This window comes from Pseudomonas sp. C321 (assembly GCF_055407105.1).
The window spans coordinates 1-54,725 of sequence record NZ_JBUZRB010000010.1 but is presented as its reverse complement, the minus strand read 5'-3'; the positions used below and the strand labels follow the sequence as shown (position 1 = coordinate 54,725).

The following is a 54,725-nucleotide window of genomic DNA, read 5'->3' as shown; positions in this document are numbered from 1 at the left end:
ACCATCTTCCGGCAGCTCCACCAGGGAGAAGCTGTCACGCACCTGGATGCGACCGATAGCTTCACGTGCCAGGCCACCCTCATTGAGGATAGCGCCCAGCAGGTTCTTGGCGGCGATACCATCACGCGCACCCAGCGCGGTACGGCAGCGAGCACGGCCTTCAGCCAATGGAACCGGAGCACGACGCTCACGATCACCACGGTCCGGACGATCACCGGTACGCTCTGGACGATCACCGCGCGGAGCGTTGTTCGGTACCAGTGGACGATCTTTCTCGATGGCAGCCAGGGTCAGTGCTTGACCGTTGGTAGCCTTGCGCAGCAGGGCTGCAGCCAGGGCACGTGGGGTGCAACCGATATCGGCAGTCAGGCGGTCCAGCAGATCACCGTGGGTCGATTCAGCGTCAGCCACCAGCGGCGACAGGCTGTTGGTCAGCTTCTTGATGCGAGCATCGAGAACGGCCTGGGCATCCGGCAGGCGGACTTCGGCAACTTTCTGACCAGTAACACGCTCGATCACTTGCAGCATGCGACGCTCACGCGGAGTCACCAACAGCAGTGCACGACCTTCGCGACCGGCACGGCCAGTACGGCCGATACGGTGAACGTAGGATTCCGGATCGTACGGCATGTCAACGTTGAACACGTGAGTGATGCGCGGAACGTCCAGGCCACGAGCGGCAACGTCGGTCGCCACAACGATGTCCAGACGACCATCCTTGAGGGATTCGATCACGCGCTCACGTTGGTTCTGGGCAATGTCACCGTTCAGCGCAGCGGCTTTGTAGCCTTTGGCTTCCAGGGCACTGGCCAGGTCCAGGGTCGCTTGCTTGGTACGCACGAACATGATCAGGGCATCGAAGTCTTCGACTTCCAGCAGGCTCAATACAGCCGAGGTCTTCTGGTCAGCGTGAACCAACAGGTGAGCCTGTTCGATCGCGGTAACGGTCTGAGTCTTGGTCTGGATCTTCACGTGTTGCGGATCGCGCAGATGGCGTTCGGCAATGGCACGGATCGACTGCGGCAGGGTAGCCGAGAACAATACGGTCTGACGGGTCGCTGGCAGAGCCTTGAAGATGACTTCCAGGTCGTCCATGAAGCCCAGCTTGAGCATTTCGTCAGCTTCGTCGAGAACCAGATGGTTCACGGTCGACAGGACTTTTTCGTCGCGACGCAGGTGGTCGCACAGACGGCCCGGAGTGGCGACAACGATCTGTGCGCCGTTACGGATTGCTTTCAGTTGTGGGCCCATAGGCGCGCCGCCGTAAACGGCCACAACGGTTACGCCCGGCATTTGCTTGGCGTAAGTTTCGAAAGCAGTTGCTACTTGCAGCGCCAACTCACGGGTTGGCGCCAGGATCAGGGCTTGCGGCTCGCGCTTGGCAGGATCGATGCAATGCAGGATCGGCAGGGCGAACGCAGCGGTTTTACCCGTACCGGTTTGCGCCTGGCCAATCATGTCGTGGCCGGCCATGATGATCGGGATCGATTGATGCTGAATAGCCGAAGGTTCTTCGTAGCCAGTCGCAATGACGGCTGCAAGGATATTCGGGTTAAGATTAAAAGCGGCGAAGCCGCCGGTTTCCTGGGTCATGGGTCTGCCTCTAAGTGCATCCGCAAAGACCCATGCTCCAAAGCTGCGCATGCCGTGTTGAGACTCAAGAGTCGCCCTGGCTGCTTTGTCGGCGGGGATTTGCGAAAACGAATGAATGAAAAAGATTCGTCAAGGAAGAGTCCGCTGTGCGGACGAGCAGCCGAAGCTGACTTCGGGGAATTGCGCTACCTAAACGCGGCCCGGTTAAAGGCCGGCGCGCACTATACCGGAAATACCTGAAAAAGGGAGCTTTTTTTATCGAAAAAACCAGTTGAACTGCTCTGTGTCACAGGCTTTGCGGATCCTTGCAGTAGCGTCTATTTTTCAAAGACCCGGCCCTGTTGGTCATGACGCTTAAACGGTTCACTTTTCGCAGCGGGCCCTTTGGTCCGAAACTACCCTTCGCGCCCGAGGACTCCCCCATGAATCAAGCCAGCAGCAGCCGCGTCAGCCGTGAACAGCAGGGTCACGTCCTGCTTCTGGGCCTGGATCGCGTGGCCAAGCGCAATGCCTTCGACCTCGACCTGCTGAACGAACTGAGCCTGGCCTATGGCGAATTTGATCGTAACGATGAGGCGCGAGTAGCCATCGTCTTCGGCCACGGCGACCACTTCACTGCCGGCCTGGACCTGGCCAATGTCGCCCACGCCATGGCACAGGGCTGGCAACCGCCGTTGGGCGGTTGCGACCCGTGGGGTGTATTCGCCGGGCCAAGGGTCAGCAAACCGGTGATTGTCGCCGCCCAGGGTTATTGCCTGACCATTGGCATCGAATTGATGCTGGCAGCGGATATCAACCTGTGCGCCAGCAATACCCGCTTTGCGCAGATGGAAGTGCAACGTGGGATCTTTCCTTTTGGTGGCGCGACGCTGCGCTTCCATCAAATCGCCGGCTGGGGCAATGCCATGCGCTGGCTGCTTACCGGCGATGAATTCGATGCCCATGAAGCGCTGCGTCTGGGCCTGGTGCAGGAAGTCATGGCCAGCGAAGACCTGTTACCCAGGGCGCTGGAGCTGGCCAATCGCATCGCACGGCAAGCGCCGCTGGGGGTGCAGGCCACCTTGATGTCGGCGCGCCAGGCCCGCATCGAGGGTGAAGCGGCCGCTGCTACCGGGTTGCCGGTGCTGGTGGAGAAACTGCTTAACAGTGAAGACGCCAAGGAAGGTGTTCGAGCGATGATCGAAAAGCGACCTGGGGTGTTCAAAGGCTGTTGATGACTGACACAAGTGCCCAACCTCAGGTCGCCGGCCGAATCGCCTTGATCAACGATTGCAACGAATACCCCAGTCGCGGCGCCAGCGCTTCGGCGCGGGCAGCCAGTGCATCCCGGTCCAGCTCCTGATCCAGGTCCGCCGGCACGATCAGGATCACATTGCCCTCCTTCACCGGCAGCTCCCAGTAGTGCCGGTGATAAAGCCCGCGCAGCAAAGCGGCGCCCAGCGGCTTGCCGTCATCGGTGGCCCACTGGTTGATGATCAGCCAGCCACCAGGGTTGAGGTGCTTCTGGCAGTTTTCCAGGAAGGTCCAGGCCAGATGCCCGACACCCGGACCGAGGTCGGTATACAAGTCGACGAAAATCAAGTCCGCCGGCTCTGCGGTTTCCAGCAATTGCAGAGCGTCGCCCACACGGATATATAACCGCGGATCGTCATCCAGGCCCAGAAACTCGATGGCCAGGCGCGGTACATCTGGACGCAGCTCAATGGCTTCGACATCTTCCAGCGGCAGGAACTTGAGGCACGCCTGAGTCAGGGTTCCGGCACCAAGCCCGAGGAACAACGCACTTTCCGGCTGTTCATGACACAGCGCACCGACAAGCATGGCGCGGGTGTAGTCGTACTCCAGCCAGCTGGGGTCAGCAGTGAACACACAACTCTGCTCAATGGCGTCACCAAATTCAAGAAAGCGGTAATCGGCCACTTCCAATACACGGATCATGCCAAAGTCATCATGGACTTCGGCCAGCAGGCGCTCAACGCGCTCCTCAGTCATCTCATCTCCTAACGGCTACCAGGCAACAACCTGGGCACCGGATCAATCCAGCCGCCCGAGCCCAAGCGGGAAAGGCGCGATTGTCCGCGAACCGGCGCCAGCAGGTCACGCACTAATTGCTGATAACATGGCAACCCGACCGTAAATCACTCGAGTTCATGATGAGCCAACCCTGGAGCCCCGATAGCTGGCGCGCCCTGCCGATCCAGCAACAACCCCGCTACCCTGACGCTGCGCACTTGCTGCAGGTCGAGCAAAGCCTTGCCAGCTATCCGCCGCTGGTGTTCGCTGGTGAAGCCCGTGAGTTACGCCGTCAGTTTGCCGAGGTTACCCAGGGTCGAGCCTTCCTGCTGCAGGGCGGCGATTGCGCCGAGAGCTTTGCCGAGTTCTCGGCGGCGAAAATCCGCGACACGTTTAAAGTGCTGCTGCAGATGGCCATTGTCATGACCTTCGCCGCCGGCTGCCCAGTGGTGAAAGTCGGGCGCATGGCCGGTCAGTTTGCCAAGCCGCGCTCGGCCAACGATGAAACCATCGACGGCGTCACGCTGCCGGCCTACCGTGGCGATATCGTCAACGGTATTGGCTTCGATAAAAAAAGCCGCGTGCCGGACCCGGATCGCCTGTTGCAGTCCTACCATCAGTCCACCGCCACCCTGAACCTACTGCGAGCCTTTGCCCAGGGCGGCTTTGCCGACCTGCACCAGGTGCATAAGTGGAACCTGGACTTCATCGCCAATTCAGCCCTGGCCGAGAAGTACAGCCAGTTGGCCAACCGCATCGATGAAACACTGGCCTTCATGCGTGCCTGCGGCATGGACAGTTCGCCGCAATTGCGCGAGACCAGTTTTTTCACCGCCCACGAAGCGTTGCTGCTCAACTACGAGCAAGCATTTGTCCGTCGCGACAGCCTGACCAACGATTACTACGACTGTTCGGCCCATATGCTATGGATCGGCGATCGCACCCGCCAACTCGACGGCGCCCATGTCGAATTCCTGCGCGGAGTGAACAACCCGATCGGAGTCAAGGTCGGCCCGAGCATGAACCCGGACGACCTGATTCGCCTGATCGACATCCTCAACCCGGACAACGACCCCGGCCGCCTGAACCTGATTGCGCGCATGGGTGCCAACAAGGTAGGCGATCACCTGCCCAACTTGATCCGCGCCGTGCAGCGCGAAGGCAAGCAAGTGCTGTGGAGTAGCGATCCAATGCATGGCAACACCATCAAGGCCAGCAGCGGCTACAAGACCCGGGATTTTGCGCAGATCCTCAGTGAGGTGAAGGAGTTCTTCCAGGTCCATGAAGCCGAAGGGACTTACGCCGGCGGGATTCATATCGAGATGACCGGGCAGAATGTCACCGAGTGCATCGGCGGGGCGCGGCCGATTACGGAAGATGGTTTGTCGGACCGCTACCACACCCATTGCGACCCACGGATGAATGCCGATCAGTCGCTGGAGTTGGCGTTTTTGATTGCCGAAACATTGAAGCAAGTGAAAAGGTAAGGTTTTTTTGTTGCCTGATTAGGCACCTACACATCTCTTGAAGTTGCTGATAGCTGGGGGGGGTAGGCTCGGTTCTACGGGGCGATTGAGTACATATCCGTTATTTTGGTCAGGGCGGCTTAGGGTTACGCCCTTACGGCGTGTCACTTTTGAAAAGAGCCCAAAAGTAACCAAAAGGCTCTTGCCCCACCACTTGGTGCCTCGCTTAGGCTCGGCATGCCTTCACTCCGGCATTGCTCCGTGGGCCGCCGCGATGGGCCATCCTTGGCCCAGCGCGGCTAAACCGGCGTCCTGCCGGTTTACCCACGGATCAATGCCTGCGTTCAGCCATCGTGGTTAACGGGGCGCCTTAGATCAAGATCAAGATCAAAAGCACGGCGGCCTAGTAGCCGACCTGAGTGGTGAGAAGCAAGAGCGGATTCACTGCCCACTGTAGGAGCGAGCTTGCTCGCGATGGTCGTTAACGATGACGTGGGCTTCCTGGATGAACGCGGCGCCCTCAGGTTCTTCGCGAGCGCCGCCCGGAGCAAACTCGCTCCAGTAGATCCACTTTTGCTTTTCCCCACTCAACCGGCATCCTTGCCGGTTGAGCCGCTGCGCAACACCTGCGTTCGGCCTCTGGTTAACGGGCGGGTAGCCAGATCAAAAGCCAGCGCCTATCCGCTTTTCTGTAGCAGCAAGCTTGCTCGCGAAGAACCTGAGGGCGCTGCGGTGATTCAGGAAGCCAGCGTCATCGTTAACGACCATCGCGAGCAAGCTCGCTCCTACAGTGGGCAGTAGATCCTCTTTTGCTTTTCACCACTCAGGTCGGCTACCAGGCCCCGCTTATCACAGCAACCCTAAAGCCCCCATCGCTACCCGCAACCGCGCCGCACTGGCCCGCGGGCAATTAAGCTGAACCTGCTCAAGCCCAAGCCAGTCGGCCATCTGCCGTAGATTCAGCGCCAGGGCCAACATCCCGTCCTCGTCCAGCCCCGGTTCCTCTTCGTGTACGGCATGCACCGCCAATCGCCCGGCAGCACGTTCGGCCCGCAGGTCGACACGGGCGGCGATCCGTTCGTTGTGCAAAAACGGCAGCACGTAATAACCGTAGACCCGCTTGTCTTGCGGGGTATAGATCTCCAGCCGGTAACGGAAATCGAACAACCGCTCGGTCCGGCTGCGCTCCCAGATCAATGAATCAAAAGGCGAGAGCAGCGCACTGGCCAGCACCTTGCGCGGAACTTTCGGCTCAGGCAGGCAATAGGCTGACTGCTTCCAACCCTGAACCTGGCACGAAACCAACTGGCCCTCCTCGACCAACTCCGCCAAGCGCCCACGGCTATCGGCGGGCTCCAGTCGAAAGTAGTCCCGCAGATCCTTCTCTGTGCCAACGCCCAACGCCGTAGCCGCGTGCAGCAACAAGCCCCGCTGCGCCTCGGCCTCGCTCAAGGGCGTTTGCTGGAGAATCGCGGCGGGGATCACCCGTTCCGGCAAATCATAGAGCCGTTCAAAACCCCGACGTCCGGCGACCGTCACCAGGCCGGCGGCAAACAGCCATTCCAGGGCATGCTTTTCATCGCTCCAGTCCCACCAGGGCCCAGCACGCTCCTCGCGGGTCGACAAACTGCCCGCGCCCAAGGCACCCCGCTGCTCGACGATGCCCAGCACCCGGCGAATGGTGTCCTGTTGCTCACGACCAAAGCGCGCCATCTGATGATAAATACCTTGCCCTTGAGACGCGCGCTGCATGCGCCAGCGCATCAACGGATACAGTGCCATCGGCAGCAACGACGCCTCATGCCCCCAATACTCAAACAACGAACGCCGCCGCCCCTGGCTCCAGGCAGCTTGTTCAAGAATCAGCGGGGAATAACTCCCAAGGCGGGAAAACAGCGGCAGGTAATGGGAGCGCACCACAGCGTTAACCGAATCAATCTGCAGCACACCCAAACGGTCAATCAGGCGATTGACCTGCGCAGCCTTGATCAGCGCCGGCGGCTGGCGCCCGGAAAAACCTTGGGCGGCCAGCGCCAGACGCCGCGCCTGCTTGAGGGAAAAGGACAGTTCTGCGGGCATGGGCATCTCCTTGTAGGCTCGCAAACTACCTTACTGAACCCTGGGTTGTGTAGGGGTATTGAAGTCATTTTCGCAGCGGGTCTTCCCAGAAACGCCGGTGACTTTCCATCTCGACGTCGGCTCGATTAAGGCCGATGTCCTTGAGTGCGTCATCGCTCATGCTCGCCAGCAACTGGCGTTCGCGATGCAGCGCCTGCCAACGGGAAAATCGCTGAAACAGCCTGAAAAAAGGACGTTTCACCATCAACACAAAACCTTTTTGACCTTTCATCATCTTGCCCTCCAGTGGGGATGACTGAAGTCTGTGCCTGACGGTATGATCAATCCAACGAATGTTTCTTATGCAATACATCTCGGAGATTGATCAATTGTCCAACTACCCGAGCATCGACACTGAAGTCCTGCGCACCTTCGTCGCCATCGCCGATCAGGGCGGTTTCACTCGCGCGGGCGAGCAGGTCAACCGCACCCAGTCGGCGGTGAGTATGCAGATGAAGCGCCTGGAAGAGGACGTGCTGCAGCGCAAGCTGTTCGAGCGCGATGGTCGCCAGGTCAGGTTGACACCGGAGGGGCAGGTTCTACTGGGCTATGCGCGCAGGATACTGAAGTTGCACAGCGAGGTTTTTAACACCTTGCGCGAGCCGCATATGGTCGGGCTGGTACGCATCGGCACACCCGATGACTACGTGATGCGTTTTTTGCCGGGCATCCTCAAGCGTTTTTCCAAGGCTTACCCGCTGATCCAGATTGAAATGCATTGCGAGTCATCGCCGATACTGATGCAGCGCCGAGACCTGGACCTGACCGTTATCAGCCGCGAGCCGGGTAATGAAGTCGGCGAATTGCTTCGACATGAACCCATGGTCTGGGTCGCCGCACCCTGCTTCTGCACGGACGAACACGCCGCGCTGCCCTTGGCCATTTCCGGCATGGACAGCTTCTGCACCCAGTGGGCGCGCGCCGCGCTGGATGCCAATGGCCGGGAGTATCGCTTGGCGTATCACAGCTCAAACGGTGCCGCGATCCTGGCGGTGGTGGGCGCAGGCCTGGCGGTGACGGTCACCATGGAAAGCCTGGTGACCGAAGACCTGCGGATATTGGGCGCAGCCGAAGGCTTCCCGCCGCTGCCATCCGTCAATCTGCGGCTGCTACGCAATTCGCGCACCACCTCGCCCATCACCGAATGTCTCGCCGAGTACATCATCGAAGGCTTTAAACTTTAAAGGTGAGCATCACCGCGCACACCACCAGAAAGCCGCAGAACAGCCCGCGCAGCAGGCGTTCCGGCAAGGCATGGGCGACTTTCACGCCCCAACTGATGCTAAGCAGCCCACCGATGGCAAGCGGCATGCCGATCATCCAGTCCACTTCGTGGTGCCAGGCGTAGGTCACCAGGGTCACGCTGGTGCTAGGCAGCGCCAATGCCAGGGACAGGCCTTGGGCGACCACTTGGGTGGTGCCGAAAATACTGGTCAGCACTGGCGTGGCAACCACCGCGCCGCCCACGCCGAACAAGCCACCCATCGACCCCGACGCCGCCCCCAGCACCCCCAGCCACGGCCAGGAGTAGCGCATCTGTGCCGACGGCGGTGCATTGCGGGTGAACATGCGCAACAGGTTATAAGCCGACAGCGCCACCAGAAATACAATAAAACCAATGCGCATCACACCGGCATCAATGCCCACGGCCCAAATCGACCCCAGCCAGGCGAAGCAAAACCCCATCAGCCCCAGCGGCAGCGCGTGGCGCAGTTCGATGCGGTTGCGTTGGTGATAGCGCCACAACGCCAGCATTACATTGGGCACTACCATCACCAGGGCCGTACCTTGGGCGATTTGTTGATCAAGGCCAAACAACACGCCCAACACCGGGATGGCAATCAGCCCGCCGCCGATGCCAAACAAACCGCCGACAGTGCCCAACGCCACACCCAGTACCACATACATCGCCAAATCAAGCACGCCGCCTACTCCACATTCCCGATGTCTTGCATGCTACGCAGTTCGCTCTGGCGGGGAAACGCACAGCAACGCACAATGGCTGTGCCAACTTCGCATAAGCAGCATGTTTATCTGGCGCGTTACCAGCCAAGTGCCAGCGGTGCACTCCGCCCTGTTGCAAGCCTCTGAAGAACTCAAGCAACACCTGAACAGATACAAAACGCGACCACAAAAAAACCCGACTCATGGTCGGGTTTTTTTTGGTGTCACGGGTCAGGCAAGGATTAAACCTTGGCCCGGCCCTTGTACGAACCACCTTCACGGGTATCGATTTCGATCCAGTCGCCGATTTCTACGAAATCTGCAACGCTCAGCTCGGTACCGTTTTTCAGTTTGGCAGGCTTCATCACCTTGCCCGAAGTATCGCCGCGAGCGGAACCTTCGGTGTAGTCAACCTGACGCACGATGGTGGTCGGCAGCTCTACGGAAACCAGGCGCTCTTCGAAGAAGATCGCTTCGCAGACGTCGGTCATGCCTTCTTCCACGAATGGCAGAACGGCTTCGATGTCTTCAGCGTTCAGCTCGTACATGGTGTAGTCGCTGGTGTCCATGAACGTGTAGGTGTCGCCGCTGATGAAGGACAGGGTCGCTTCTTTGCGGTCGAGGATCACGTCTTCCAGTTTGTCATCGGCGCTGTAGACGATTTCGGTCTTGTAACCGGTCAGCAGGTTTTTCAACTTGGTCTTCATGATCGCGCTGTTACGACCGGACTTGGTGAATTCAGCTTTCTGAACCAGCCAAGGGTCGTTTTCGAGCTTGATGACGGTACCGGGTTTAAGCTCTTTACCAGTTTTCATTGCGAATATCCGAAATTTGGATGGGATTTACAAAATTCAAGGTCGCGTATCATATCCAATTTACATAAAACTGTACCAGTGCCGTCGCAAGATCTGCCTGCAAGCCTTGTTCCAGACACCACTGTTCGGCATGAACGGTCACTTCCGGCCAGTGTTCAAGCAACATTTTCCAGCTTTTGGTCATATCGCCATCAGCGTTCCACGCCTGCCAAAGGTCAACCAGCGCGACTTTCGCGGCCGGCGACAAGCCCTCGGTGTACAGCGTCAGGAAAGCATCGAGCTTGTCCAGATGGATATCTTCATCCTGGCGGTAGATATGCCACAGCAAAGGACGCCCGGCCCATTGCGCCCGCACGAAGGAGTCTTCGCCGCGTACGGCATTGAAGTCACAGCACCACAGCAGTTGATCGTATTGATCCTGTGGCACGAATGGCAGCACCTGAACCGTCAGAGCGCCGCGCTGGTGCACCGCCCCCACCGCCAGGCTATCCACGCCCAACCAGCGCTGCACATCGCCGAGAATTCGCCCTTGCGGCACCAACAGATGGGTCGCTCGCCCATCGGCTGCCAACACGTCCAGCCAACTGGCCAGCCCGGCATTTTCATAGGCAAACAGCGACATCAGCCGCGCACCCGGCACCGGAAAAACCCCGAGCGCCTGCAGAAACTGTTGCCGGGCCTGCGGGTCGTTTTGAAAGGCCCGACGCCGCTCCAGCAATCCGGCCTCACGCAGCAAACCGCCTGTCTGCGGACGAAACCCCGGGAAGAAGAAGTACTTTTGCACGCCCTTGAACTTCACTGACGGCAGGCCGTGACAACCAACCACCCAGGCCTCGGCGCTCAAGTAATCCAGGTTCATCCACAGCGGTATGTTCTCGCGCTCGGCCATGGCATCCATATAGTCAGCCGGCAACTGACAGGCGAAGGCGGCTATGACCACGTCTGCCGCATCGGTCGCTTGCCAGTCTGCTGACCAATGGCGCACCTCGACACCTTCGCGCCATTGCTGATCCAACTGCACATCAATCTGAGGACACATGCGCTCGAATGCCCGCAGGTCGTCCACCCACAAACGCACTACGCAAGCATGCTCCGCCACCAATTGCCGGGCCAGGCGCCAAGTCACACCGATGTCGCCGTAGTTATCGACGACACTGCAAAAAATATCCCAGCGGGCTTTCATTCCGGGCTCCAACGCTCAAAGGCTCGATTGTCCGCATAAATGCTGCAATGCAGAAGGGTTGATAGCGATTATTCTGCAAGAGGGCTGTGCGACAATCCGCAGCTTGCCGCAAACGCCTGCCAGGAGGCCGCCATGTCAGACCGCCCGCTATCACCGTTCAAACTCAGTGTCGCCATTGCCCTGGGCCTGTGGCTGGGGTTTATCGCCATTGCATTGAGCACTTGGCTGGCCTCGCATTATCTGTTCGAACAATCCCTGGCGCCCGTCGCCCAGGCTGTGCAGCAGTTAGGTAAACCCGCGGTGGTTGCACCAGAGCCACCTAACCGAATGTTCGAGCAGTATCAGGACAACCTGCGCAAGCAGGAACAACAGCAGGTCCTGGACCAGGCGCGTAACAACCCGCGTAACCTGTCCAACCCCAAATGCCAGTTCTGGCTGCAACAGGACCAGAATGCCCCCAGCGACAAAAGCCGAGCCAATGTCCTGCAATTTTGCGACTGATGATCAAGCAGACCCATGAACAAATACGCCGTCCACCAGCTGATCCTGGAAAAACTCATCGTCGACCTCGACGTCGCCCAACGCGCCGCGCAAACCGCCTACGAAACTGCGACCCACGAGGAAAATATCGCGGAAAACAAATACGACACTCTGGGGCTGGAAGCTTCTTATCTGGCGGCCGGCCAAGCCAAGCGTGTCGAGGAAATCAAGCAGGCGCTGACCTTGTGCCAGAACCTGAACCTGCGCCCCTACGATGATCAACGGGGGATTGAAGTGGGCGCGCTACTCGGCCTGGAGGACGACAACGGTCGCCAGCAATGGCTGTTTATTGGGCCGGATGCGGCGGGCTTGAAGGTTTATGTGGTGGGGCAGTTGGTGACCGTCATCACCCCACGCTCCCCCCTGGGCAAAAGCCTGCTGGGCAAGTTCGAGGGGGACGAGGTGGAGATTCTGGTGGCGGGCGCTCGGCAACAGTTTGCTGTTACCGAGGTTAAGTGAGCCGATCAGTGAACCGGTAGTTCAACGCCGTCGAACAAGTCTTCCAGTTCCTGCTTGTTATGGCACTGGATGGCCTTGGCCATGACTTCACGGGTCAGGTGCGGTGCGAACTTCTCAATGAAATCGCACATGAAGCCCCGCAGGAAAGTGCCACGACGGAAGCCGATCTTGGTCACGCTGGATTCGAACAAATCGCTGGCATCCAACACCACCAGGTCGCTGTCGAGCTTGGTATCGACCGCCATCTTGGCGACGATGCCGACACCCAGGCCCAGGCGCACGTAGGTTTTGATCACGTCGGCGTCGGCGGCAGTGAACACCACTTTCGGCGTCAGGCCGCGATGACTGAAGGCTTCGTCGAGCTTGGAGCGACCGGTAAAACCGAACACATAGGTAACGATCGGGTATTCAGCCAGGGCTTCGAGGGTCAGCTTCGGCAGCTTGGCCAATGGGTGACCGTGCGGAACCACGACGCAGCGGTTCCAGCGGTAGCACGGCATCATCACCAGGTCACCGAACAGCTCCAGGGCTTCGGTAGCAATGGCAAAATCGACGGTACCGTCGGCGGCCATCTCGGCGATCTGCATCGGCGAGCCCTGGTGCATATGCAAGGCCACGTCCGGGTACTGCTTGATAAAACTGCTGATCACCGGTGGTAGCGCATAACGTGCCTGAGTGTGCGTGGTGGCAATCGACAGGGTGCCTTTTTTCTCGTTGGAGAACTCCTGGGCGATCTGCTTGATGCTTTCAACCTTGCGCAGGATTTCGCCAGCGGTGTTGATGATGCGCTCACCGGCCGGGGTGACGCGGGTCAGGTGTTTACCGCTGCGCGCGAAGACTTCGACGCCCAGCTCGTCTTCGAGCAGGCGGATCTGCTTGCTGATACCCGGTTGCGAGGTGTAGAGGCTTTGAGCCGTGGCGGAAACGTTGAGGTCGTGGTGCGCCACTTCCCAGATGTAGCGCAGTTGCTGAAGCTTCATATGTATCCCTCAAAGCAGATAGACGCCACGGGTATCAGCGACGGTATATAACTATATTAAAGGTTAGACGGATAAATCTAGAACTTTTTGTCGTTTTCTACCAATCACATGTCATCCCTGCGTCGACGTTGCAACAACGGCACCAAATACACCGGCACCTGGGACAGCTGCAACACTCGTGCAGCGGTTCGTCCCAGCGGCGTCGCCACCCCGGCGCCTTGGCTATGACTACCTACGATCAACAAATCCACGGAGAGTTTCTGCGCCTGGTCGAGAATCACCTGCGAGGGGTCGCCCTGAATTACCCGCACCGACTGGATCAACTTGAGGTCCTGCTCGCCCTCCCCAACCTCCTCGCGAAAACTGTCCAGCACCCGCTGCTCGATATTGGCCATCACGGTGCTCAGCCCCTGGCTCTGCCATTCACTCAGGGCCTGCTCATCAAGGTAACTTTGCAAGACGGATTCGGCGAACAGCCCAAGGGGCTCAACCACATGAATCACGTACAGCTCGGCCTTGAACGTTCGCGCCAGCGCCAGCGCATGTTGCATCACATAGGGCGCATACAGGCCAAGGTCAGTGGCATACAACATCGAGCGAATCATAGAACCTCCTGGAGTGCCAGGATGGCGAATATTGATTGAGCTTAGCAGCGCCTTTGCGAGTTAGGAGGCTTGCTCACTCAACCTGGATTTTCAGCTCGTTGCTGATGCCATGGGGTACATGTCCGGTGGCCACCACTTCCCGGGCTTTCTCGCAATGACCGGCCTGATCGTCGAAAAACACATCGGCGGCGAAGGCTTCAAGAAAGGCCGATTTTTCCAGGCCGCCGAGAAACAGCGACTCGTCCAGGCGGATGTCCCACTCGCGCAAGGTACGGATCACCCGCTCGTGGGAAGGTGCCGAGCGGGCGGTCACCAGCGCCGTACGGATCGGACAGGACTCGTCAGGAAACTCACGTTGCAACAGGTTGAGCGCTGCCAGGAAACCCTTGAAGGGACCGCCACGCAGCGGCTCGCGTGCCGACTCCCGCTCGCTGGCCTGGAACGCCTCCAGGCCACCTGACTGGTAGATACGTTCCGACTCGTCGGAAAACAGTACGGCATCGCCGTCGAAGGCAATTCGCAATTCAGCGCTGGATGCCCGACGGGCGCCACCAGAAAGAATCGTCGCCGCAGCAAACCCGGCATCCAGGGCACTGCGTACGTCTTCAGCGTGGGTGGAGAGAAACAAATGGCAACCAAACGCTGCCAAATAAGGATAAGGACTACGCCCTCCTACAAACGCAGCGCGGGAAATATCCAGCCCGTAATGCTGGATCGAATTGAACACCCGCAAACCGGTATCGGCACTGTTGCGTGATACCAGCACCACTTCGACCCGCGCCCGTCCAAGACTGGCGTTGAGGCTCAGCAGTTTCTTGACCAGCGGGTAGGCATCACCCGGTTCAAGGATTTCCTCCTCATGGTCAATCTGGTACTTGCGGTAGGCCTCGACGCCTTGCGCCAGGTAGACCTTGTGGCTTTCGCTCAGGTCGAATAACGCCCGCGAAGAGATCGCCAATACGAGTTTTTCGCCCATACCCTTTGCCATGTTCTTTTCCCCGCTCAGCCGTTGCGTCGATCGATAAAACTCAAGGCCTGATACAGCGCCTGCATCCGTGGCAACTCACAACCTGCAGCCCTGGCGGCGGCCAATGGCCGGGCGTAGATGGCCGCCAGTTCCAGCGGGCGCTTGTGCAGGTGATCGTGATACATGCTCGGCCAGTAATCGGCCAGGCTCTCGGTCATCTGGAACATCTGCTCGGCATAGCTCGGCGCAATCTCATGACCGCACGCCCGGGCGCCCTGCACCACCTCAGCCATCAATGCCTGGATCATTGCACGGCTCGCCTCATCAGCCATCAACTCTGCGGTCCCCGCACCGAGCAATACCGAAAGACCGTTATAGGGCACATTCCACACCAGTTTATGCCAGCGCGCCTGATGCAGATTGGCCATGGCCTGGGATTCAATGCCCGCCCGGTGAAACAACGCGGCGCCTTCTTCGACAATCGCTTGCCGGCGGGTCTCATCGTTCGCGGCACTACCACTGTGATAGCCAAGATTGACCCGGCCCATCGCCTGATGCTCGACGATGCCAGGTGCTGAGCGATGCACGCAGATGTAACAAAGGCCACCCAACAGATGCAGCGAATCCGGCAGGTGTTCGCGCAAGCTGTCCTCGACGTCCAGACCATTTTGCAGCAACACCACCTTGGCGCCCGGCGCCGCCACTTGGGCGATGGTCGGTGCCAATTCGACATTACCGGTGGTTTTGGTCCCCACCAACAGCCAGTCGCAAGGCGGCATATCGGCCGCACGGGCGTAAGCCTGGACCGGGTTGAGGCTCAACGCCCCATGGACCGCACTATTAAGTTTGAGGCCTCGCTCACTCACCGCCGGGAACTCGCTGCGCAACAGAAAGTGCACATCGAATCCGGCGCGCGCCAGCATCAAGCCGTAAAAGCCACCGATGGCGCCGGTGCCGATAATGCCGATTCGCGGCGCCTGGTCTGCAGCACTCATCATGGCAACTCCTCTGGTTTTCGCGTGAGCGCCTGCTCCACGCCATGAGTAAGGTCGCTGGCGGTCAGGCGCGCCTGTAAGGTTCCGTGGAATTGACCGTCGCACACTACAAACAGTGCCGGCAAATGAAAGATCTGGTAACGCTCGACGGCCCCACCGTTATGGCCGGCATCAACCCAGCACACTCTGTCTACCGGCAAGGCCCAGCCTGGCAACTGCTGACGCGCCCAACGGCAGCTGGAACAACCGACGCTGGTAAACACCAGCAATGACGTGCCCGGTAGCCCCAACAACTGCTGGTCGATATCCAGATCGGTCAATTCAAGTGCTTTCACTCTATCTCTACCACTGCCATAAACTGGACAGCAGACTATCAGGCCGGGCGACAGCGCGCGCAATTGCCCATTGTCGAGCAGGCTTGTTACGCGCTAAGGTTCGGCTCCCCGCTGCATCTAAATCATGCTGTGCTCCGCCGCACGGGGATCGCTGGCGGCCGGCACCCGTGACCCTGACGAGTAACACGATGGCTGATTTACCGATCAACGACCTAAACGTCGAATCCAACGAGACCCTGATCACACCTGATCAGCTCAAGCGCGAAATCCCTTTGAGCGATGCTGCCCTGCACACCGTCACCAAGGGTCGCGAAGTCATTCGTGACATTCTTGACGGCACTGACCACCGCCTGTTCGTGGTGATCGGGCCCTGCTCGATCCACGATCTCAAGGCTGCTCACGAGTACGCAGAGCGTCTGAAAGTGCTGGCTGCAGAAGTGTCCGACACCTTGTATCTGGTAATGCGCGTCTATTTCGAGAAGCCGCGTACCACCGTGGGCTGGAAAGGCTTGATCAACGACCCGTACCTGGACGACTCGTTCAAGATCCAGGACGGCCTGCACATCGGCCGCAAGTTGCTGCTGGAGCTGGCAGAAATGGGGCTGCCGACCGCGACCGAGGCCCTGGACCCGATTTCCCCGCAGTACCTGCAAGACCTGATCAGTTGGTCGGCGATTGGTGCGCGCACCACCGAATCCCAGACCCACCGGGAAATGGCCTCCGGTTTGTCTTCGGCCGTGGGCTTCAAGAACGGCACTGATGGCGGCCTGACCGTGGCGATCAACGCCCTGCAGTCGGTTTCCAGCCCGCACCGTTTCCTGGGGATCAACCAGGAAGGTGGCGTTTCCATCGTCACCACCAAAGGCAACGCCTACGGTCACGTGGTGCTGCGCGGCGGCAACGGCAAGCCCAACTATGATTCGGTCAGCGTGGCCCTGTGCGAACAGGCGCTCAACAAGGCGAAGATCAAGCCGAACATCATGGTCGACTGCAGCCACGCCAACTCCAACAAGGACCCGGCCCTGCAACCGCTGGTGATGGAGAACGTCGCCAACCAGATCCTCGAAGGCAACCAGTCGATTATCGGCCTGATGGTCGAGAGTCACCTGAACTGGGGCTGCCAGGCGATTCCCAAGGATTTGGCCGACCTGCAATACGGCGTGTCGGTCACCGATGCCTGCATCGACTGGGCTGCCACCGAGACCACCCTGCGCAGCATGCACGCCAAGCTCAAGGACGTATTGCCCAAGCGCAAACGCACCTGAACCCACACTGCGCACACAAAAACGCCGGGCTAAGCCCGGCGTTTTTTATGGGTCTCTACTGCTCAGAGCTTCGCAGCATGGCGCTGGTGGCGCTCCATGTAGCGTTCAACATAAGAGCAGGATGGGATCACCGTGTAACCCATACTCTCGGCGTACTGCAGCGCCTGTTCGGTGAGCGCAGCGGCTATGCCGCGCCCCCGCAGGGCGTTGGGCACGAACGTCCGATAGATATCCAGGGTCTGCTTCCCGAGATCCATATAGGTCAGGTAAGCACGATGACCGTCCACATTGGTCTCGAACTGATGACCTGTCTGGTCATGGTGGATGGACAACGCCTCGCTCATCACTACTCCTCGCGGGTCTTGGTTTATGACCCTTACCTTACCGATGTTTTTCCGGCGAAGGAACATCTACGCCACCCCGTGCCAGGTTTCGACAACGAGAAAAGCCCTACAGCGCTCATAACCAGCACGTAGGAATAGTAGGCACCAATCCCGAAATTGCTCAAGGCGCACTCGTCATCCCCCGTCGCTGGCAGACATAGAAAGGGCCGATCGAGCATCCTTGGGTCGATGGCCTGAACATTGCCGGCAATTGAAGCTTGAGACGAACAGCCTCTCTTAAAGTCACCTCAACATGCACAAAAGATACCTGTCGGCGAAAATACAATCTGAAAAATAGTGTCAACACCAATATATAATTTGACTTCTCTTTACACCGCTTAACACGTGCCAGCCGGTGCTTTGCGCCTGGATCCAATTTTGCGCAGAACCACGAAAACTGGATGTTTTTTATACAAACTCGCTAAAGATTAGCCAAAATAGATTCGGCACAAGAATTTTTTTTGCTTCTTGCGCTACGTCAGTTTACTTACTACAAGTAATGGGTAGTATGTATGCCGGCTATTAGCTCACTCTGAGAAAGTAGCCATTTAATAGAAAGTCCTTGAAGGGGAACACGATGAACAACGTTCTGAAATTCTCTGCTCTGGCTCTGGTCGCAGTTATGGCTACCGGTTGCAGCAGCGTCTCCAAAGAAACCGAAGCTCGTCTGACTGCAACTGAAGACGCAGCAGCTCGCTCCCAGGCTCGTGCAGACGAAGCATATCGTAAAGCTGATGAAGCTCTGGCTGCTGCTCAAAAAGCACAACAGACTGCTGACGAAGCTAACGAGCGCGCTCTGCGCATGCTTGAGAAAGCAAGCCGCAAGTAATAATCCCTCGGGGTTATTATCAAGCCGATCCATTTTTGGATCGGCTTTTTATTGCCCGGGATCCGACTCCGAATCCCGGACAATAAAAAACCCGCTACAGCGCAACGCCGTAACGGGTCCTGGCTACTTCAACTACTGCTGCAGATCGATCGGCGCGCTCGAAACCATCGGCGCATCACCCGGCACCCCGATTTCTACCGGTAAGCCGTCTTCGGCCGCGACCACATCACGCACCTCATCCCAATTGACCCGCAGGTTCTTCGACAGGTCTTCACGCTTGAGCAAGGCATTGATCACCGCTGTGTGCTTGTCCACCACCGACGGCGTGCCATCGTCGTTCAGTGGCGTATGAGCTTCCAGGTAAACCTTGCCACCGCTCATGCCGAACTTGTAGGCGTCGTTGATAATCCGCACGGACGTGCCCACTGGCACCATGCCCGCCATTTGCAGCACATTTTTGTTGAACATGCGAAAGCAACCGTGGCTGGTACGGGTACCGATGCCGAACTTCGCGTTGGAGCCGTGAATCAGATAGCCCGGCGTGCCCAGGGTGAACTTGAACGGCCCCAGAGGGTTGTTCGGGCCTGCTGGCACCACGTTGGGCAGCGGATCACCGTTGGCAGCGTGCTCAGCCTTGATCGAAGCCGGCGGCGTCCAGGTCGGGTTCGGGGTCTTGGCGATGATGCTGGTGTGAGCGATCGGCGAGCCCCAACCTTCGCGACCAATCCCCAGGGGAAAGGTGTAAACGACGCTCTGACCCTTGGGGTAGTAGTACAACCGGTACTCGGCCAGGTTGATCACAATCCCTTCACGGGGCCCCGGCGGCAAAATGAAACGGGTTGGCAGAACGATCTCGGTTCCCGCCCCCGGTAACCAGGCATCAACACCAGGGTTGGCCGCGACCATCTCTGAATAACCCAGGTCATAGGTGGTGCCCAGGTCGGCAAAGGTGTCTTCGTACTTGGCCTTGATCACCTGGACCTGGCCGACGATGTCTTCACCCGGTAGTGGCAAGGGCAACTGCAAGGCTGCAACAGGACCGGCGGCACAGAGTGCAGCGAGAGACAGGCAGCGAGTGACGGCAGGGAGGTGCGACAACATCCGGAAAATCCTTCGCAGATCGACGGGTAATAAAAAATTGATTGTACACGGGAGCCTCGCGGGCACCCACAGTCAAAGCTCGAAGCGCAGCTCGGGCCAGATCGGCGGCGTACCACGTTTTTGCGATTCTAGAATCGCCCGGCACAAGGGGCACAGGCGTTGATCCTGAAAAATCGTGCGATCCACTGCCGACCAGCGCGGTTGGGCAGGCAGCAACGTACCGCAGAGAGTGCGATCGATCGAGCCGCCCAACTCCAACTGACGCGGCACCAGGTGCACCCTGGCTTCCTGGCAGGCGAACAGGTCCAACTGTTCGTCAGGCTCGATCAGTTGGTAGGCAAACAGGGACCAGGCAGGACGCGACGACATCGGGGGCACCAAATCGGGGGGCGCCACCTTAGCCGAAAGACCGCCACTAGAAAAGCGTCATAGCAGCGGTTTTAGCGTCGGCCAGACATTTTCCAGCAACTTGCCCTGGGCACTGACCGCCGGGTGCAGTCCGTCGGCTTGCATCAGGTCGGGATGACCACCGATTCCTTCGAGGAAAAACGGCACCAGCGGGACCTTTTTCTCTTCAGCCAACTTGCCGTAAACCTCGGCGAAAGACTCGGTATAACGCTTTCCATAATTGGGCGGCAACTGCATGCCCAACAGCAGCACCTTGGCACCACTGTCCCTGGACTGGTCGATCATCGAAGCAAGATTTTGTTGCAATTGCGTTGGCAACTGACCACGCAGGCCATCGTTGCCCCCCAGCTCAAGGATCACCAGGTCCGGCTTATGCTCTGCAAGCGCCGCGGGTAGCCGCGCCAGGCCTCCGGCACTGGTGTCACCGCTGATGGACGCATTGACCACCTTGTCGTCGAAACCTTCGCTCTTGAGCCGCTGCTCCAACAACGCGACCCACCCTTTGCTGGTATCCAGGCCGAAACCGGCACTGATACTATCGCCAACGATCAGGACTGTACCCGCCGCTGCGTTCTGGGCCATGCACATCAAGGCCAGGCCAGCACTCAAAAACCACATTCGCATCGGACTCTCCATGGGCGCAAGCATTCTCACTGCGCGGAACCTTAGCAAAGTGGTTCCCAGCGCGGAAGGTGAACTGACCATCCTGCACGAACTGAGCCTGGAACTGAACAAGGGCGATAGCCTGGCTATCGTCGGCAGCTCCGGTTCCGGCAAATCCACTCTCCTGGGCCTACTGGCCGGCCTTGACCTGCCCAGCAGTGGCGAAGTCACGCTTGCCGGGCTTGCCCTGAGCACCCTGGACGAAGACCAGCGCGCACGCATCAGGGCTGAACACGTTGGCTTTGTGTTCCAGTCGTTCCAATTGCTGGACAGCCTCAACGCCCTGGAAAACGTCATGCTGCCTCTGGAACTGGACGGCCGCAAAGATGCCCGCGAACGCGCCAGGCACCTGCTGGAGCGCGTCGGCCTGGGCCAGCGCCTGACCCACTCCCCGCGCCAGCTCTCCGGTGGCGAGCAACAGCGGGTCGCCATTGCCCGGGCTTTCGCCGCCGAACCGGACGTGCTGTTTGCCGACGAACCCACCGGCAACCTCGATAGCCACACCGGCGAGCGCATCAGCGACCTGCTGTTCGAACTCAATAAAGAGAACGGCACAACCCTGGTGCTGGTGACCCACGACGAGCGCCTGGCCCATCGCTGCCGACGCCTGATCCGCCTTGAAGCCGGCCTGATGGTCGCCCCCCTGGAGCCTTGATGGCACGTTTGCCGCTGTTGCGCCTGATCAGCCTTGCCCTACGCCAATTGCTGCGCGATGCCCGTGCCGGCGAATTGCGCGTGTTGTTCTTTGCCCTGCTGGTGGCCGTAGCCGCCAGCACCGCCATCGGTTACTTCGGTGCACGCCTCAACGGTGCGATGCTGTTACGCGCCACTGAATTCCTTGGCGCCGACCTGGTACTCGAAGGCAGCTCCCCGGCCCGCCCGGAGCAGATCAGAAGCGGAACCGAATTGGGTCTGGCACATGCCAGGGTCGTGGAGTTTTCCAGCGTCATCGCCACCGATAACAGCATCCAGCTGTCAAGCATCAAGGCGGTCAACGAGCAATACCCGCTACGCGGTGAGCTTAAAAGCGCCGCCGAACCCTTCGCCGAGCAAATACCCGGCGGCGGGCCTAAGCCCGGAGAAGCCTGGGTCGAGGCGCGCCTGCTGACGGCGCTGGACATGAAGATTGGCGACAGCATCGACGTCGGCATGAAGACCCTGCGCATGGCCCGCGTGCTGACCTACGAACCAGATCGCGCCGGCAACCTGTACAGCCTCACACCACGGGTGATGATCAACCTGGCCGACCTTGAAGCCACCGGCGTGGTACAGCCTGGCAGCCGCGTCAGCTACCGTGAGCTATGGCGTGCGCCGCAAGCCAGCACTGCCCTGCAAACCTACCGCGACCTGATCAGCCCAGGTCTCGCTGCCAACCAGCGCCTGCAGGACGCACGGGATGGCAACCAGCAAATCGGCGGTGCCCTGGGCAAGGCCGAACGCTACCTGAACATGGCCAGCCTGGTGGCAGTGTTGCTGTCCGGCGTGGCGGTGGCACTTTCAGCAAATCGCTTTGCCAGTCGACGCTTTGATGCCAGCGCCCTGCTGCGCTGCCTCGGCTTGTCGCGACGGGAAACGATGCTGCTGTTCAGCCTGCAACTGACCGTACTGGGGTTGCTGGCCAGCCTTAGCGGTGCCCTGCTCGGCTGGCTGGCGCAATTGGGATTGTTTTATCTGTTGCACGACCTGCTGCCGGCAGACGTTCCGCCGGGCGGGCTGTTGCCAGCCATTGCCGGGATCGGCACCGGGCTCGTAGCCCTCGCCGGTTTCGCCCTGCCGCCCCTGGCCGCGCTGGGTCGCGTGCCGCCGCTGCGAGTGTTGCGCCGCGATTTACTGCCTATCCCGTCCAGCACCTGGATGGTCTATGGCGCCGCGCTGTTCGCCCTGGGCCTGATCATGTGGCGCTTGAGCCTGGATCTGGTACTGACCTTCGCCCTGCTTGGCGGCGGCGTCATTGCGGCATTGGTTCTGGGTTGCCTGCTTCTGCTGCTGTTGCAAAGCCTGCGACGGTTGCTGGCCCGCGCGTCTCTGCCCTGGCGCCTGGGACTGGGCCAGTTGTTGCGCCACCCACTGGCGGCAGCGGGACAATCCCTGGCCTTCGGCCTGATCCTGCTGTCCATGGGTTTGATCGCGCTGCTGCGAGGGGAGCTGCTGGACACCTGGCAGAACCAGTTGCCCAAGGACGCACCCAACTACTTTGCCCTGAACATCCTGCCCGCCGACAAGGAAGCCTTCGGCGCTCGCCTGCTGGAATTACAGGCGCAGTCGGCGCCGTTGTACCCGGTGGTGCCGGGACGGCTGATCAGCATCAATGGCGAACCGGTGCAGCAAATTGTCAGCAAGGACTCCAGTGGCGATCGCGCGGTGCAGCGCGACCTGAGCCTGACCTGGGCCGCGGACTTGCCACCGGGCAACAGCCTGACGTCGGGCTCATGGTGGTCAAGCCAACCCACCGATGAGATTCCAGGTGTCTCGGTGGAAACCAAGGTCGCCGAAAGCCTGAAGCTCAAGCTTAATGACCACCTGGTCTTCACCATCGGCGGGGAAAACCGTGAAGCCCGCGTCACCAGTCTGCGGGAGATCAACTGGGACAACTTCCAGCCTAACTTCTTCATGATCTTCCAGCCGGGAACCTTGAAAGACCTGCCGGCCACCTACCTGACCAGCTTCTATCTGGCTCCAGGCCATGACCAGCAGATCGTCGACCTGTCCCGGGCTTTCCCGGCAGTGACCATCCTGCAGGTCGAAGCCTTGCTCGCGCAGTTGCGCAGTATTCTGGCCCAAGTCACGCTAGCGGTGGAGTACGTGTTGCTGTTTGTACTGGCGGCGGGCATGGCGGTGTTGTTCTCCGGCCTGCAAGCCACGCTGGATGAACGTATCCGCCAAGGCGCGCTGCTGCGTGCCCTGGGGGCGGAGCGCAAGTTGCTGGTCAAGGCCCGGCGTATCGAATTCGGCCTGCTGGGCGCGGTCAGCGGCCTGTTGGCGGCGCTGGGGACGGAACTGGTGACCCTGGTGTTGTACCGCTATGCCTTCGACCTGGCTTGGCAACCTCACCCCTGGTTGCTGGTGCTGCCGGTCATCGGGGCCGTGCTGATTGGTGGTGCCGGAGTATTCGGTACACGCCGGGCGTTGAATGCCAGCCCATTGACGGTGTTGCGCGAAGGCTAAAACGTCGATGGCCCGCCCTCCTTCCAGAGAGCGGGCCATCAATGCCTACTTCACGTACTCGATACCAGTGATCCACCAGCACACTTCACCGCCCGGGGTCTGCACGATAGCCTCATCGCCCACCTCCTTGCGCAGTAGCGCCCTGGCCATGGGCGAGTCGATGGAGATGTAGTCCATGCGCTCATAAATTTCGTCGTAGCCGACAATGCGAAAGCGCTTGGTCTCGCCCTGCTCATTCTCGATATCGACCCAGGCGCCAAAAAATACTTTGCCCTCCTGCTCGGGCATGTACTCAACCACACGCATGTCTTCCAGGCGTTTGCGCAGGTAGCGCACACGGCGATCAATCTCGCGCAGCAGTTTCTTGTTGTACTGGTAATCGGCGTTCTCGCTTCTGTCCCCCAGCGAGGCTGCCCAGGTCACTTTACGGGTAGTGTCAGGACGCTTTTCTCGCCACAGGTAATCAAGCTCTTTCTTCAGCGCTTCATGACCTTCTTTGGTAATCAGCTTGGTACTCAAAAGCTTCGCATCCCCAGGAAATTTCCACATGTTCAGACAGCTGTCGCATCAGACATACGGCGATGGCTGGCTGACTCCAGTTGATAGGGATCGATGATAAATGAACGGGGGAAAGTAGCCAGACCTGATGACGACACCCCTCAGAAAAAGCCCCCATCAGACGGCTTCTGGATGCCCCGGCACGCCCTTATCCAGGGGTTGATCAGCCTCAGCCACAGGTTCCAGGGCTTCGTCCAGACGATGAAACACGTCCCTGAGACTGTCCCGCAAGACTGATAAATGCGCCAATCCGGTCGCCAGTTGCTCCGCTTTTTTGTGAGTCGCCACATCATCGGTCTGCAACCGGGCCGCAAGGCTATCCAGATGATGGGCCAATTCGTCCAGGCGACGCTGCTCGGTCTGTTGCGCCTGCGCCCCATGGGCCAGGTGTTCTTCACGGGCATTCAAGGTCTGGGTCAACTGCTCAAGCGCTTTTTCCTGCAGGAGTACGGCGAGTTTCTGTTGCGTCAACTCCTGAGCCACACGGGCAAGATTGGTCAGCGTACTGTCTACTTCAAACAGCGATGGCGGGGCCTGCGGGGTTGGCGGCACCTCCTCAGTTGGCAGCGTCGGTGCGGGGACGATCATGGGAGCCTGCACTACCGCCGGCAATGCGGGTTCAGGGCGGCTCGGAGTCTTTGGTGGAGACACCACTTTCGAAGAGAAACGAATAGAGGGGACGATCAGTTCTGTGCTTTCGATAGCAGGCAAACCGGTCACTGAAGTTCCCAGAGCGATGACCTTCATCACCAGCGCCTTCTTGATCATCAGCGAGTGGTGATCCTCTGGCCGGGCAGGTGGCAGTTTGCTGCCCTTCAGATCAATGAAATGGTAAGGCACCTGAGCCTCTGCCGCGTTCCCGGTTTTAATGCCGGATGCCGCCAGGGTGAGGATTTGCTTGAGTACGTGCATCGCCACTTGCAGATCCTCCCAGGAATCAATGCTTCCAAGAAAATACCGCTCCGACTTTTTGCGCAACGCCGCGATGTACACCCGAGAACTTCCGGGCTCCATTTCTTCATCCAGGCTATAGGCAAGATAGTTTGAGGACGTCTGCGGTACAGCGAAACCACAGAGCAATGCACCATTAATCGGGGTGTCATGACCAGAGTGTTCAAGAACAAGAGTACGTAGAAGCATCATGAAATAGGGCTCCGTTACGGTAAAACTTCCTATACGTGCTAGATAAAAAACTGACAGCCATACAAACGCCAATAACAAGGCAATTGTTTCAGCGCATGATCGAGTCACATGTAGGACTTACCTTATTCAACCTCTTTGGCATTTCCAAGACCGTCTATTGAACGTACCATTTTTTAACAAACAAATACCTGGCATCACCTGATCAAGACTTTTCAATTTTTTACTTTTCGACAATTCACAACTGCCCCCACCCAGGTTAATCGAGGCTTCGTCAATGCAGCGATTTTTGCCAAACTTATTCAGTAGAAAAGCTTAATGATCAAGATAACAAACCTAACAAAACACCTTGGCAGAAAAGCCGTCATCAGTGACTTTTCATTCTGCGCCAAAGGCCAGGAATGTGTAGGACTATTTGGAAACGATGGTGCTGGCAAAACAACTCTAATCAAATTATTGGCTGGCTCAATCCAGCCCTGTTCCGGCCATATAAAAATACTGGACGTGGATATTGGAACGCATCCTCTCCAGGTAAAAAAAATAATTGGCTATCAACCAGCGTCCACGGTCAGCCATAGCACCATGACAGTGAAAGGGTTCCTCAACTTCATTGCTGAAGTTCGCGGATTCCGTGGCATGGAAAAACGCAAGATGGTTGACCGAGCCGTCGCCCGACTGGAGCTTTGGCGAACACTTAAATGCCCGATTGAAACACTGTCCATAGGGTTGAAACGCAAAGTGGCCATTGCCCAGGCCATTGTGCATGACCCCAAACTGCTATTACTGGATGAACCTACAGAGGGCCTCGACGCTTATCAAAAAAACAAGGTCAGGATGCTCATCAAGTCGTTAACCAATGAGATGAGTGTGATCGTTGCCTCTCGCAACCCCGAAGAGCTGTCCAGCATCTGCAACCGCGCGCTGGTCATTGCTGGCGGCCGTTTGCTGACAGACATTCCCCTGCCCGAACTGCAGCGCAGTTCCCGCTACTACCAGGCAGTCACACTTGCAGCTGAAACCCCGCTGGACCTGCTGGCACTGGCGGTACTGCCTGGCGTAGCCGGTATCGAAGAGGACCGGTATACGCCTGGCTGCGTGACGGTACTGGCGATGCCGGGCCAAATAATTTACCCCCATGTCAGCGCGCTGATTGCCAATCGTCGCTGGAAAATCGACTCGTTGAGTCTGGAGTCTGGACGCCTGAATGACGTCGTTCAACAACTAAGCCAGGAGGCGTTAAAGTGAGACTTCTACCCGTAATGCTCAAGCGTCAACTCGCCAGTTACTTTTCCACACCGGCAACTTATTTCAGCATTTCAGCTTTCTTGACAGGCAATGCAGCACTCGGCTTCTATTCAGAAAACTTTCTTGATCAGCGAGTGACGGATCTGCATGTTTTTTTTAAGCTTCACTCTTGGCTATACTTATTCCTGATTCCCTTTCTCGCCACACACCTTTGGTCAGATGAACGCAATGAAAACGCCATTGCTTTTATGAATACACTGCCGGTGACGGCCTTCGAGTTGGTTGCAGGCAAGTTTTTCGCCGCGTGGCTGGTTTCTGGGCTGGCCTTGTTATTGACCTTCCCGACAGTGATCACCATCAACTATCTAGGCACGGCGGACAATCTGGTTATCGCATCCCAGTACCTGGGTAGCTGGTTATTGGCTGGCGGTTACCTTTCGGCTGGTTGTTTTATTTGTGTACTGACACGTCACCGGCTTGTTATTTTCACCGTCACCATGGGTTTATTGATCACCGCCAGCGCTTTATCTTCGGTGCTGGACGCCCTGGATCATCACACACCTGCCTGGATCATCGAAAGTTTGATTTCCCTGAACCCGCCGGCACGCTTTAGCACCATCGACAACGGCCTTATGACCTTGCATGACATGTTGTATTTCGCAAGTATGATCTTCGCTTTTCTCACCGCAACAAGCGTCACTTTAAATTTTAGAAAAGGTTGAGGAAGGAAAACCTTAATGCGCAACTCCATAAGCTTTAGCGTGACAATAATTGTCATACCCTTACTTTTTCTCGCCTTCAATCTGGTGTGGGCACTGAAACTTCCCAACCTGCGGCTGGATTTTTCAGAGCAAAAAATCCATAGCCTGTCCGACGCTACGAACACCCTGCTCACCTCGCTTGAGAGCCCCATGGATCTCTACTTTTTCAACTCAAGCAAACATCCCCAGAAAAGTGAAGCCTTGAAAAACCATGCCCAACGCGTTGCGATACTGCTCAGGGAGTATGAAAAGGTAGCGAATGGCAAGATCAACCTGCACCTGATTGACCCGGCCCCCTTCTCCGAAGATGAATACAAGGCCGGGTTATTTGGCTTGGACAGTACACAAGGGTTTTTCGGCTTGATCGGCACCAGCGCGGACCATGGCACGCAAAGAATCGATTTTTTCAATCCTGAACAGGAGGCCTTTCTGGAGTATGAAATCAGCCATCTGATTCATAAAGTCGCTCACCCGCAACAGCCCGTGATTGGACTGATCTCCGGGCTGCCCATGGATGGCAGTCGGGATGAACGTGGCAAGGCAACCACACCGCCCTGGCAACTGCTGCAAGAAATCCGTCGGCAGTTCAAGCTCATGAGTCTGGGCCATGAAACCCGGCATATTCCTGAGCACGTCAACACCTTGATGCTGGTTCAACCCTCTCGACTGCCCGAGCAAACCCTGTTTGCGATTGATCAATTCGTGCTGGGAGGAGGCAAGCTGATGATGTTTATCGATCCATCCAGCGACCTGGACTCGAACGTCGAACCCCCGGCTTTATCTTCCAGCCTGCAAGGGTTGCTGGCGGCATGGGGCGTGCAGATGCCTGCGAATAAAGTGTTGGCCGACAGTCTCTACGCAACGCCAGCCGTTCTTGTTAGTGGGCAACTTCCCGTTCGCCACCCTGCGGCGCTTACCCTGCCCCGGGAGGCGTTGGCGCAGAGCGATGTCAGCGCCTGGAAACTGGACAATGTGACCGTATTGAGCAGTGGCGCTCTTATGCCACTGAAAAAAAGCCGTACCTCCTTCACCCCATTGCTCCAGAGCTCCGGGCAAGCCGCTCTGTTTGAAATTGAGCACTTCGCCGTGCATGGTGCGTTTGATTCAGTGCTCAGCGAGGCGGCCGCCCGTGGTCAACGCCACGTAATAGCGGCCCGTATCCAGGGGCCGGCGTATTCTGCGTTCCCTGACGGCTTCGACGGGCAGAAAGCCCAGTTGCAGAAAGCCACCGATATCCATGTAGTGGTAGTTGCCGACACCGATCTACTCAGTGATCGCGTATGGGCATCGGCACAAAACAGCAATGGGCACCAAGCGCCTCGCTCAGGTAACGCGACGTTTATCTTGAATACTCTGGATCAATTGTCCAGCCCCGGCACGCTGATGGAAATTCGTCCTCGTACAGGTAGTCGAGAGCCACTGCAGTTGTTGGGGAGATTACGCAGGGATGCCGCACGGTCTTACCAGGAAAAGGCCGCGTTCCTGGAACAACGCCTGGAGCAAACGGAAAAGGAATGGCAATCCCTGAACAACCCATTGCCGTCATGGGGCACCCAGCCCGTCAACACCCATTCGTTGCTACAAGCACTCAACAAGGAGCGCCTGCGTTTGCCCAGGGAGCTTCATGCGCTGAAAGTAGAGGCCTACAGGAAGGTCAACACCCTGGAACGAAACGTGAAGCTGCTCAATATCATTGCAGTGCCGCTGATGCTGAGTCTGATTGGACTGGGGATTTTCATGTCTCGTCGGCGTATTCAGCATCCACCTTCAGCAGCGTTTTACTGATCGTTGGCAGTTTTCGCGTGGTGTCAGGCAAGGGCCGATTAACGTCGCGTGATCAGTCCTTGCCGTGCAATACGAGTCAAGTGGCGGATAACCTCGACAGCATCGGCCGCGCAGGGAGCCTGAATCACCGCCAGGTCAAAGCTGTTGGTGGCAAAGCGGGCAAGTGACTCGCCGTCCTCGACAAACTGGATCAAAAAAGCCGAAGGCCGGCCGGTGCGACGGGGCCAGCCATCCAGATAGCGCAATAGCGTCGGCTGGTGCTTACCACCCAAGAGGATTTTCGGGTTGCGCTGAGTCAGGCCCGCAGTGATCGGGGCCAAGCGTAAAAGAGGGTGAGGTGCATTCATTGTGTCGTGTCTCTGCCTCAAAAGTCTGCAGGCAGGTGGGAGGCAACACCGAACCAGCGCTTTAGCGGTATTTCGAAACCTGGATCAGGTTTCTGTCGGGACTGTATTGAGTCACCTGTGGCGCCCCGCAATTAGCTGTTTAAATCGGCGCATGGGCAACATCCTAGAGAAGCCGATGGGGAGGTGTCAAGAATCCCGATCAACGAAAAGGCCCGCACGGGGCGGGCCTTTGGGGGAACTTGCAGCTTAATCAGTTAGCGATGGCGCGGTCGGCAGACAATTTGCCAGCACCTTCGAGCAGCACCGCAACAGTACCGCCCAACAGCGCCAGGGCGAACTCGTAGCCATTGTTGGCCATGAACAAACCGTTATGGATATGCACCGAGAAGATCGCCACCAGCGAGACGATGGTAAGGCCCAACGCCGCCGGGCGAGCCAGGAGGCCGATGATCAGTGCCAAGCCTGCGAAGAACTCAGTACCGCCCGACAACAGCGCCATCAAGGTACCTGGCGCCAGGCCGATGCTTTCCATCCACTGCGCCGTACCGGCCAGGCCGCCACCGCCAAACCAGCCGAAGAGCTTTTGCGAACCGTGGGCGGCGAAGATGATGCCGACAAAAATCCGCAGAACCGTCAGACCGTAGCCGGCGCGAGTGGACAGAACGCTTTTGATCAATGGGCTCATGCTGGGAATCCTTTTCAATGTAGGGTGGGTTGGTCGCTATATTAATCAGTTTAAACAATGATAAAAGCCGAAATATTGCCTTATTAATATCTAATTTATCGATTACTTGCGTGAGGCGATCTTCGCCGTTGGCGGTTCGAGGGAGTCCCGCTCCCGATCGAACGCCAAGTAGTACTTGTTAACGCTATTAACATAGCTGACACCGCCCATTCCTACCTGCTCCATGGCAATGCGCTCAACCTGGAAGAACCACTGGTTCGGGTTCAAGCCTCGGCGCCGCGCCTCGGCACGCATACCCTGTACCCGCTCCGGCCCCATGTTATAGGCCGCCAGGACGAAGGCCATGCGCTCACGCTCATTGAGCTTGGGGCTGGCAAAAAACTTGCGGCGGATCATCGCCAGGTAGCGCGCGCCCGCCTGCACATTGTTGTCCAGCGTCTGGATATTGTTGACCCCCACCCGCTGGGCCGCCGACGGAGTGATCTGCATCAGGCCAGTGGGGCCGCTGCCGCTTTTAGCGCCTGGATTAAGGGACGATTCCTTGAAGGCCAGCGCCGCCAGGTTCAGCCAGTCCATGCCCTGCTCGCGAGCGTGTTTTTGCAGAACCGGGCGCAGCTTCTCCAGACGCTGGCGATCAGCCCGCGCCAATGGGTAACGCACTTGATAAAGGCGCCGGTAGATGCGCTGGAACGCCACATCCTGATCGGACGGAGTCTTGTAGGTTTTTAGGAAGCGGTCGATGCTCGCCCGCAGCATCGAGGCGTCCTGCCGTACGAACCAGTACTCCTCGCCCGGCTCGCTGATTGCTACTTGCCGATCGAAACGCAGTTTGGGCAGGATTTTCGACCAACGCTCGGCAATCGGCTTCTCGACGATAGTCAGGTGAAAGATACCGGCCTGGACCATCTCCAGCACGTCCTCCACCGCAAGGCTGGGATCAACCCACTCCACCTTGACCGGCGGCAGCTTGCGCAGTGCCAGCTTCTGGTTGATCTGGTTCACCGCCTCACCTGCCGCGCTGCCGGTGGTCAGGGCCAGGGTTCGGCCGGACAACTGCTCCAATCGGGTAAACCGTCGCTCGCCCTTGATCCCCACCAGCCACAGCGGCACGTCGCTGACAATCGGCTCGCTGGTGCTGATCTTGTGCGCTGCGGTGGCGTCCAGTAGTTCGCCGGGCGCCACCAGGTCACCCTCGCCACGGGCCAGCGCGCCCAATAGTTGATCCTTGGCTTTGGGAATGATCTTGAGGTTGATTTCCTGACCGTCACGGGCGTGGCCGTTGAGGTATTGCTCAAAGGCCCGCAGGCGATGGTATTCGACACCAATGGGCTGGCCCTGGACTTCGCCGGAGCTGTTGCGGCTCTGGTTGACCAGCACCCGCAAGGTTCGACTGCTGCGAATCTCGGCCAGATCACGAACCTTGCTCGGTTTGGTCACTTCCAGCGGCCCGTCCAGACGCGCAACCGCCGCCGGGGGCAGCAGTAACGTCAGGCACAGCATGAGCAACACCGAGGGTCGGATCATCCGCTCTCCGCAAAGGATACTGCCCATTGCGTCGCGAAATACGAAGCGTTGGGGGACAGAAACAGAGCGCTGTGAGCGCAGGCTTTGGACGCAAGGGTGGCATAGTAGCAGGCACTCGGCCAACCACAGCGCCACTCACGACATTCAAAGACAGCTTTAACTCGTTGTAGTTCTTGGCTTTTCTTATAAATCTACAGCTCTGATATGCTTTCCGGCCGCAGGCGGAGATAGCACCATGCAACTCATTGATATTGGCGTCAACCTGACCAACCCAAGTTTCGACGACAAGCACCAGGCGGTACTCGACCGCGCCTACGCCGCCGGGGTGAGCCAACTGGTCCTCACCGGCACCAGCATCGAAGGCAGTGAGCAGGCCCTGGAATTGTGCCAACGGCTGGATGAAAGCGGCCAACGGTTGTTTGCCACCGCCGGCATTCACCCCCACAGCGCCAGCGATTGGAACGCCGATAGCGCGCAACAATTGCGCGGGTTGCTCAAGGAAAGTAGCGTGCGTGCCGTCGGCGAATGCGGGCTGGATTTCAACCGGGACCTCTCGCCACGCGCCCTGCAGGAAAAAGTCCTCGAAGAGCACCTGGCCCTGGCTGTAGAGCTGAAATTGCCAGTATTTCTTCACGAGCGGGACGCTAGCCAGCGCCTGCTGGAAATCCTGCGGGACTACCGCGATCACCTGACTGCGGCGGTGGTGCACTGTTTCACCGGAGAACAGCGGGCCTTGTTCAGCTACCTCGACCTGGACCTGCATATTGGCATCACCGGCTGGATCTGCGATGAGCGCCGTGGGACGCACCTTCATCCTCTTGTCAGGGAAATCCCAAGGGGTCGCCTGATGCTGGAAAGCGATGCGCCCTACCTGCTGCCGCGCACGCTGCGGCCCAAGCCGAAAAACGGCCGTAACGAGCCGGCCTATCTGCCGGAAGTCTTGCGTGAGGTCGCCTTGCATCGGGAAGAAAGTGTGGAAGACCTGGCCCAACACAGCACCGCCTGCGCCAGGGACTTTTTCGGATTGCCTGTTATTGACTTGCCTGTGCCGAATTGACGCGACGTCATTGGCGCGGCCCATTGACCCATATCAAAACCCTTTCACTGAATAGCGGCATAATACTGGCACCTTGCCTATGCTATTTCCGCTATCAGAGAAAACCTTCCATGGGTGCCTGGCTTAGCAATATATCGTTGAAGTACAAATTCTGGGCCGTCAATGCCGTCGCTTTCATCACCACCCTGCTGCTGGTGTTGTACGCAGTGCAATTGGAGCAACAGGCACGCAGCCACGCCTCCCAGGCCTCGGCCCAGGCTCAAGGACGATTGTTCAGCGCCTGGCCCGCCGGGCAAACGCTGCCCAAGGGCGAACACTGGCTGACCTATCGCCGTGGCCACATCCCGGAATTGGCGGACCAGAATCTTTCAGCCCTGAGCACGGCCAGCGGTTGGGTCGAGTTCAGCCATATGCCGCTGTTCGGCGACAACTCATTGATAGGCGCCGAAGTGGTCGCTCGTCCGGACGGCCAGCAAGTGGCCGTGCTGGCCTATGGACCCAGCCTGAGCCAGGTGTTCACCGAGCGTTTCGCCAGCTATGCGGTGGCGGTAATGATCCTGATGCTGGCGATGCTCTGCGCCTCGCAGTTGTTGATCCGCTTTCTACTCAGCCACCTCAACACCTTGAAAGACGTGATGCTGCACGTGGAAAAAACCGGCGACCTCTCGACCCGCGTGCCCTTGGCCTGCAAGGACGAGGTCGGGCAAATGGCGAGTGCCTTTAACGCCATGCAGGCGGGCTATCAACGGGTGGTCAACACCGTGGCGTACACCGCCAAGCAGTTGGACGACGGCGCCGCGCGCCTGGCCAGCAGCATGAATGACGTTCGTCACGGTATGCTTGGCCAGCAAAGCGAAACCGACCAGGCCGCTACGGCGATCAATCAAATGACCGCCACCGTGTATCACATCGCCCAGCACGCCGGTGCTACCCGCGACTTGTCCCAGGCCGCCGACACCCTCGCCGGCAGCGGCCAGGAAGTGGTGAGCCGTGTACAAAAGTCGATTGCCGGACTCTCCACAGGCGTACAGCAGACCGCCGAGACGATCCAGAAGCTGGCCGAAGACAGTCAGAAAATCAATGCAGTGGTCGGCGTGATCCACAGCATCGCCGAACAGACCAACCTGCTGGCCCTCAACGCCGCCATCGAAGCCGCCCGTGCCGGGGAAATGGGCCGAGGCTTTGCCGTGGTCGCCGACGAGGTGCGCAGCCTCGCCAAGCGGGTGCAAAGTTCCACCGATGAAATCACCCGCATGGTCTCGGACTTGCAGGCCGGGACTCGGGACGCGGTGGACTTTATGCAGGAAAGCTCGTTCAAGGCCGATGATTGTGTGCAACAAGCTCAGGAAGCTGGCGTTGCGCTCGCGCAAATCACCAGGGCCGTGGCGCAAATGCGCGAGAGCAACACCCAGATCGCCGTCGCCGCCGAACAGCAAAGCCACGTCGCCGAAGAGATGAATCGGGCGATAGTGGGTATCCGTGATGTCACCGAAAACACCGTGCAACAGACGCTGGATTCAGCGACTACCAGTAATAAGCTGGCGACATTGGCCGGGGAATTGAACAAGGCGATTGGGCAGTTGAAGCTGTAACAGTTTTCAAGGTTGGCGAAGCTATAACCCTCATAGCCAGCCTTGATTCGCCCAAGCCCCCCGCCCGACCTAAACTCTGTTCAAGTTGTTTCAACGGACAGAGGATTCACCATCATGGGTAAACGTCATCCCAATCTCCCCGCCTGGCAATGGCGCGCCTACCCGCAAAACCACCAGCACCCGACCAATCTGGTATTGCACCTGATTGCCGTACCGCTGTTCATCATCGGTTTTCTGCTGATTGTGTCTGGGGTGTTCAGCCTGAGCCTCGCCAGTTTTGCCATCGGCGTGGTCGGCGTGCTGGCCGGCCTGGCACTGCAACGTCATGGCCACAGCCTGGAAGCCCAGGCCTGGCGTCAGCGCCACCGGCATTAACTGGACTTCAGGCGAACACCACCACGGTCTGGCGGCTCAGCGCGATCAACTGACCCTGCGGGCTCCACAGCGCGGCCGCGGCATGACCATAGCCGTCGCGGGCGTGTTCGATCTCAACGTGGTACTGGCACCAGTCCAGGGTGCTGACTTGCTGCAGCGGCTGGATAAACTCGATGGTCCACGTCAAGGTGCTGCCCGGCGCCGGCCTGCTCAGGTGCGGCAACAAGGCTGGCGGCCAGGCATCCACCAGCGCCAGGATATGCGCCTCGGTCAGCGGCTCCTCTTTCACATCCCCACGCAAGCGCACCCAGCCGCCCATGTCGCGGGACTTATTGCCGGTGAACGGCAAGCCGCCGACACTCCAACGCATTGCCAGATGACGCATGAACTCGGGTGTCACGCCTTTAATATAGGGCAACTCCTGGCATTCATCCCAGTGTTTGAAGGTGGGTGCAGGCTCGGCCACCACACTAATCTGCGACTCCCGCGAGGCGCCGAAGCTGGCCTGCACCAGGGTCATCACTTCACCGTTTTGCACAACGCGGCCCTGCAACTGGCTGACCGCCTTGCCTTCACGCAGCACTTCGACTTCATAACGTGCGGATACATCCGGTGCCACAGGACCGACAAAGGTAATGGCCAACGATCGCAGCGGACGATCATCTGGCACACGAGCGCGCAAGGCTTGGTATTGCAAGGCGGCGACCAGTCCGCCAAAGGTGGCGCGGCCCTGGGCCCATTCGGCAGGGATCGACACATCCAAGGGATTATGGCGGACGGCGTCAAGCAAATCACTAAAGCGCATGGCAACCTCAATCGACAGAAAAACGATTGAGGGATCTTAACCACCCAAGCTGCGCGGTACAGCACTTATTACGGCCAAAAACCCGGACAGATAAGCCGCGGACTAAGCCTTGCTCGAGAAACAGTCCGCACTCAGCTTATCCAACACCCGATCCGCGTGCCCTTCGGCCTCGGCCATAGTCCGGTGCCAAACCGCAACACAGGGCTGCAAATCTGCCTGGTGTTCGGCTTGGGCCAGCCACTGCCAACAGTCATGCCAATCACCCAATGCCCCTTGGGCGGACTTGAGGTGGGACATCGCCTTCGCAGGCAATTTGCCCAGTTGCGGGTACGCCTCGGCTGCATAGCGCACGCGCTTGATCAAAAGGCGCAGGCGATGGCGATCGTGGCTGGGGTCGTGTAATGCCTCGTCCAGTTTCTGCCATTGCTTGGCCAGGCGTTTTTCGATACGAGGGCGCAGGCCCTTGAGCAATTTCTGGCGCTGGGAAGCGCGGATAAAGCGAGGGAATGCATCAATGATCAACAGCAGCTGCGCCAGTTCCGGGCCTTGGGCCACCTGACGATAAGCCGCCGGCTGTTGACGGGTGCGTCGGTCGGCCGCCTCGTGATGGCCGTGGAGGTGAAGATAGGCCGCCAACACCTCACGGTCCCGCAACGGTGTAGTCAGTTGGCCGATGCCGCTGGCGGCAGCTTCGAGTTGTTCAACACCGGGCAACCCGCGTAACGGCCGCAACAGACTGCGCAGGCGCCGCACCGTGGTGCGCAGATCATGCAGCGCTTCATCGTCAGTGACATTAGCAAGGCGAGCCTGGCAGCTCAGCAACCCCACTTCCAGGCCAATGACCTGAGCGACTAACTGATCTACCAAGGCTGACATCCTTTGCTCTCCTCAACGATAAAAGTCCCTGTTTGCACAAAGCTACTATCGCAGCCTCGCGTCACTCGACAGCTGCTACAAGTCAACGCCCGGCACGAGACTCACGAATATAGAAACGGGCTTTCTCGGCTTTGTTGGAGCAACCTTCGAACGCTTCAAATTGTTGCTGGGTCTTGGCGCCGGTCAGCAGGGACAGGGCCTTGGAGTAACTGATAGTGCCAGCAAAGCCTTCGGCCTTGGCCAGGTCAAGCTCGTGCCAGGCAGCGTCCAACTGCGTAGCGCAGCTATCACGATAGGCCGTCTTTCCCGCACAACCAGCCAACGCCAGTACGATCACAGGCAAACACATCCAGGCTTTCATCAATGACACCTCAAGAAAAGAAAAACAGTCGTGGGATGTAGACGGTATCTACATCAAAAAGTGCCTCATCGCACAGCCTGAAATGCACAATGCCAATTGCCAGAGCATACCCGAGCAAACTGCTCAGTTTACAAAAATAATAGCGCCAGTCAGCTAGGATTGAAGCAACCCCCACGATAGGTGCATTGTGGGTACCTGTTTTGCGAAGGAACGAGTCATGAAGAAACGTGTTGCATTGGTCCTGGGCTCCGGCGGCGCACGGGGCTACGCCCATATCGGGGTGATCGAAGAGATCGAAAAGCGCGGCTATGACATCGCCTGTATCGCCGGCTGCTCCATGGGCGCCGTGGTCGGCGGAATCTATGCCGCAGGCAAACTCAAGGACTATCGAAACTGGATCGAAAGCCTCGATTATCTCGATGTACTGCGCCTGGTGGATGTCAGCTTTCGCCTGGGGGCGATACGCGGCGAGAAGGTCTTCGGGCAGATCCGCAAGATCGTCGGCGAGATCAATATCGAAGACCTGCGCATTCCCTACACCGCCGTGGCCACCGACCTGACTAACCAGCAGGAAATCTGGTTCCAGGAAGGTTGCCTACATCAGGCCATGCGCGCATCGGCAGCGATTCCCAGCCTGTTCACGCCCGTGATGCAGGGCAACCGCATGCTGGTGGACGGTGGCCTGCTGAACCCGCTGCCCATCGTGCCCGTGGTGTCGAGCCATTGCGACCTGATCATCGCGGTCAACCTTAACTCCACCAACCAGAAGCACTACCGGTTGCCGGTGATCCAGCGCCCGCCCGCTTTCAAAAGCCGGTTCGATAACCTGGTGCGGTCGCTGGGTTCGCACTTGCCGTTTCGCCGCAAGCAGGCCGAACAGTTGTTGCTGCTGGAACAGGAAGCCCTGCTGGCCCAGGCCGCCGACATCAATCCGTGGCTGGACTCCGCCGAACCTGAAGCCCAACAACCGGCCGCAGCCCCGGAAATGGCCGGTGCGCCAAAGTCCGCCACGGGTTCGTTCATCATCGACAACGTAGGACCCGCATCGCTGCTGGATTTGATCAACCAGAGTTTCGAGGTGATGCAGACCTCATTGGCGCAGTACAAGATCGCCGGCTACCCGCCGGATATCCTGATCAACGTGCCCAAGCGGGTGTGCCGGTTTTTCGAGTTCTATAAGGCGCCGGAGCTGATCGAACTGGGCCGGCAAATTGCCAGTGATACCTTGGACCGGTATGAAAGTGAGCAGCACTGAGATTTGCTGCTACGAGAAAAAGGTACAGGCAACAGGAATCTATCAGGTCTCAGGGTTCAATAACCGATACCCCACTCCGGCCTCGGTCACGATAAACCTCGGCTGGGTGGGATCATCCGCCAGCTTCTGCCGCAGATGCCCGACCACAATCCGCAGGTAGTGACTGTCTTCGGTATGGGTTGGCCCCCAGATGTCCTTGAGCAATTGCTGTTGCGTGATGACCCGCCCTGGATGACGCGCCAGTTGCGCCAGCACCGCATACTCTTTACGGGTCAGCGCCACCTCGGCACCGTCCAGCAATACCCGGCGATAGGCAAGGTCCACGGTCAACGGGCCAAAATTCAGCGCCGCTTCCTGAGCCTCCCCCCCCGGAGCCTGGCGTAACAGAGCCCGCACCCGCGCCAGAAACTCCTGGATGCCAAAAGGCTTGGTCACATAGTCATTGGCGCCATTGTCCAACGCCTCGACCTTCTGCCCTTCACTGGCGCGAACCGACAGCACCAGCACCGGCACCGTCGACCACTCGCGAAACTCGCGCAGCACTTGCTGGCCGTCCATGTCTGGCAGGCCAAGGTCCAGCACCAGCAGGTCCGGCTTGCTCAACGCCGCCTGGGCCAGTCCTTCATTGCCGGTGCCGGCTTCAATCACTTTATAGCCCTGAGAAGCCAGGCTGATGCGCAAAAATTTGCGGATCTGCGGTTCGTCGTCAATGACCAAAATCGTCGCAGTCTGGCTCATGGTGTCCAATCAAAATCCGTTTATAGAAGAGAGTAGCGTACCTGGGTTCAAGGTTCACTTTCCAGGCCGGGTTGAGTCTGCAATGGCAGGAACAGGGTGATGCACGTGCCCTGCCCTTCGATGCCCTCAGCCACGCTGATATGCCCGCCGTGGGCACCGACCATGCCCAGGCAGATCGCCAGGCCAAGCCCGGTTCCCTGCCCGCCGCGATCACCCCTTGCGGCGGTGTAGAACATGTCGAAAATCTTCGCACGCTCATCCTCGGGAATCCCTGGGCCTTCGTCGCTGACGGAGAAAAACAATTCCTTTTCAACAACACCCGCGCGCAGTTGCAGACGCCCATGAGGAGGGGAAAAGCGCGCGGCGTTTTCCAGCACATTGACCAGCGCCTGCTCAATCAAGGCAGCGTGTACATACAGTAACGGCAACTCGACTGGCACGTCGGTGGTCACCTGCAACGGCGCCAGCACCGCCCGCAACCGGCCCAGGGAACTGCCGACGATATCGCCGGGCGACACCCAATCGCGCGCCAGCTTCAAGGCGCCGTGGCCGAGGCGGGTCATGTCCAGCAGGTTCTGGATGTAACGGTCCAGGCGTTCGGCTTCATCGCGGGTGCCTTCCAGCAGTTCCCGGCGATCTTCCAGGGGAATGGCTTCGCCAAGAGCCAGCAGGCTGTCGATGCTGCCGCGCATGGAGGTCAGTGGTGTGCGTAAATCATGGGACACCGACGCCAGCAAAGCGCTGCGCAGCTGCTCGGTTTCACCATGCAAGCGGGCCGCTTCCAGCTCCTGGGCCAACTGCGCACGGGCCAACGCCTGGGCCAGCGGTTGGCTCAAGGCGATGAGCAAACGACGACGCTGACCGCTCAGTTCCAGGCCGGCTTTCGGGCTGACACCGAGCAAGCCCAAAGGGCCCTCTTCGCCGGACAACGGCCACCACCACCAACGACCAAATGGCAAGGTACCGGTGCCCATCCCCGCTGGCTGATCGTGTTGCCAGGCCCAGTCGGCGGCGGCGCGCTCGGCCTCGGTAAAGGTGATCGGGCCACCGGTCTCGATCTTCCAGTCGCCCTGCCCATCGCGATTGACCAGGCACAATTGCAAGTCGCTCGAGCCTTCCAGGTGATGGGCCGCCGCACTGATCACCGCCTGGCGATCGGTGGCAGCGGTGAGTTTGCGCGACAAATCCAACAGTTCGCTGGTTTCTTCCTGGGTTTCGCGCAGCGCCTGCAATTGCCGACGCTGGCGCGCAGCCAGGTTGCCGGTCAACGCCGCCATCAGCAGGAAGAACAACAGGGTCAGCACGTCTTCTTCACGCTGGATAGCGAAGGAGAAATTCGGCGGAATAAACAAGAAGTCATAGGTCAAGAACGACAGCGCCGCACAGGCCAGCGCCGGGCCAAGACTGCTGCGCACCGCTACCAGCAGCACGGCGGCGAGGAACACCAGAGAGATGTTGGGCAACGGCAAGACGCTGGACACCGCCCAGGCCAACCCGGTGGCCAGTACCGTCGCCAGCAGTGCCAGGAGGTAGTCGAACCACACCAGCCCACGCACATCGGGCAAGCGTGGCGGGGCCGGTGCTTCATCGCTGTCGAGGACGTTGATTTCCAGGCCCCGCGCGTTACGCAACAACCGCGCCGCCAGCCCGCCACCGAACAGCGTGCGCTGCCAGCGTGGTCGCGACTGCCCCACCAGCACCAGGCTGGCACGGCGCTCGGCGGCATGCTGGATCAAGGTCTTGGCCACTTCGCCTGCGCGTAGCAACACCACCTCGCCGCCAAGCCGTTCGGCCAGTTGCTGGGCGTTTTGCAGATGCAGGCGTGATCGCTCATCCTGTACACGGCCGTTGTCGACATGCACCAGGCTCCAGGGCAGATGCCGACGCTGGGCTACGCGGCTGGCGTGGCGTACCAGGCGCTCGGCGTGGGCATCGCCATCGACACCCACCAGCAAGCGCCCGCGCACGGCGGGCGCAGCCTGGCCCAGTTGTCGATAACCCTGGGCCAGATCGTCATCGACGTGGGCGGCGGCGGTTTGCATCGCCAACTCGCGCAGAGCCATGAGGTTAGTCTGGGTAAAAAACGCATCGATGGCCGCACGGGCCTGTTCCGGCACGTAGACTTTGCCGTCCCGCAGACGCTCCAGCAGCTCGCGGGATGGCAGGTCGATCAGCAGCAGTTCATCGGCTTCCTGCAACACCCAGTCGGGCAGGGTTTCGCGCACCTGCACGCCGGTGATGCCGCGCACCTGATCGTTGAGGCTTTCCAGGTGCTGGACGTTGACCGTGGTGAAGACGTTGATACCAGCTGCGAGCAGTTCCTGGATGTCTTGCCAGCGCTTTTCGTGGCGGCTGCCAGGGGCGTTGCTGTGGGCCAGTTCGTCCACCAGTACCAGCTTGGGCTTGGCGGCGAGCAGACCGTCAAGGTCCATTTCCTCCAGCATCACGCCTCGGTACTCGGAGCGTAGCAAAGGCTGCTGCGGCAAACCGCTGAGCAAGGCTTCAGTCTCAGCTCGGCCGTGGGTTTCCACTATCCCGGCGATCAGCCTTACACCTTGGCGCAATTGAGTGTGTGCAGCCTGAAGCATGGCGTAGGTCTTGCCCACACCTGGGGCGGCACCGAGGAAGACTTTGAGCCGGCCACGGCCGTCCCGGGGCAGATCGGCTAACAGGGCATCGGCACGGCCGGAGTCGCTCATGCGCAGGGTTTCCTTCTGGTGTTTATGTAGAGTTTTTCAGACTGTCATCGCGGGCAAGCCCGGCTCCCACATTTGATCTGCTGTGAACCTCAACTCTGCGTTCAACATAGATCAGTGTGGGAGCCGGGCTTGCCCGCGATTGGCGGTGCCTACTGCTTATAACGCTTGCAGGGCCATGTTCAGCTCCAGCACATTCACTACTGGCGGCCCTACCAGCGGCTGCTCAATGTGAGCAGCCATCAAGCGCTCCAGTGTGGCCACCGGCAGATTGCGTGCGGCGGCGACCCGCGCCAGTTGATAGGCAATCGCTTGCGGTGGCAAGTGTGGATCAAGACCGCTGCCGGAGGTAGTCAGCAGCGCCAGTGGCACCGGCCCCTGGCTTGAGACGAGCAATTTATTGGCATCGTCAAACACCCGCGTGGCCAGTGCCGGGTTACTTGGCCCCAGGTTGCTGGCGCCGCTGGCCACGGTAGCAAAGGCACCGGCGGACGGCCGTGGGTGGAACCAGTCGTCGCCGGTGAAGTCCTGGGCAATCAGGCTGGAGCCGCGCACCTTGCCGTCGGCATCGCGTATCAGGCTGCCATTGGCCTGGTCAGGGAAGGCGACTTGCGCCACGCCAGTGACAACCAGGGGGTAAGCCACGCCGGTAATCAGGGTCATCAACACCAGCAGGCTCAGGGCCGGGCGGATCATGTTGGACATTTCATATTCCTCAATTCGTTGAACAAAACGGCGTTGTGGTGAGAGGCTTTTTCGGAGAGGAGATACCCCCTCTCGGCACAACAAGTCCCCTCACAACAGGGCTTAAACCAAGTGCAACGCCGTCAACAGCATGTCGATCGCCTTGATCCCCACGAACGGCACCAGAAGCCCGCCGACGCCATAGATCAACAGGTTGCGACGCAGCAACGCCGCCGCACTCGCCGCCTGCACCCGCACACCGCGCAGGGCCAGCGGGATCAGCACGACAATAATCAGCGCGTTAAACACGATGGCCGAGAGGATCGCGCTCTGCGGGCTGCTCAGGTGCATCACGTTGAGCACGCCCAGTTGCGGGTAGATCGAGGCGAACAGCGCCGGCAGGATGGCGAAGTACTTGGCCACGTCGTTAGCGATGGAAAAGGTCGTCAGCGCGCCACGGGTCACCAGCAATTCCTTGCCGATCTGCACCACGTCCAGCAGCTTGGTCGGGTCGCTGTCGAGGTCGACCATGTTCGCCGCCTCGCGGGCCGCTTGTGTGCCGTCGTTCATGGCCATGCCGACGTCAGCCTGGGCCAGCGCCGGGGCGTCGTTGGCGCCGTCGCCGCACATGGCGACCAGGCGGCCGTCGTTCTGTTCATGGCGAATGCGCGCCAGCTTTTTCTCCGGTGTGGCTTCGGCCAGTACGTCATCGACACCCGCCTCGGCGGCAATCGCAGCAGCGGTCAACGGGTTGTCACCGGTCACCATTACCGTGCGAATCCCCAGCTTGCGCAGCTCGGCGAAACGCTCGCGAATGCCAGGCTTGACCACGTCCTTGAGGTGAATCGCCCCCAACAACTTGCCATCGGCGCACACCAGCAACGGCGTGCCGCCGCTCTGGGCGATCTTGTCGATTTCACGGGACAGCGCCGGCAGCAGGTCGCTACGTTGCAGACCGATAAAGGCCAGCAGCGAATCCACCGCGCCCTTGCGGTACACGCGCCCTTGATAGTCGACACCAGACAAGCGCGTTTCGGCACTGAACGGCACGCTAGTCAGTTCTTCGCTCGACGGTTCGGCTTGCGGGTGCAGGGCTCGCAGGTACTCGACAATGGACTTGCCTTCGGCGGTGTCGTCAGCCAGGGACGCCAGCAGTGCGCCTTCGGCCAGTTCCTTGCCGCTGACACCTGGGGCCGCATACACGGCAGTGCAACGACGATTACCGAAGGTGATGGTGCCGGTCTTGTCCAGCAACAGCACATGCACGTCCCCCGCAGCCTCTACGGCGCGACCAGACTTGGCGATCACATTCAGGCGCACCAGGCGGTCCATGCCGGCAATGCCGATGGCCGACAGCAGGCCACCAATGGTGGTAGGAATCAACGTCACCAACAGTGCGACCAGGAACACCAGCGGCAGGCTGCCATTGGCGAAGTGGGCAAACGGTTGCAGGGTCACTACCACCAGCAGGAAGATCAGGGTCAGGCCGATCAGCAGAATGTCCAACGCCACTTCGTTGGGGGTTTTCTGGCGCTTGGCGCCTTCTACCAGGGCGATCATGCGGTCCAGCGTCGACTCACCGGGGTTGGCGGTGATGCGGATCATCAGCCAGTCCGAAACCAGACGGGTGTTACCGGTGACGGCCGAACGGTCGCCGCCGGATTCGCGGATCACTGGCGCAGATTCACCGGTGATGGCCGCTTCGTTGACCGCAGCAATCCCTTCGATGACTTCGCCGTCACCAGGGATCATTTCCCCGGCGGCAACACGCACCACATCACCTTTGCGCAGGCTGGTAGCCGGGACGACCTTGAAGCTGCCGTCGGCCTCCTTACGCCGCGCACTGAGGCCTTCGCTGCCAGCCTTGAGGCTGTCGGCGCGGGCCTTGCCGCGACCTTCAGCCAAGGCTTCGGCGAAGTTGGCGAACAGCACGGTGAACCACAGCCACACGGCGATTTGCACGGCGACAAAGGTCGGCACAGCGACGTCTGGTATGAAGCACAGGACGGTGGTGAGAATCGCGGTCAGTTCGACCACCAGCATCACCGGCGAGCGCTTCAGTTGGCGCGGGTCCAGCTTGACGAAGGCCTGGATCAGCGCCGGGCGCCACAGGGCCGACATCGCGGTTTTTGTAGGCTCCGGGGCTTTCACCGGGGCAGCATTTTTGGCAGGCATATTCATTTCCATATCCCCTTAGAAGCCCATACTCAAGTGTTCAGCAATCGGACCCAGCGCCAGCGTCGGCAGGAAGGTCAAGCCGCCCACCAGCAAAATGGTCACGGTCAACAGGGTCACGAACAGCGGGCCATGGGTCGGGAAGCTGTTCTGGCCAATCGGTGCACTCTTCTTCATCGCCAGGCTGCCGGCCAAGGCCAGTACCGGGAGGATGTAGCCGAAGCGGCCGATCAACATGCCCAGACCCAGCATCAGGTTGTGGAACGGGGTGTTGGCACCGAAACCACCAAACGCCGACCCGTTGTTGGCACCGGCCGAGGTGTAGGCATAGAGCAACTGACTGAAACCATGGGGGCCAGGATTACTGACGGCCGCCGCAGGGCCAGGCAGGCTGGCGGCGATGGCGCTGAGCACCAGTACGCCTACCGGCATCACCAGCAAGGTCACCACCAGCAGTTGCACTTCCTTGGCCTGGAGTTTCTTGCCCAGGTATTCCGGGGTGCGGCCAATCATCAATCCGGCGAGAAACACCGCAATCAGTACGTTGAGCAACATGCCGTACATGCCGGCACCGACACCGCCGAAGATCACTTCGCCGACCATCATGTTGACCAGCGCTACCATTCCGCTCAGCGGACTAAGGCTGTCTTGCATGCCGTTGACCGAACCGTTGGATGCAGCGGTGGTGGTCACTGACCACAACACAGTGCCGGTGGTGCCGAAACGCGATTCCTTGCCTTCCAGCGGCGCGGTCTGTTCGACGGCGGCGTTGTTCAGGGTTGGGTTGGGTTGGTATTCAGACCACAGCGACACCGAGCCGCCAATCAGGAACAACGCCAGCATGCAAGCGAGGATCGCCCGGCTCTGACGCAGGTCTTTCACGTAGTGACCGAAAGTGAACACCAGGGCCGCCGGAATCAGAATGATCGAGGCCACTTCAAACAGGTTGGCCCACGCGGTCGGGTCCTCAAACGGATGCGCTGAGTTGACCCCGAAGAAACCGCCGCCGTTGGTGCCCAATTGCTTGATGGCAATCTGGCTAGCTGCTGGCCCGAGCGGGATCACTTGATCCACGCCTTGCATCGTCACCGCGCCAACGTAGTGGGCGAAGGTTTGCGGCACACCCTGCCAGACCAGGAACAACGCCAGCACCAGGCACAACGGCAACAGGCCGTAGAGGGTGGCGCGGGTCATGTCGACCCAGAAGTTGCCCAGGGTAGTAGCCGATTTGCGACCGATGCCACGGCACAACGCAACCAACACGGCCAGGCCGGTGGCGGCACTGACGAAGTTCTGCACGGTGAGCCCGGCCATCTGGCTGAGGTAGCTCAGGGACGCTTCACCGCTGTAGGACTGCCAGTTGGTGTTGGTCATGAAACTGACCGCGGTGTTGAAGGCCAACGTCCATTCCTGACCCGGCAATTTCTGCGGGTTAAGAGGCAGGTAGTCCTGGAACAGCAGGATCGAGAACAACAGCACGAAACCCGCAAGGTTGAAGGCAAGCAAAGCCAGGGCGTATTTCTGCCAGCTCTGCTCGGCCTGCGCATCGACGCCTGCGATGCGATAACACACGCGCTCCACCGGGCCGAAAACCGGGGTCAGCCAGGTTCGCTGGCCTTCCATCACCTTGTAGTAGAACCGCCCCAGAAATGGCGCCGGAACCAGTACCACGGCAAAGAAGGCGATGATCAGCCAATAGTCATAACTGTACATAGCCGCTCCTAGTTCCGATCCGCGCGTAACAGCGCAACCAGCAGATAAATGAACAGCGCCACGGCCAATAGCAGTGACACCCCGTCCAGAACGCTCATGGAAGTTTCTCCGTTGTACGGCGATTGCCGAGTGTGGGGGTATTGTCCGCAGGAGCACCGTAAAGGAACGAGAGCGAGGGTATGGGCAGGGCGTAAAGAACGCGTAAAGAGTGGGGTTGTGCGCAGGTTACAGGGGGCTTTGGGGGTTAGTGGGGGCTGATCAACTGTGGGAGCAAAGGCTGGGCTGGGTACATATCCGTTGCTGCGGTAACGGCGGCTTGGGGTTACGCCCTTACGGCGTGTCACTTTGAAAAGCCCAAAGTAACCAAAGGCTCTTGCCCCACCACTCGGTGCCTCGCTGTGGCTCGGCATGCCTTCACTCCGGCATTGCTCCGTGGGCCGCCGCGATGGGCCATCCTTGGCCCAGCGCGGCTAAACCGGCGTCCTGCCGGTTTACCCACGGATCAATGCCTGCGTTCAGCCATCGTGGTTAACGGGGCGCCTTAGATCAAGATCAAGATCAAAAGCAAGAGCACGGCGGCCTGGTAGCCGACCTGAGTGGTGAGAAGCAAGAGCGTATCTACTGCCACTGTAGGAGCGAGCTTGCTCGCGAAAAACGTTAACGATGACGCGGGCATCCTGAATCACCACCGCACCCTCAGGTTCTTCACGAGCAAGAACTAGGCATCCCCCTCGCGCCTACAAAAAAACAGATTGACGCTGGCCCTTGATCTGCTTTTGATCTATCTGAAGCGAACATAGCCCCCATCTGTAGGAGCGAGCTTGCTCGCGATGGTCGTTAACGATAACGCGGGCATCCTGAGTCACCACGGCACCCCCAGATTTTCGCGAGCAAGAACTAGGCGTCCCCCTCAAGAGATGTGTAGATACCCATGTCGCAATGGCGCCAGACCAGGCACCAACGCCCTGATCTGGTGCGCCACAGAAAATATTCAAACGCCAAACCATCCTCCCGGCGACAGTTCAGCGACTTTACGACACTGATTTGCAGGCTGGCATGGCCGCTGCAATGCCTTGAAACATTCCAAACCGTTCAGGGAGCAGCACAATGAACACACAACTCAAACCAACCCTAGGCACCTTGCACTTATGGGGCATCGCCGTCGGGCTGGTGATTTCCGGGGAATATTTCGGCTGGAGCTATGGCTGGGGCGTGGCGGGTACGCTGGGCTTCCTGGTGACCTCGTTGATGGTCGCCACCATGTACACCTGCTTTATCTTCAGCTTCACTGAACTGACTACCGCGATCCCTCATGCGGGTGGACCCTTTGCCTACAGCCGCCGAGCCTTCGGCGAGAAAGGCGGCCTGATCGCCGGGTTGGCGACACTGATCGAATTCGTCTTCGCCCCGCCGGCCATCGCCCTGGCCATCGGCGCCTACTTGAACGTGCAGTTCCCGGCGCTGGACCCCAAACACGCGGCCGTCGGTGCCTACATTGTGTTCATGGGTTTGAACATTCTCGGCGTCAAACTGGCCGCGACCTTTGAACTGGTAGTCTGCGTCCTCGCCGTGGCTGAGTTGTTGGTGTTCATGGGCGTGGTCGCCCCCGCCTTCAGCTTCAGCAACTTCGCTCTCAACGGCTGGGCCGGCTCCGACACCTTCGGTGCACCAGCGATTGCCGGGATGTTTGCCGCAATCCCGTTCGCCATCTGGTTTTTCCTCGCCATCGAAGGCGCCGCCATGGCCGCCGAAGAAGCGAAAGATCCAAAACGCACCATTCCCAAAGCCTATATCAGCGGCATCCTGACCCTGGTGATCCTGGCCATGGGCGTCATGTTCTTTGCCGGCGGCGTGGGCGACTGGCGCACCCTGTCGAACATCAACGACCCACTGCCCCAGGCGATGAAAACCGTGGTCGGTGAAAGCTCCGGCTGGTTGCACATGCTGGTGTGGATTGGCTTGTTCGGCCTGGTGGCCAGCTTCCACGGGATCATCCTCGGCTACTCGCGCCAGTTCTTTGCCCTGGCCCGCGCCGGTTACCTGCCGTCCTTCCTCGCCAAACTGTCGCGCTTTCAGACACCGCATCGGGCAATCATCGCCGGTGGCGTGGTTGGTATCGCTGCCATCTACAGCGACGGCCTGATCAACCTGGGCGGCATGACCCTCACTGCAGCGATGATCACCATGGCGGTGTTCGGCGCCATCGTCATGTACATCATGAGCATGCTCAGCCTGTTCAAGCTGCGCAAAACCGAACCGCTGCTGGAACGCACCTTCAGCGCGCCGGGTTACCCGATCGTGCCGGGCATCGCCCTGGTGTTGGCGCTGGTGTGCCTGGTGGCCATGGCCTGGTTCAACACCCTGATCGGCCTGGTCTTCCTGGGCTTTATGGCGGTGGGTTTTGTCTACTTCCAACTCACGGCACAAGATCGTGCCGATGCACCGGCAGACGCAATGTTGACCGGGCTCTAAACCTGCAGGGCAGAACGGGCCTACAATGGAACCACTGACAAAGCCCGTTACTCAAAGCTGTTATTGCCGTGGGAAATCTTCCCCACTGCAGTCGGCCTCAAGGAGAGCCTTATGCCCTGGTATGCCTGGTTGATTATGGCGGTCGCTATCGGTTCGATCGTCGGTGGTTTGATGATGCTGCGAGACAGCGCCCACACAGTGGAACTGACCGACGAACAACGCAAACGCGTGGCCGAGCGCAACGCGCAAGCGGATGCCAAGGACGCGCAGGACCGCTAGCCTTTTGCGGGAGGGCTACTGCTCCCAATCCGCCTTGGCAATCTGCAAACCGTGCTGCCCTTTATAGGCGGCACGTTCCGGCTGGCTCCAGCCTTGAAGCAGCTCATCTTCCAGGCGGTAAATCTCAACGCCTAACGGACGACACACAGTCAGTGGGTCTTGCGCATCGGGGCCCCACATCGGCAACGACAGATCCCCTCCCGGACACGTCGACAGCGCACACAACAAATCAATCTCGGCAAAAAACTCCAGATAGTCGCCCTTCTGCGCCGGGCAAGCCTTCATGAAATACATGTCGTCGTGATTCAGGCCAGTGCACTGAAAGATATTCAGCACGTCATGCACATCGAACTCCGTCAGGCCGTGGGGTAACACCGCCCGCGTCAGGTTCGAATGGCAATGGTGATGGAAGTCCTCACCGGTGAGCATCTTGTTCACATAAGGGTCGCAGCGGGTGCCGAGCAAATCGTGCAAGCGCCCGCCATGCTCATCAATGCCATAACCGGCCAGGCTGTCATCAGTGATGGTCACCAGCGGCCTTAGGAACGGCAGATTCGACCACAACCGGTCATGGACACTGACATGAGCGCCCTGCAACTGACGAGTGCGCGCCGCCCACAGACGTTCGCGAGGGTCGTTGGCGTTCCACACGTTGAAATCCCCCACCTGCGGCCCGACCGGAGTGGTCACGCGAAACACATGACCGGCAGGCACCTTCCACGCCCTCCCCGTCCGGATCGGCACCTCGAACTGCTCAATCAGCGTGCGCTGACCAGCAGCGTCACGAATCCGCTCATAAAATGCCTTGTCGACCTGCAAGGCCGAGCCTTTACTGACCTGGTAAGCGGCGGGATAGTCTTTGTACATTGGGCAAATCCTCGATCAGGGGTGGGCAAACAGGGCCAACGACAGGCGTTCCGAATCATCCAGGTACAGGCTCATCGCCTCCCCCGCCGCCAGTTTGTTGCCTCGGACCAATAGCGCGTAAATCTCTCGATCTCGCTCAAGCCAGGGCGACTGGAAACGTTGCTCATCGGGCGCAGCGCAAAACACCAGGCGCAGTTGGGCAATGACCTGGGCAAAGAACTCATCGAACAACGGGCTGCACAACAGGCCGACAATCTGCTGATGGAAAGTCAGACTGTGGGTCGCCACCGCGCGCCAGTCTTCCCTCTCACGGGCCAGGGTGGTGGCGTCGAGGGCGTTGTCCATGCGCTCGGACTGATCGACGCTCAAGGGCTTGCTGCTGGCAATGGCCTGCAACTCCAGGGTGCGACGGACTACAAACAGATCACGCACTTCCCCCATGTCCAATCGCCGGACCATCACCCCTTTGTTTCGCACGTAACGGGTCAGCCCTTCCTGCTCCAAACGATGCAACGCCTCGCGAATGGTGTTGCGCGACGCGCTGTAGGCCTTGACCAGATCGTTCTCAACCAGCGCCATGCCCGGCAACAGCCGACCGCCAATGATGTCCGCGCGCAACTCCCGCGCAATCTGATCCGCCAAGGACAATGTGGTACTCATCGCCACCTCATGATTGTTCAACAATCGTTGTTGTAGCCGTAATCACTATTCATGCCAAGCTCGCCGCCGGTCACCAATGAGTTGCGCAGTTTTGTAAAGAGCCGAGAAGCCGCCGTAAAGCCTGGTTAATATGGGCCACGTTTCGGAGGCCGCTCTAATGCGCTATTCACTCGACCACAAAGCCCAAACCCACCAGCGCATCATTAAAGAGGCCTCGGTACGGTTCCGCCGCGACGGCATCGGTGCCACCGGCCTGCAACCGCTGATGAAAGCGCTGAACCTGACCCACGGCGGGTTCTATGCGCACTTCAAGTCCAAGGACGAATTGGTGGAAAAGGCCTTGCAAGCGGCAGGCGAAGAACTCGACGCCCATTGCGAGATGTTGTTCAGCCAGGAACAACCACTGGAAGCGTTCATCGACAGCTACCTTTCCGAATGGCACCAGACGTCGCCAGATAAAGGTTGCCCATTACCCACCATGTCTTCAGAACTGGGGCAACGCGGGCAAAACAGCGCCACCACCGATGCAGTGCTTGGCGCGAGGCTCACGCAAATTGAAGCTGCGTTGGGCAGCACGAATGCTGATGAGCAAGGCTTGATGATGATGTCGACACTGGTGGGGGCGCTGGTGTTGGCGCGTAGCGTCGAGAGTGAGGCGTTGGCGGCGCGGATTCTGGAGGTGGTGCGTGGGAATCTGAAAGTGCAGGCGAATGCAGAAATCACAGGCAGAAAGAAGGCCGGTCAATGACCGGCCTCTTGGCTTGGCTGCTGCGCGTTATTTGATTTCCAGCCTGTCGCGATTCTTCTCCAGAAGCGACTTGCCGATCCCCTTCACTTCCAGCAACTCGTCCACCGCCGTGAACGGGCCACTGGTTTCACGATAGGCGACAATCGCCTTGGCCTTCGCTGAGCCAATACCGAACAGGTCACGCCTCAGAGTTTCCACATCCGCAGTGTTGAGATTGACCTTGGCAGTGGTTTGCTCGGCCTTGGACATTTGGGAGGCGATGGGGGTGAGAGCCTCGGGTTTGGCTGACGGGGCTGCGCTGACAGCCAGTGAAATGCTGGTGAGGACAGCAAAAACCAGAGATGAAAAACAGGCTTTACGCATATAGAGACACTCCATGACATCAGTGAGAAAAGCAGCTTTTCCGAAGCTGCTTTTCAAACTTAGGTGATGTTTGGGGATAGTCAAAAATGGGGGTGTTGCAGGGTGTGAAATTCATGCAGGACATCACCGATGCATGTGCCCATGCATACCAATACGATGATCACCTTGGCTTTTGCGGCACCGATGCCGAAGCGGTCACGACTGCTGATTCCACGAGCATCCGGCCACCCGCTCCATGGCCATCCGGCCACCCAAAAGGCAGGCAGCAACGCAGGATTAATTCACTACCATCGACCTCTTGTATCGAAGCAGAGAGGTCGTCGTGGAGCGGTTATCCATGCGTAAAATTAAGGAAGTGCTACGTCTCAAGTTCGAGGTCGGCCTGTCTGCTCGCCAGATCGCGGTCAGCTTGCAAGTGGGGCGCGCAACCATCGGTGATTACCTCAATCGTTTTGCTGCCAGCGGGCTGACTTGGCCGTTCGCAGCGAGCGATGCGCAGTTGCAGCAGTGTCTTTACCCACCACCACCCGACCTCCCCAGCGATCAACGGCCGATGCCTGATTGGGCTCATGTCCACGCTGAATTACGCCGCCCCGGTGTAACCCTGGCTTTGCTCTGGCAAGAGTATCGACTCAGCCACCCGCAAGGCTTCCAGTACAGCTGGTTCTGCGAGCACTACCGCCTCTGGGTCGCCAAGGTCGACGGGGCATGCGCCAGGAACACCGTGCTGGTGAAAAGCTGTTTGTCGATTACGCGGGCCAGACCGTGCCGGTCATTGATCGGCAAACCGGCAGATCCGCCAGACGCAGATATTCGTTGCCGTCCTCGGCGCGTCCAGCTACACCTTCGCCGAGGCCACCTGGTCGCAGAAACTACCCGACTGACTGGGCTCGCACGCCCGTTGCTTCGCTTTTCTTGGCGGCACATCGCAGATCCTGGTGCCGGACAACCTGCGCAGCGGCGTCACCAAGGCACATCGCTACGAGCCCGACATCAACCCCAGCTACCGCGATCTGGCCGAGCACTACGGCGTGGCCGTGCTGCCTGCGCGCTCGCGTAAACCCAGGGACAAAGCCAAGGTTGAAGTCGGCGTCCAAGTGGTTGAGCGCTGGATCCTGGCGGTGCTGCGCAACCGCCAGTTCTTCTCGTTGGGCGAACTCAACACAGCAATCGGACTGCTGCTGGATCGCCTCAACCAGAAGCCCTTCAAGAAGCTGCCCGGCTCACGCTGGTCAGCCTTCGAGAGCATCGACCAACCGGCGCTGCAACCGCTGCCGGAACACCCTTACGTCTACGCCGAATGGAAAAAGGTGCGGGTACACATCGACTACCTTATCGTTCGGAATTGAGGGGGGGCTGGCATAAAAGTTGTTGAAGAGAGCGGCCAACCCATCGCGAACTATTCATATTTTCCGATTTTGGTAGAGTCTAGTTATCCCTTGAGTCGAGATCAGTTATACTCTAAGTTAAGAGAGCATAATGTTTTTGCAAGGCGGTATTTTTTTCCGTTAATCAGCGAGCTCCCCATGTATAGAAGTATGCCGCCTGCAAAAGATGCCAACTTACCCGTGACCAAGAAAATTTCGTTGCGGGCTCTGTGTCTGCCGATATACCCGAATATTAAGGTATCTGAGATGGCTCGAATCGTAAATGTTATTAAGGGCGTAGTATGAAAAAAGTACTGGTGGTATCTGATAATTTAGAACTGGTGAGTTTTTTTCAGAATGAACTCCAGCGTGAGCTGAAAGAAACCAATGTTGAGCTTACCTATGCCTACACGATACTGAATAAGGCTGGTGATTTGTTTTTGGACAAAGGAGCTGTCCAGATCGACATGAAGGACTCTTCATGTATAGAAAAAATAATCAATGCGTATGATATAGTTTTGTCTTTGCATTGCAAGCAAATATTTCCTGTTAGTTTGGTTGAGCAGGTTACTTGCATTAATATACATCCGGGGTTGAATCCTTATAATCGCGGCTGGTATCCGCAAGTATTTAGTATTATTAATAAAATGCCGATAGGTGCAACTGTTCACTTAATGGATGCTGACGTTGATAGTGGTCCTGTAATATTCCAAGCAGAGGCGTTTGTGGGGAGTAGCGATACATCCCTGGACGTTTATAATAGGGTGGTGCTTCAGGAAAAGGAACTGCTTTCGGCGCATATTAAAGATATTTTGAATGGGAACTACGTTGCGAAACCAACTACAAGCCCCGGAAACTATAATTCAATTAAGGACTTTAAAGATATCTGCCGACTGGATCTCGAGTCCAGCGCGACTCTTGGCGAGCATATTGATTTACTGCGTGCGTTGACCCATGGGAAGTTTGGTAATGCATACTTTTTTGATGAAAATGGGAATAAGGTTATAGTGCGAATTTCTCTCCAGCATCAATAATGGCTATAGGCTTACTTTCTTAAGGAAGGTCTGAAGTACCCAGCGATTTTTGATGCCCTCGCTGCCTGAGGTTCAAAAAATTCAAGCGGGTCGAAAAATCAGACCTTTTTTGCTCTTAACTCATGATTATTTCCAATAATCGTGCCTTTTCAGGGCCATTGGCCCACATTACAGGCGCACCTCGCCCATACCCATAAACCGTTTTCGCACCATCCACAGGTTCGACAAGGCAAACAATGTCGCCTGCTGCGCGATGTTTTTTTTGCCCGACCACGGAAACGCACTTTCGTATAGCTAAACTGGCGCTTGATCACACGAAACGGATGTTCAACCTTAGCCCACACCTGCGCTTTCGCATACTCAATATTGCGGCGCATACGACCGATCAAACTCTTTTTTCCGTGCTTTTTATAGCTGCTTGGACGGGCGGCAACCGACCAGATCATCTTGCGATTTAGCGTGGAAATCTGAAAGTGCAGGCGAATGCAGAAATCACAAGCAGAAAGAAGGCCGGTCAATGACCGGCATCTTGGCTTGGCTGCTGCGCGTTATTTGATTTCCAGCCTGTCGCGATTCTTCTCCAGAAGCGACTTGCCGATCCCTTTCACTTCCAGCAACTCGTCCACCGCCGTGAACGGTAAGCGATCCACCGTGCCCACATTTAAATCCGCTAGTTGAAGCCTGAAGCTGTGCTCCCGATCTCTTTCAGGAGCCAGCAACCATGATGCGTCCCGAC

The 54,725-nt window shown here is 58.7% G+C and carries 55 protein-coding genes and 4 pseudogenes (1 of these 59 running past the window's edge); 22 read left to right on the top strand and 37 right to left on the bottom strand.

Going from position 1 to position 54,725, the window contains the following annotated elements:
* Window positions 1-1,593, bottom strand: partial view of a DEAD/DEAH box helicase gene (locus ACZRJ6_RS23065; protein ID WP_350613153.1) — the 5' portion only. It extends 81 nt beyond the left edge of the window; only the first 1,593 of its 1,674 coding nucleotides appear in the window; its start codon is at window positions 1,591-1,593; the stop codon falls past the left edge of the window.
* Between the two features lie 422 nt (window positions 1,594-2,015).
* Here ACZRJ6_RS23065 and ACZRJ6_RS23060 point away from each other — a divergent pair, with 422 nt between their 5' ends.
* Complete coding sequence (locus ACZRJ6_RS23060; protein ID WP_463970260.1) at window positions 2,016-2,807, top strand: crotonase/enoyl-CoA hydratase family protein; 792 nt, start codon at window positions 2,016-2,018, stop codon at window positions 2,805-2,807.
* Between the two features lie 22 nt (window positions 2,808-2,829).
* Here the strand turns inward: ACZRJ6_RS23060 and ACZRJ6_RS23055 are convergent, their stop codons facing one another.
* The gene (locus ACZRJ6_RS23055) at window positions 2,830-3,585 is read right to left on the bottom strand and encodes a spermidine synthase (protein ID WP_133098852.1); all 756 of its coding nucleotides are present in this window, start codon (window positions 3,583-3,585) and stop codon (window positions 2,830-2,832) included.
* 161 nt (window positions 3,586-3,746) lie between these two features.
* Here ACZRJ6_RS23055 and ACZRJ6_RS23050 point away from each other — a divergent pair, with 161 nt between their 5' ends.
* Window positions 3,747-5,093 (top strand): class II 3-deoxy-7-phosphoheptulonate synthase, encoded by a 1,347-nt coding sequence (locus ACZRJ6_RS23050; RefSeq protein ID WP_463970261.1) that lies wholly within the window; start codon window positions 3,747-3,749, stop codon window positions 5,091-5,093.
* Between the two features lie 420 nt (window positions 5,094-5,513).
* Here the strand turns inward: ACZRJ6_RS23050 and ACZRJ6_RS23045 are convergent, their stop codons facing one another.
* From ACZRJ6_RS23045 to ACZRJ6_RS23030, 4 genes and pseudogenes are all read right to left on the bottom strand, one after another.
* Window positions 5,514-5,663 (bottom strand): hypothetical protein, encoded by a 150-nt coding sequence (locus ACZRJ6_RS23045; RefSeq protein WP_463970262.1) that lies wholly within the window; start codon window positions 5,661-5,663, stop codon window positions 5,514-5,516.
* Between the two features lie 99 nt (window positions 5,664-5,762).
* Window positions 5,763-5,840, bottom strand: a pseudogene (locus tag ACZRJ6_RS23040) (outer membrane lipoprotein carrier protein LolA); the annotation flags it as partial.
* Window positions 5,841-5,921: 81 nt separating this feature from the next.
* A complete protein-coding gene (locus tag ACZRJ6_RS23035) occupies window positions 5,922-7,151 on the bottom strand; it encodes a winged helix-turn-helix domain-containing protein (RefSeq protein WP_463970263.1) in 1,230 nt (409 codons plus the stop codon).
* Window positions 7,152-7,215: 64 nt separating this feature from the next.
* Complete coding sequence (locus ACZRJ6_RS23030; protein ID WP_463970301.1) at window positions 7,216-7,422, bottom strand: DUF1127 domain-containing protein; 207 nt, start codon at window positions 7,420-7,422, stop codon at window positions 7,216-7,218.
* A 70-nt stretch (window positions 7,423-7,492) separates the two neighbouring features.
* On the opposite strand from ACZRJ6_RS23030, the gene ACZRJ6_RS23025 reads away from it, so the two are divergent.
* Window positions 7,493-8,374 (top strand): LysR family transcriptional regulator, encoded by an 882-nt coding sequence (locus tag ACZRJ6_RS23025; RefSeq protein ID WP_463970264.1) that lies wholly within the window; start codon window positions 7,493-7,495, stop codon window positions 8,372-8,374.
* On the opposite strand, the gene ACZRJ6_RS23020 is transcribed toward ACZRJ6_RS23025, so the two are convergent.
* From ACZRJ6_RS23020 to earP, 3 genes are all read right to left on the bottom strand, one after another.
* Entirely contained in the window at window positions 8,364-9,113 is a 750-nt protein-coding gene (locus ACZRJ6_RS23020; protein WP_463970265.1) for a sulfite exporter TauE/SafE family protein, read from the bottom strand. The genes ACZRJ6_RS23025 and ACZRJ6_RS23020 overlap by 11 nt on opposite strands.
* Before the next feature lie 263 nt (window positions 9,114-9,376).
* Window positions 9,377-9,949, bottom strand: coding sequence for an elongation factor P (locus tag ACZRJ6_RS23015; protein ID WP_133098860.1), 573 nt, complete (start codon window positions 9,947-9,949; stop codon window positions 9,377-9,379).
* A gap of 49 nt (window positions 9,950-9,998) precedes the next feature.
* A complete protein-coding gene (earP, locus tag ACZRJ6_RS23010) occupies window positions 9,999-11,132 on the bottom strand; it encodes an elongation factor P maturation arginine rhamnosyltransferase EarP (RefSeq protein ID WP_463970266.1) in 1,134 nt (377 codons plus the stop codon).
* A gap of 132 nt (window positions 11,133-11,264) precedes the next feature.
* On the opposite strand from earP, the gene ACZRJ6_RS23005 reads away from it, so the two are divergent.
* Both ACZRJ6_RS23005 and ACZRJ6_RS23000 read left to right on the top strand, forming a co-directional pair.
* On the top strand, window positions 11,265-11,633 hold the full coding sequence (locus ACZRJ6_RS23005; protein WP_463970267.1) for a hypothetical protein: 369 nt from the start codon (window positions 11,265-11,267) through the stop codon (window positions 11,631-11,633).
* A 15-nt stretch (window positions 11,634-11,648) separates the two neighbouring features.
* Window positions 11,649-12,131, top strand: coding sequence for a GreA/GreB family elongation factor (locus ACZRJ6_RS23000; protein ID WP_463970268.1), 483 nt, complete (start codon window positions 11,649-11,651; stop codon window positions 12,129-12,131).
* 5 nt (window positions 12,132-12,136) lie between these two features.
* On the opposite strand, the gene cysB is transcribed toward ACZRJ6_RS23000, so the two are convergent.
* The 5 genes from cysB to ACZRJ6_RS22975 all read right to left on the bottom strand — a co-directional run bounded on the left by cysB (window position 12,137) and on the right by ACZRJ6_RS22975 (window position 16,055).
* The gene (cysB, locus tag ACZRJ6_RS22995) at window positions 12,137-13,111 is read right to left on the bottom strand and encodes an HTH-type transcriptional regulator CysB (protein ID WP_463970269.1); all 975 of its coding nucleotides are present in this window, start codon (window positions 13,109-13,111) and stop codon (window positions 12,137-12,139) included.
* A gap of 104 nt (window positions 13,112-13,215) precedes the next feature.
* Window positions 13,216-13,716, bottom strand: a complete 501-nt coding sequence (locus tag ACZRJ6_RS22990; protein ID WP_463970270.1) for a universal stress protein — start codon at window positions 13,714-13,716, stop codon at window positions 13,216-13,218.
* Between the two features lie 73 nt (window positions 13,717-13,789).
* Window positions 13,790-14,704: a 5'-nucleotidase gene (locus ACZRJ6_RS22985; protein ID WP_463970271.1), complete on the bottom strand. Its 915-nt coding sequence runs from the start codon at window positions 14,702-14,704 to the stop codon at window positions 13,790-13,792.
* A gap of 14 nt (window positions 14,705-14,718) precedes the next feature.
* Window positions 14,719-15,678 (bottom strand): putative 2-dehydropantoate 2-reductase, encoded by a 960-nt coding sequence (locus ACZRJ6_RS22980; RefSeq protein ID WP_463970272.1) that lies wholly within the window; start codon window positions 15,676-15,678, stop codon window positions 14,719-14,721.
* The gene (locus ACZRJ6_RS22975) at window positions 15,678-16,055 is read right to left on the bottom strand and encodes a YbbN family protein (RefSeq protein ID WP_463970302.1); all 378 of its coding nucleotides are present in this window, start codon (window positions 16,053-16,055) and stop codon (window positions 15,678-15,680) included. Before ACZRJ6_RS22975 ends, ACZRJ6_RS22980 begins: the two co-directional genes overlap by 1 nt.
* Before the next feature lie 146 nt (window positions 16,056-16,201).
* Here ACZRJ6_RS22975 and ACZRJ6_RS22970 point away from each other — a divergent pair, with 146 nt between their 5' ends.
* Complete coding sequence (locus ACZRJ6_RS22970) at window positions 16,202-17,278, top strand: 3-deoxy-7-phosphoheptulonate synthase (protein ID WP_133098868.1); 1,077 nt, start codon at window positions 16,202-16,204, stop codon at window positions 17,276-17,278.
* Between the two features lie 62 nt (window positions 17,279-17,340).
* Here ACZRJ6_RS22970 and ACZRJ6_RS22965 read toward each other — a convergent pair whose 3' ends face one another.
* Window positions 17,341-17,622, bottom strand: a complete 282-nt coding sequence (locus ACZRJ6_RS22965) for a GNAT family N-acetyltransferase (protein ID WP_133098869.1) — start codon at window positions 17,620-17,622, stop codon at window positions 17,341-17,343.
* A gap of 616 nt (window positions 17,623-18,238) precedes the next feature.
* Between ACZRJ6_RS22965 and ACZRJ6_RS22960 the strand changes: the two genes are divergently transcribed.
* The gene (locus ACZRJ6_RS22960) at window positions 18,239-18,490 is read left to right on the top strand and encodes an Lpp/OprI family alanine-zipper lipoprotein (RefSeq protein WP_133098870.1); all 252 of its coding nucleotides are present in this window, start codon (window positions 18,239-18,241) and stop codon (window positions 18,488-18,490) included.
* A 132-nt stretch (window positions 18,491-18,622) separates the two neighbouring features.
* Here the strand turns inward: ACZRJ6_RS22960 and ACZRJ6_RS22955 are convergent, their stop codons facing one another.
* The 3 genes from ACZRJ6_RS22955 to ACZRJ6_RS22945 all read right to left on the bottom strand — a co-directional run bounded on the left by ACZRJ6_RS22955 (window position 18,623) and on the right by ACZRJ6_RS22945 (window position 20,623).
* Complete coding sequence (locus ACZRJ6_RS22955) at window positions 18,623-19,591, bottom strand: L,D-transpeptidase family protein (protein ID WP_463970273.1); 969 nt, start codon at window positions 19,589-19,591, stop codon at window positions 18,623-18,625.
* Window positions 19,592-19,663: 72 nt separating this feature from the next.
* Complete coding sequence (locus ACZRJ6_RS22950; protein WP_133098872.1) at window positions 19,664-19,960, bottom strand: hypothetical protein; 297 nt, start codon at window positions 19,958-19,960, stop codon at window positions 19,664-19,666.
* Window positions 19,961-20,017: 57 nt separating this feature from the next.
* Window positions 20,018-20,623, bottom strand: coding sequence for an arylesterase (locus ACZRJ6_RS22945; RefSeq protein ID WP_350613108.1), 606 nt, complete (start codon window positions 20,621-20,623; stop codon window positions 20,018-20,020).
* Between the two features lie 10 nt (window positions 20,624-20,633).
* Between ACZRJ6_RS22945 and ACZRJ6_RS22940 the strand changes: the two genes are divergently transcribed.
* A complete protein-coding gene (locus ACZRJ6_RS22940; RefSeq protein ID WP_149414347.1) occupies window positions 20,634-21,317 on the top strand; it encodes an ABC transporter ATP-binding protein in 684 nt (227 codons plus the stop codon).
* Window positions 21,317-23,827: an ABC transporter permease gene (locus ACZRJ6_RS22935; protein ID WP_463970274.1), complete on the top strand. Its 2,511-nt coding sequence runs from the start codon at window positions 21,317-21,319 to the stop codon at window positions 23,825-23,827. The genes ACZRJ6_RS22940 and ACZRJ6_RS22935 overlap by 1 nt, the downstream gene beginning before the upstream one ends.
* 45 nt (window positions 23,828-23,872) lie before the next feature.
* On the opposite strand, the gene greB is transcribed toward ACZRJ6_RS22935, so the two are convergent.
* Together greB and ACZRJ6_RS22925 are read right to left on the bottom strand one after the other, a co-directional pair.
* Entirely contained in the window at window positions 23,873-24,346 is a 474-nt protein-coding gene (greB, locus tag ACZRJ6_RS22930) for a transcription elongation factor GreB (protein WP_463970275.1), read from the bottom strand.
* 156 nt (window positions 24,347-24,502) lie between these two features.
* A complete protein-coding gene (locus ACZRJ6_RS22925) occupies window positions 24,503-25,528 on the bottom strand; it encodes a hypothetical protein (RefSeq protein ID WP_463970276.1) in 1,026 nt (341 codons plus the stop codon).
* Window positions 25,529-25,843: 315 nt separating this feature from the next.
* Between ACZRJ6_RS22925 and ACZRJ6_RS22920 the strand changes: the two genes are divergently transcribed.
* From ACZRJ6_RS22920 to ACZRJ6_RS22910, 3 genes are read left to right on the top strand one after another with little or no spacing between them, the layout of a single operon-like run.
* On the top strand, window positions 25,844-26,770 hold the full coding sequence (locus ACZRJ6_RS22920; protein ID WP_463993558.1) for an ABC transporter ATP-binding protein: 927 nt from the start codon (window positions 25,844-25,846) through the stop codon (window positions 26,768-26,770).
* Window positions 26,767-27,492, top strand: coding sequence for an ABC transporter permease (locus ACZRJ6_RS22915; RefSeq protein WP_463970278.1), 726 nt, complete (start codon window positions 26,767-26,769; stop codon window positions 27,490-27,492). Before ACZRJ6_RS22920 ends, ACZRJ6_RS22915 begins: the two co-directional genes overlap by 4 nt.
* Before the next feature lie 15 nt (window positions 27,493-27,507).
* Window positions 27,508-29,316, top strand: coding sequence for a Gldg family protein (locus ACZRJ6_RS22910; RefSeq protein WP_463970279.1), 1,809 nt, complete (start codon window positions 27,508-27,510; stop codon window positions 29,314-29,316).
* 38 nt (window positions 29,317-29,354) lie between these two features.
* Here ACZRJ6_RS22910 and ACZRJ6_RS22905 read toward each other — a convergent pair whose 3' ends face one another.
* From ACZRJ6_RS22905 to ACZRJ6_RS22895, 3 genes are all read right to left on the bottom strand, one after another.
* Window positions 29,355-29,663, bottom strand: coding sequence for a class I SAM-dependent methyltransferase (locus ACZRJ6_RS22905; RefSeq protein WP_463970280.1), 309 nt, complete (start codon window positions 29,661-29,663; stop codon window positions 29,355-29,357).
* Between the two features lie 250 nt (window positions 29,664-29,913).
* On the bottom strand, window positions 29,914-30,348 hold the full coding sequence (locus tag ACZRJ6_RS22900; RefSeq protein ID WP_149414341.1) for a DoxX family protein: 435 nt from the start codon (window positions 30,346-30,348) through the stop codon (window positions 29,914-29,916).
* A 102-nt stretch (window positions 30,349-30,450) separates the two neighbouring features.
* Window positions 30,451-31,872 carry an MltF family protein gene (locus ACZRJ6_RS22895; RefSeq protein ID WP_463970281.1) on the bottom strand — a complete coding sequence of 474 codons (1,422 nt, stop codon included), beginning with the start codon at window positions 31,870-31,872 and terminating at the stop codon, window positions 30,451-30,453.
* Window positions 31,873-32,107: 235 nt separating this feature from the next.
* On the opposite strand from ACZRJ6_RS22895, the gene ACZRJ6_RS22890 reads away from it, so the two are divergent.
* The 3 genes and pseudogenes from ACZRJ6_RS22890 to ACZRJ6_RS22880 form a co-directional block, all read left to right on the top strand.
* On the top strand, window positions 32,108-32,929 hold the full coding sequence (locus ACZRJ6_RS22890; protein WP_463970282.1) for a TatD family hydrolase: 822 nt from the start codon (window positions 32,108-32,110) through the stop codon (window positions 32,927-32,929).
* A 110-nt stretch (window positions 32,930-33,039) separates the two neighbouring features.
* Window positions 33,040-34,521: a methyl-accepting chemotaxis protein gene (locus ACZRJ6_RS22885; RefSeq protein ID WP_463970283.1), complete on the top strand. Its 1,482-nt coding sequence runs from the start codon at window positions 33,040-33,042 to the stop codon at window positions 34,519-34,521.
* 114 nt (window positions 34,522-34,635) lie between these two features.
* A pseudogene (locus ACZRJ6_RS22880) lies at window positions 34,636-34,872 on the top strand (Mpo1-like protein); the annotation flags it as partial.
* 31 nt (window positions 34,873-34,903) lie between these two features.
* Here ACZRJ6_RS22880 and ACZRJ6_RS22875 read toward each other — a convergent pair.
* The 3 genes from ACZRJ6_RS22875 to ACZRJ6_RS22865 all read right to left on the bottom strand — a co-directional run bounded on the left by ACZRJ6_RS22875 (window position 34,904) and on the right by ACZRJ6_RS22865 (window position 36,938).
* Window positions 34,904-35,701, bottom strand: a complete 798-nt coding sequence (locus ACZRJ6_RS22875) for an acyl-CoA thioesterase (RefSeq protein WP_463970284.1) — start codon at window positions 35,699-35,701, stop codon at window positions 34,904-34,906.
* Window positions 35,702-35,803: 102 nt separating this feature from the next.
* Window positions 35,804-36,577 (bottom strand): CHAD domain-containing protein, encoded by a 774-nt coding sequence (locus ACZRJ6_RS22870; RefSeq protein WP_463970285.1) that lies wholly within the window; start codon window positions 36,575-36,577, stop codon window positions 35,804-35,806.
* Between the two features lie 82 nt (window positions 36,578-36,659).
* Entirely contained in the window at window positions 36,660-36,938 is a 279-nt protein-coding gene (locus ACZRJ6_RS22865; protein WP_133098887.1) for a hypothetical protein, read from the bottom strand.
* Between the two features lie 217 nt (window positions 36,939-37,155).
* Here ACZRJ6_RS22865 and ACZRJ6_RS22860 point away from each other — a divergent pair, with 217 nt between their 5' ends.
* Window positions 37,156-38,193, top strand: a complete 1,038-nt coding sequence (locus tag ACZRJ6_RS22860; RefSeq protein ID WP_463970286.1) for a patatin-like phospholipase family protein — start codon at window positions 37,156-37,158, stop codon at window positions 38,191-38,193.
* A 42-nt stretch (window positions 38,194-38,235) separates the two neighbouring features.
* Here ACZRJ6_RS22860 and ACZRJ6_RS22855 read toward each other — a convergent pair whose 3' ends face one another.
* The 6 genes from ACZRJ6_RS22855 to kdpF form a co-directional block, all read right to left on the bottom strand.
* Entirely contained in the window at window positions 38,236-38,931 is a 696-nt protein-coding gene (locus ACZRJ6_RS22855) for a response regulator (protein WP_149414333.1), read from the bottom strand.
* A gap of 47 nt (window positions 38,932-38,978) precedes the next feature.
* Entirely contained in the window at window positions 38,979-41,630 is a 2,652-nt protein-coding gene (locus ACZRJ6_RS22850; protein WP_463970287.1) for a DUF4118 domain-containing protein, read from the bottom strand.
* Window positions 41,631-41,786: 156 nt separating this feature from the next.
* Complete coding sequence (kdpC, locus tag ACZRJ6_RS22845; protein ID WP_463970288.1) at window positions 41,787-42,332, bottom strand: potassium-transporting ATPase subunit KdpC; 546 nt, start codon at window positions 42,330-42,332, stop codon at window positions 41,787-41,789.
* A gap of 102 nt (window positions 42,333-42,434) precedes the next feature.
* Complete coding sequence (kdpB, locus tag ACZRJ6_RS22840) at window positions 42,435-44,492, bottom strand: potassium-transporting ATPase subunit KdpB (RefSeq protein WP_178114535.1); 2,058 nt, start codon at window positions 44,490-44,492, stop codon at window positions 42,435-42,437.
* Window positions 44,493-44,504: 12 nt separating this feature from the next.
* Window positions 44,505-46,199 carry a potassium-transporting ATPase subunit KdpA gene (kdpA, locus tag ACZRJ6_RS22835; protein WP_463970289.1) on the bottom strand — a complete coding sequence of 565 codons (1,695 nt, stop codon included), beginning with the start codon at window positions 46,197-46,199 and terminating at the stop codon, window positions 44,505-44,507.
* Window positions 46,200-46,207: 8 nt separating this feature from the next.
* On the bottom strand, window positions 46,208-46,297 hold the full coding sequence (kdpF, locus tag ACZRJ6_RS22830) for a K(+)-transporting ATPase subunit F (RefSeq protein ID WP_003218754.1): 90 nt from the start codon (window positions 46,295-46,297) through the stop codon (window positions 46,208-46,210).
* 1,009 nt (window positions 46,298-47,306) lie between these two features.
* Between kdpF and eat the strand changes: the two genes are divergently transcribed.
* Together eat and ACZRJ6_RS22820 are read left to right on the top strand one after the other, a co-directional pair.
* Window positions 47,307-48,671, top strand: a complete 1,365-nt coding sequence (gene eat, locus ACZRJ6_RS22825; protein WP_463970290.1) for an ethanolamine permease — start codon at window positions 47,307-47,309, stop codon at window positions 48,669-48,671.
* Between the two features lie 111 nt (window positions 48,672-48,782).
* On the top strand, window positions 48,783-48,950 hold the full coding sequence (locus ACZRJ6_RS22820) for a DUF2897 family protein (RefSeq protein ID WP_463970291.1): 168 nt from the start codon (window positions 48,783-48,785) through the stop codon (window positions 48,948-48,950).
* 15 nt (window positions 48,951-48,965) lie between these two features.
* On the opposite strand, the gene ACZRJ6_RS22815 is transcribed toward ACZRJ6_RS22820, so the two are convergent.
* Both ACZRJ6_RS22815 and ACZRJ6_RS22810 read right to left on the bottom strand, forming a co-directional pair.
* Window positions 48,966-49,817 carry an urea carboxylase-associated family protein gene (locus tag ACZRJ6_RS22815; protein WP_463970292.1) on the bottom strand — a complete coding sequence of 284 codons (852 nt, stop codon included), beginning with the start codon at window positions 49,815-49,817 and terminating at the stop codon, window positions 48,966-48,968.
* A 15-nt stretch (window positions 49,818-49,832) separates the two neighbouring features.
* Window positions 49,833-50,477, bottom strand: coding sequence for a GntR family transcriptional regulator (locus ACZRJ6_RS22810; protein WP_463970293.1), 645 nt, complete (start codon window positions 50,475-50,477; stop codon window positions 49,833-49,835).
* Window positions 50,478-50,634: 157 nt separating this feature from the next.
* Here ACZRJ6_RS22810 and ACZRJ6_RS22805 point away from each other — a divergent pair, with 157 nt between their 5' ends.
* Window positions 50,635-51,225, top strand: a complete 591-nt coding sequence (locus ACZRJ6_RS22805; RefSeq protein ID WP_463970294.1) for a TetR/AcrR family transcriptional regulator — start codon at window positions 50,635-50,637, stop codon at window positions 51,223-51,225.
* 27 nt (window positions 51,226-51,252) lie between these two features.
* Here ACZRJ6_RS22805 and ACZRJ6_RS22800 read toward each other — a convergent pair whose 3' ends face one another.
* Complete coding sequence (locus ACZRJ6_RS22800) at window positions 51,253-51,588, bottom strand: ComEA family DNA-binding protein (RefSeq protein ID WP_463970295.1); 336 nt, start codon at window positions 51,586-51,588, stop codon at window positions 51,253-51,255.
* Window positions 51,589-51,925: 337 nt separating this feature from the next.
* Between ACZRJ6_RS22800 and istA the strand changes: the two are divergent.
* The 3 genes and pseudogenes from istA to ACZRJ6_RS22785 all read left to right on the top strand — a co-directional run.
* Window positions 51,926-52,919: pseudogene (gene istA / locus ACZRJ6_RS22795) on the top strand (IS21 family transposase); the annotation flags it as partial.
* 30 nt (window positions 52,920-52,949) lie between these two features.
* Window positions 52,950-53,261 (top strand): DegT/DnrJ/EryC1/StrS family aminotransferase, encoded by a 312-nt coding sequence (locus tag ACZRJ6_RS22790; protein WP_463993559.1) that lies wholly within the window; start codon window positions 52,950-52,952, stop codon window positions 53,259-53,261.
* Window positions 53,258-53,989 (top strand): dTDP-4-amino-4,6-dideoxyglucose formyltransferase, encoded by a 732-nt coding sequence (locus ACZRJ6_RS22785; RefSeq protein ID WP_463970296.1) that lies wholly within the window; start codon window positions 53,258-53,260, stop codon window positions 53,987-53,989. Before ACZRJ6_RS22790 ends, ACZRJ6_RS22785 begins: the two co-directional genes overlap by 4 nt.
* Before the next feature lie 168 nt (window positions 53,990-54,157).
* Here the strand turns inward: ACZRJ6_RS22785 and ACZRJ6_RS22780 are convergent.
* Both ACZRJ6_RS22780 and ACZRJ6_RS22775 read right to left on the bottom strand, forming a co-directional pair.
* Window positions 54,158-54,441 (bottom strand): annotated as a pseudogene (locus tag ACZRJ6_RS22780) (transposase); the annotation flags it as partial.
* 96 nt (window positions 54,442-54,537) lie between these two features.
* Window positions 54,538-54,725: ComEA family DNA-binding protein (locus ACZRJ6_RS22775; protein WP_463970297.1), on the bottom strand; the 188-nt coding region annotated here is incomplete at its 5' end.

Bases quoted from the DNA above. Each gene is read 5' to 3' on its own strand.
- ACZRJ6_RS23060 (WP_463970260.1), top strand. From the start codon at position 2,016: ATGAATCAAGCCAGCAGCAGCCGCGTCAGCCGTGAACAGCAGGGTCAC.
- ACZRJ6_RS23055 (WP_133098852.1), bottom strand. From the start codon at position 3,585: ATGACTGAGGAGCGCGTTGAGCGCCTGCTGGCCGAAGTCCATGATGAC.
- ACZRJ6_RS23050 (WP_463970261.1), top strand. From the start codon at position 3,747: ATGAGCCAACCCTGGAGCCCCGATAGCTGGCGCGCCCTGCCGATCCAG.
- ACZRJ6_RS23035 (WP_463970263.1), bottom strand. From the start codon at position 7,151: ATGCCCGCAGAACTGTCCTTTTCCCTCAAGCAGGCGCGGCGTCTGGCG.
- ACZRJ6_RS23030 (WP_463970301.1), bottom strand. From the start codon at position 7,422: ATGAAAGGTCAAAAAGGTTTTGTGTTGATGGTGAAACGTCCTTTTTTC.
- ACZRJ6_RS23025 (WP_463970264.1), top strand. From the start codon at position 7,493: ATGCAATACATCTCGGAGATTGATCAATTGTCCAACTACCCGAGCATC.
- ACZRJ6_RS23015 (WP_133098860.1), bottom strand. From the start codon at position 9,949: ATGAAAACTGGTAAAGAGCTTAAACCCGGTACCGTCATCAAGCTCGAA.
- earP (WP_463970266.1), bottom strand. From the start codon at position 11,132: ATGAAAGCCCGCTGGGATATTTTTTGCAGTGTCGTCGATAACTACGGC.
- ACZRJ6_RS23005 (WP_463970267.1), top strand. From the start codon at position 11,265: ATGTCAGACCGCCCGCTATCACCGTTCAAACTCAGTGTCGCCATTGCC.
- ACZRJ6_RS23000 (WP_463970268.1), top strand. From the start codon at position 11,649: ATGAACAAATACGCCGTCCACCAGCTGATCCTGGAAAAACTCATCGTC.
- cysB (WP_463970269.1), bottom strand. From the start codon at position 13,111: ATGAAGCTTCAGCAACTGCGCTACATCTGGGAAGTGGCGCACCACGAC.
- ACZRJ6_RS22990 (WP_463970270.1), bottom strand. From the start codon at position 13,716: ATGATTCGCTCGATGTTGTATGCCACTGACCTTGGCCTGTATGCGCCC.
- ACZRJ6_RS22985 (WP_463970271.1), bottom strand. From the start codon at position 14,704: ATGGCAAAGGGTATGGGCGAAAAACTCGTATTGGCGATCTCTTCGCGG.
- ACZRJ6_RS22980 (WP_463970272.1), bottom strand. From the start codon at position 15,678: ATGAGTGCTGCAGACCAGGCGCCGCGAATCGGCATTATCGGCACCGGC.
- ACZRJ6_RS22970 (WP_133098868.1), top strand. From the start codon at position 16,202: ATGGCTGATTTACCGATCAACGACCTAAACGTCGAATCCAACGAGACC.
- ACZRJ6_RS22965 (WP_133098869.1), bottom strand. From the start codon at position 17,622: ATGAGCGAGGCGTTGTCCATCCACCATGACCAGACAGGTCATCAGTTC.
- ACZRJ6_RS22960 (WP_133098870.1), top strand. From the start codon at position 18,239: ATGAACAACGTTCTGAAATTCTCTGCTCTGGCTCTGGTCGCAGTTATG.
- ACZRJ6_RS22955 (WP_463970273.1), bottom strand. From the start codon at position 19,591: ATGTTGTCGCACCTCCCTGCCGTCACTCGCTGCCTGTCTCTCGCTGCA.
- ACZRJ6_RS22950 (WP_133098872.1), bottom strand. From the start codon at position 19,960: ATGTCGTCGCGTCCTGCCTGGTCCCTGTTTGCCTACCAACTGATCGAG.
- ACZRJ6_RS22945 (WP_350613108.1), bottom strand. From the start codon at position 20,623: ATGCGAATGTGGTTTTTGAGTGCTGGCCTGGCCTTGATGTGCATGGCC.
- ACZRJ6_RS22940 (WP_149414347.1), top strand. From the start codon at position 20,634: ATGGGCGCAAGCATTCTCACTGCGCGGAACCTTAGCAAAGTGGTTCCC.
- ACZRJ6_RS22935 (WP_463970274.1), top strand. From the start codon at position 21,317: ATGGCACGTTTGCCGCTGTTGCGCCTGATCAGCCTTGCCCTACGCCAA.
- ACZRJ6_RS22925 (WP_463970276.1), bottom strand. From the start codon at position 25,528: ATGATGCTTCTACGTACTCTTGTTCTTGAACACTCTGGTCATGACACC.
- ACZRJ6_RS22920 (WP_463993558.1), top strand. From the start codon at position 25,844: ATGATCAAGATAACAAACCTAACAAAACACCTTGGCAGAAAAGCCGTC.
- ACZRJ6_RS22910 (WP_463970279.1), top strand. From the start codon at position 27,508: ATGCGCAACTCCATAAGCTTTAGCGTGACAATAATTGTCATACCCTTA.
- ACZRJ6_RS22905 (WP_463970280.1), bottom strand. From the start codon at position 29,663: ATGAATGCACCTCACCCTCTTTTACGCTTGGCCCCGATCACTGCGGGC.
- ACZRJ6_RS22900 (WP_149414341.1), bottom strand. From the start codon at position 30,348: ATGAGCCCATTGATCAAAAGCGTTCTGTCCACTCGCGCCGGCTACGGT.
- ACZRJ6_RS22895 (WP_463970281.1), bottom strand. From the start codon at position 31,872: ATGATCCGACCCTCGGTGTTGCTCATGCTGTGCCTGACGTTACTGCTG.
- ACZRJ6_RS22890 (WP_463970282.1), top strand. From the start codon at position 32,108: ATGCAACTCATTGATATTGGCGTCAACCTGACCAACCCAAGTTTCGAC.
- ACZRJ6_RS22885 (WP_463970283.1), top strand. From the start codon at position 33,040: ATGGGTGCCTGGCTTAGCAATATATCGTTGAAGTACAAATTCTGGGCC.
- ACZRJ6_RS22875 (WP_463970284.1), bottom strand. From the start codon at position 35,701: ATGCGCTTTAGTGATTTGCTTGACGCCGTCCGCCATAATCCCTTGGAT.
- ACZRJ6_RS22870 (WP_463970285.1), bottom strand. From the start codon at position 36,577: ATGTCAGCCTTGGTAGATCAGTTAGTCGCTCAGGTCATTGGCCTGGAA.
- ACZRJ6_RS22865 (WP_133098887.1), bottom strand. From the start codon at position 36,938: ATGAAAGCCTGGATGTGTTTGCCTGTGATCGTACTGGCGTTGGCTGGT.
- ACZRJ6_RS22860 (WP_463970286.1), top strand. From the start codon at position 37,156: ATGAAGAAACGTGTTGCATTGGTCCTGGGCTCCGGCGGCGCACGGGGC.
- ACZRJ6_RS22855 (WP_149414333.1), bottom strand. From the start codon at position 38,931: ATGAGCCAGACTGCGACGATTTTGGTCATTGACGACGAACCGCAGATC.
- ACZRJ6_RS22850 (WP_463970287.1), bottom strand. From the start codon at position 41,630: ATGAGCGACTCCGGCCGTGCCGATGCCCTGTTAGCCGATCTGCCCCGG.
- kdpC (WP_463970288.1), bottom strand. From the start codon at position 42,332: ATGTCCAACATGATCCGCCCGGCCCTGAGCCTGCTGGTGTTGATGACC.
- kdpB (WP_178114535.1), bottom strand. From the start codon at position 44,492: ATGAATATGCCTGCCAAAAATGCTGCCCCGGTGAAAGCCCCGGAGCCT.
- kdpA (WP_463970289.1), bottom strand. From the start codon at position 46,199: ATGTACAGTTATGACTATTGGCTGATCATCGCCTTCTTTGCCGTGGTA.
- kdpF (WP_003218754.1), bottom strand. From the start codon at position 46,297: ATGAGCGTTCTGGACGGGGTGTCACTGCTATTGGCCGTGGCGCTGTTC.
- eat (WP_463970290.1), top strand. From the start codon at position 47,307: ATGAACACACAACTCAAACCAACCCTAGGCACCTTGCACTTATGGGGC.
- ACZRJ6_RS22820 (WP_463970291.1), top strand. From the start codon at position 48,783: ATGCCCTGGTATGCCTGGTTGATTATGGCGGTCGCTATCGGTTCGATC.
- ACZRJ6_RS22815 (WP_463970292.1), bottom strand. From the start codon at position 49,817: ATGTACAAAGACTATCCCGCCGCTTACCAGGTCAGTAAAGGCTCGGCC.
- ACZRJ6_RS22810 (WP_463970293.1), bottom strand. From the start codon at position 50,477: ATGAGTACCACATTGTCCTTGGCGGATCAGATTGCGCGGGAGTTGCGC.
- ACZRJ6_RS22805 (WP_463970294.1), top strand. From the start codon at position 50,635: ATGCGCTATTCACTCGACCACAAAGCCCAAACCCACCAGCGCATCATT.
- ACZRJ6_RS22800 (WP_463970295.1), bottom strand. From the start codon at position 51,588: ATGCGTAAAGCCTGTTTTTCATCTCTGGTTTTTGCTGTCCTCACCAGC.
- ACZRJ6_RS22785 (WP_463970296.1), top strand. From the start codon at position 53,258: ATGAAAAAAGTACTGGTGGTATCTGATAATTTAGAACTGGTGAGTTTT.